The organism is Buttiauxella gaviniae ATCC 51604 (assembly GCF_001654835.1).
Classification (GTDB): Bacteria; Pseudomonadota; Gammaproteobacteria; order Enterobacterales; family Enterobacteriaceae; genus Buttiauxella; species Buttiauxella gaviniae.
In genome coordinates, this window is record NZ_LXEP01000034.1 from 1 (window position 1) to 57,671 (window position 57,671).

The 57,671-nt window shown below is 49.3% G+C and carries 54 protein-coding genes and 5 pseudogenes (1 of these 59 running past the window's edge); 28 read left to right on the plus strand and 31 right to left on the minus strand.

Going from position 1 to position 57,671, the window contains the following annotated elements:
• Positions 1–138: pseudogene (locus tag M977_RS25300) on the minus strand (aldo/keto reductase); the annotation flags it as partial.
• A gap of 109 nt (positions 139–247) precedes the next feature.
• Between M977_RS25300 and M977_RS19295 the strand changes: the two are divergent.
• A pseudogene (locus tag M977_RS19295) lies at positions 248–589 on the plus strand (hypothetical protein); the annotation flags it as partial.
• Between the two features lie 114 nt (positions 590–703).
• Here the strand turns inward: M977_RS19295 and M977_RS19300 are convergent.
• Both M977_RS19300 and M977_RS19305 read right to left on the minus strand, forming a co-directional pair.
• Positions 704–1,204, minus strand: a complete 501-nt coding sequence (locus M977_RS19300) for a manganese catalase family protein (protein WP_064518152.1) — start codon at positions 1,202–1,204, stop codon at positions 704–706.
• A 486-nt stretch (positions 1,205–1,690) separates the two neighbouring features.
• Entirely contained in the window at positions 1,691–1,939 is a 249-nt protein-coding gene (locus M977_RS19305; RefSeq protein WP_064518154.1) for a biofilm development regulator YmgB/AriR family protein, read from the minus strand.
• A gap of 462 nt (positions 1,940–2,401) precedes the next feature.
• Between M977_RS19305 and M977_RS19310 the strand changes: the two genes are divergently transcribed.
• Positions 2,402–2,626, plus strand: coding sequence for a hypothetical protein (locus tag M977_RS19310; protein ID WP_064518156.1), 225 nt, complete (start codon positions 2,402–2,404; stop codon positions 2,624–2,626).
• A 191-nt stretch (positions 2,627–2,817) separates the two neighbouring features.
• Here the strand turns inward: M977_RS19310 and M977_RS19315 are convergent, their stop codons facing one another.
• On the minus strand, positions 2,818–3,561 hold the full coding sequence (locus tag M977_RS19315; protein WP_064518159.1) for a MerR family transcriptional regulator: 744 nt from the start codon (positions 3,559–3,561) through the stop codon (positions 2,818–2,820).
• 969 nt (positions 3,562–4,530) lie between these two features.
• Here M977_RS19315 and M977_RS19325 point away from each other — a divergent pair.
• The gene (locus M977_RS19325) at positions 4,531–4,821 is read left to right on the plus strand and encodes a hypothetical protein (protein WP_064518163.1); all 291 of its coding nucleotides are present in this window, start codon (positions 4,531–4,533) and stop codon (positions 4,819–4,821) included.
• A 105-nt stretch (positions 4,822–4,926) separates the two neighbouring features.
• Positions 4,927–5,136 (plus strand): CsbD family protein, encoded by a 210-nt coding sequence (locus tag M977_RS19330; RefSeq protein WP_064518165.1) that lies wholly within the window; start codon positions 4,927–4,929, stop codon positions 5,134–5,136.
• A gap of 263 nt (positions 5,137–5,399) precedes the next feature.
• Here the strand turns inward: M977_RS19330 and M977_RS19335 are convergent.
• A pseudogene (locus M977_RS19335) lies at positions 5,400–6,158 on the minus strand (LysR substrate-binding domain-containing protein); the annotation flags it as partial.
• A gap of 99 nt (positions 6,159–6,257) precedes the next feature.
• Between M977_RS19335 and M977_RS24575 the strand changes: the two are divergent.
• Positions 6,258–6,629 (plus strand): annotated as a pseudogene (locus M977_RS24575) (helix-turn-helix domain-containing protein); the annotation flags it as partial.
• Positions 6,630–6,643: 14 nt separating this feature from the next.
• Here M977_RS24575 and M977_RS24580 read toward each other — a convergent pair.
• Positions 6,644–6,967: pseudogene (locus M977_RS24580) on the minus strand (IS110 family transposase); the annotation flags it as partial.
• Positions 6,968–7,632: 665 nt separating this feature from the next.
• On the opposite strand from M977_RS24580, the gene M977_RS19345 reads away from it, so the two are divergent.
• The 4 genes from M977_RS19345 to M977_RS19360 all read left to right on the plus strand — a co-directional run bounded on the left by M977_RS19345 (position 7,633) and on the right by M977_RS19360 (position 11,622).
• Complete coding sequence (locus M977_RS19345) at positions 7,633–8,184, plus strand: NAD(P)H nitroreductase (protein ID WP_064518167.1); 552 nt, start codon at positions 7,633–7,635, stop codon at positions 8,182–8,184.
• 193 nt (positions 8,185–8,377) lie between these two features.
• Complete coding sequence (gene selD, locus M977_RS19350) at positions 8,378–9,421, plus strand: selenide, water dikinase SelD (protein ID WP_064518169.1); 1,044 nt, start codon at positions 8,378–8,380, stop codon at positions 9,419–9,421.
• Between the two features lie 4 nt (positions 9,422–9,425).
• Positions 9,426–11,414: a DNA topoisomerase III gene (locus M977_RS19355; RefSeq protein ID WP_064518171.1), complete on the plus strand. Its 1,989-nt coding sequence runs from the start codon at positions 9,426–9,428 to the stop codon at positions 11,412–11,414.
• The gene (locus M977_RS19360; protein ID WP_243839587.1) at positions 11,380–11,622 is read left to right on the plus strand and encodes a YnjH family protein; all 243 of its coding nucleotides are present in this window, start codon (positions 11,380–11,382) and stop codon (positions 11,620–11,622) included. The genes M977_RS19355 and M977_RS19360 overlap by 35 nt, the downstream gene beginning before the upstream one ends.
• Here the strand turns inward: M977_RS19360 and M977_RS19365 are convergent.
• The gene (locus M977_RS19365; protein ID WP_064518277.1) at positions 11,582–11,998 is read right to left on the minus strand and encodes a pyrimidine (deoxy)nucleoside triphosphate diphosphatase; all 417 of its coding nucleotides are present in this window, start codon (positions 11,996–11,998) and stop codon (positions 11,582–11,584) included. The genes M977_RS19360 and M977_RS19365 overlap by 41 nt on opposite strands.
• A 70-nt stretch (positions 11,999–12,068) precedes the next feature.
• On the opposite strand from M977_RS19365, the gene M977_RS19370 reads away from it, so the two are divergent.
• Positions 12,069–12,647 carry a carboxymuconolactone decarboxylase family protein gene (locus tag M977_RS19370; protein ID WP_064518175.1) on the plus strand — a complete coding sequence of 193 codons (579 nt, stop codon included), beginning with the start codon at positions 12,069–12,071 and terminating at the stop codon, positions 12,645–12,647.
• Entirely contained in the window at positions 12,640–13,281 is a 642-nt protein-coding gene (locus M977_RS19375) for a CDP-alcohol phosphatidyltransferase family protein (protein ID WP_064518177.1), read from the plus strand. The genes M977_RS19370 and M977_RS19375 overlap by 8 nt, the downstream gene beginning before the upstream one ends.
• Positions 13,282–13,591: 310 nt before the next feature.
• Here the strand turns inward: M977_RS19375 and M977_RS19380 are convergent, their stop codons facing one another.
• The 6 genes from M977_RS19380 to xthA form a co-directional block, all read right to left on the minus strand.
• Positions 13,592–14,887, minus strand: a complete 1,296-nt coding sequence (locus tag M977_RS19380) for a rhodanese-like domain-containing protein (RefSeq protein WP_064518179.1) — start codon at positions 14,885–14,887, stop codon at positions 13,592–13,594.
• Between the two features lie 94 nt (positions 14,888–14,981).
• Positions 14,982–15,620 carry an ATP-binding cassette domain-containing protein gene (locus M977_RS19385; RefSeq protein WP_064518181.1) on the minus strand — a complete coding sequence of 213 codons (639 nt, stop codon included), beginning with the start codon at positions 15,618–15,620 and terminating at the stop codon, positions 14,982–14,984.
• Entirely contained in the window at positions 15,620–17,200 is a 1,581-nt protein-coding gene (locus M977_RS19390; RefSeq protein ID WP_064518183.1) for an ABC transporter permease, read from the minus strand. Before M977_RS19390 ends, M977_RS19385 begins: the two co-directional genes overlap by 1 nt.
• Positions 17,197–18,372 (minus strand): ABC transporter substrate-binding protein, encoded by a 1,176-nt coding sequence (locus tag M977_RS19395; protein WP_064518185.1) that lies wholly within the window; start codon positions 18,370–18,372, stop codon positions 17,197–17,199. Before M977_RS19395 ends, M977_RS19390 begins: the two co-directional genes overlap by 4 nt.
• Positions 18,373–18,382: 10 nt before the next feature.
• Complete coding sequence (locus M977_RS19400) at positions 18,383–19,042, minus strand: TVP38/TMEM64 family protein (RefSeq protein ID WP_064518187.1); 660 nt, start codon at positions 19,040–19,042, stop codon at positions 18,383–18,385.
• Between the two features lie 43 nt (positions 19,043–19,085).
• Positions 19,086–19,892, minus strand: coding sequence for an exodeoxyribonuclease III (xthA, locus tag M977_RS19405; RefSeq protein ID WP_064518189.1), 807 nt, complete (start codon positions 19,890–19,892; stop codon positions 19,086–19,088).
• Between the two features lie 435 nt (positions 19,893–20,327).
• Between xthA and astC the strand changes: the two genes are divergently transcribed.
• The 6 genes from astC to spy all read left to right on the plus strand — a co-directional run bounded on the left by astC (position 20,328) and on the right by spy (position 27,183).
• Positions 20,328–21,548, plus strand: a complete 1,221-nt coding sequence (astC, locus tag M977_RS19410; RefSeq protein WP_064518191.1) for a succinylornithine/acetylornithine transaminase — start codon at positions 20,328–20,330, stop codon at positions 21,546–21,548.
• Positions 21,545–22,579 carry an arginine N-succinyltransferase gene (gene astA / locus M977_RS19415; protein ID WP_064518194.1) on the plus strand — a complete coding sequence of 345 codons (1,035 nt, stop codon included), beginning with the start codon at positions 21,545–21,547 and terminating at the stop codon, positions 22,577–22,579. Before astC ends, astA begins: the two co-directional genes overlap by 4 nt.
• Entirely contained in the window at positions 22,576–24,048 is a 1,473-nt protein-coding gene (gene astD, locus M977_RS19420) for a succinylglutamate-semialdehyde dehydrogenase (RefSeq protein WP_064518196.1), read from the plus strand. Before astA ends, astD begins: the two co-directional genes overlap by 4 nt.
• Positions 24,049–24,050: 2 nt before the next feature.
• Entirely contained in the window at positions 24,051–25,379 is a 1,329-nt protein-coding gene (astB, locus tag M977_RS19425) for an N-succinylarginine dihydrolase (protein ID WP_064518198.1), read from the plus strand.
• Positions 25,380–25,412: 33 nt separating this feature from the next.
• Positions 25,413–26,378: a succinylglutamate desuccinylase gene (gene astE / locus M977_RS19430; protein ID WP_064518200.1), complete on the plus strand. Its 966-nt coding sequence runs from the start codon at positions 25,413–25,415 to the stop codon at positions 26,376–26,378.
• A 322-nt stretch (positions 26,379–26,700) separates the two neighbouring features.
• Positions 26,701–27,183 (plus strand): ATP-independent periplasmic protein-refolding chaperone Spy, encoded by a 483-nt coding sequence (gene spy / locus M977_RS19435; RefSeq protein WP_064518202.1) that lies wholly within the window; start codon positions 26,701–26,703, stop codon positions 27,181–27,183.
• A gap of 165 nt (positions 27,184–27,348) precedes the next feature.
• On the opposite strand, the gene hutG is transcribed toward spy, so the two are convergent.
• Together hutG and hutI are read right to left on the minus strand one after the other, a co-directional pair.
• Entirely contained in the window at positions 27,349–28,146 is a 798-nt protein-coding gene (hutG, locus tag M977_RS19440; protein WP_064518204.1) for an N-formylglutamate deformylase, read from the minus strand.
• Complete coding sequence (hutI, locus tag M977_RS19445; protein WP_064518206.1) at positions 28,130–29,359, minus strand: imidazolonepropionase; 1,230 nt, start codon at positions 29,357–29,359, stop codon at positions 28,130–28,132. The genes hutG and hutI overlap by 17 nt, the downstream gene beginning before the upstream one ends.
• Positions 29,360–29,533: 174 nt before the next feature.
• Here hutI and M977_RS19450 point away from each other — a divergent pair, with 174 nt between their 5' ends.
• Positions 29,534–30,898, plus strand: a complete 1,365-nt coding sequence (locus tag M977_RS19450; protein ID WP_064518208.1) for a formimidoylglutamate deiminase — start codon at positions 29,534–29,536, stop codon at positions 30,896–30,898.
• Positions 30,898–31,443: an environmental stress-induced protein Ves gene (gene ves / locus M977_RS19455; protein WP_064518210.1), complete on the plus strand. Its 546-nt coding sequence runs from the start codon at positions 30,898–30,900 to the stop codon at positions 31,441–31,443. The genes M977_RS19450 and ves overlap by 1 nt, the downstream gene beginning before the upstream one ends.
• Here ves and hutC read toward each other — a convergent pair whose 3' ends face one another.
• Entirely contained in the window at positions 31,444–32,196 is a 753-nt protein-coding gene (hutC, locus tag M977_RS19460) for a histidine utilization transcriptional repressor HutC (protein ID WP_064518211.1), read from the minus strand.
• Between the two features lie 160 nt (positions 32,197–32,356).
• Here hutC and hutH point away from each other — a divergent pair, with 160 nt between their 5' ends.
• On the plus strand, positions 32,357–33,901 hold the full coding sequence (gene hutH, locus M977_RS19465; RefSeq protein WP_064518213.1) for a histidine ammonia-lyase: 1,545 nt from the start codon (positions 32,357–32,359) through the stop codon (positions 33,899–33,901).
• 17 nt (positions 33,902–33,918) lie between these two features.
• On the plus strand, positions 33,919–35,619 hold the full coding sequence (gene hutU, locus M977_RS19470) for a urocanate hydratase (RefSeq protein ID WP_064518215.1): 1,701 nt from the start codon (positions 33,919–33,921) through the stop codon (positions 35,617–35,619).
• Between the two features lie 109 nt (positions 35,620–35,728).
• On the opposite strand, the gene yddG is transcribed toward hutU, so the two are convergent.
• Positions 35,729–36,619: an aromatic amino acid DMT transporter YddG gene (gene yddG, locus M977_RS19475; protein ID WP_064518217.1), complete on the minus strand. Its 891-nt coding sequence runs from the start codon at positions 36,617–36,619 to the stop codon at positions 35,729–35,731.
• 61 nt (positions 36,620–36,680) lie between these two features.
• Positions 36,681–37,508, minus strand: a complete 828-nt coding sequence (gene nadE, locus M977_RS19480; RefSeq protein WP_064518219.1) for an ammonia-dependent NAD(+) synthetase — start codon at positions 37,506–37,508, stop codon at positions 36,681–36,683.
• 274 nt (positions 37,509–37,782) lie between these two features.
• Between nadE and osmE the strand changes: the two genes are divergently transcribed.
• On the plus strand, positions 37,783–38,121 hold the full coding sequence (gene osmE, locus M977_RS19485; RefSeq protein ID WP_064518222.1) for an osmotically-inducible lipoprotein OsmE: 339 nt from the start codon (positions 37,783–37,785) through the stop codon (positions 38,119–38,121).
• Between the two features lie 123 nt (positions 38,122–38,244).
• On the opposite strand, the gene katE is transcribed toward osmE, so the two are convergent.
• Entirely contained in the window at positions 38,245–40,506 is a 2,262-nt protein-coding gene (katE, locus tag M977_RS19490) for a catalase HPII (protein ID WP_064518223.1), read from the minus strand.
• A 158-nt stretch (positions 40,507–40,664) separates the two neighbouring features.
• Here katE and cedA point away from each other — a divergent pair, with 158 nt between their 5' ends.
• Positions 40,665–40,904, plus strand: a complete 240-nt coding sequence (gene cedA, locus M977_RS24585) for a cell division activator CedA (protein WP_074392080.1) — start codon at positions 40,665–40,667, stop codon at positions 40,902–40,904.
• A gap of 79 nt (positions 40,905–40,983) precedes the next feature.
• Here cedA and M977_RS19495 read toward each other — a convergent pair whose 3' ends face one another.
• From M977_RS19495 to hxpB, 5 genes are all read right to left on the minus strand, one after another.
• A complete protein-coding gene (locus M977_RS19495; protein ID WP_064518225.1) occupies positions 40,984–41,670 on the minus strand; it encodes a tetratricopeptide repeat protein in 687 nt (228 codons plus the stop codon).
• Between the two features lie 133 nt (positions 41,671–41,803).
• Complete coding sequence (locus M977_RS19500; protein ID WP_064518227.1) at positions 41,804–43,195, minus strand: L-cystine transporter; 1,392 nt, start codon at positions 43,193–43,195, stop codon at positions 41,804–41,806.
• Positions 43,196–43,328: 133 nt separating this feature from the next.
• Complete coding sequence (locus M977_RS19505) at positions 43,329–43,919, minus strand: metal-dependent hydrolase (protein WP_064518229.1); 591 nt, start codon at positions 43,917–43,919, stop codon at positions 43,329–43,331.
• Between the two features lie 113 nt (positions 43,920–44,032).
• The gene (kduD, locus tag M977_RS19510) at positions 44,033–44,794 is read right to left on the minus strand and encodes a 2-dehydro-3-deoxy-D-gluconate 5-dehydrogenase KduD (protein ID WP_064518231.1); all 762 of its coding nucleotides are present in this window, start codon (positions 44,792–44,794) and stop codon (positions 44,033–44,035) included.
• Positions 44,795–44,950: 156 nt separating this feature from the next.
• The gene (gene hxpB, locus M977_RS19515; protein WP_064518233.1) at positions 44,951–45,619 is read right to left on the minus strand and encodes a hexitol phosphatase HxpB; all 669 of its coding nucleotides are present in this window, start codon (positions 45,617–45,619) and stop codon (positions 44,951–44,953) included.
• A 167-nt stretch (positions 45,620–45,786) separates the two neighbouring features.
• Here hxpB and M977_RS19520 point away from each other — a divergent pair, with 167 nt between their 5' ends.
• Complete coding sequence (locus M977_RS19520; RefSeq protein WP_064518235.1) at positions 45,787–46,323, plus strand: YniB family protein; 537 nt, start codon at positions 45,787–45,789, stop codon at positions 46,321–46,323.
• Positions 46,324–46,366: 43 nt separating this feature from the next.
• On the opposite strand, the gene M977_RS19525 is transcribed toward M977_RS19520, so the two are convergent.
• The 7 genes from M977_RS19525 to pfkB all read right to left on the minus strand — a co-directional run bounded on the left by M977_RS19525 (position 46,367) and on the right by pfkB (position 53,211).
• Positions 46,367–47,599, minus strand: a complete 1,233-nt coding sequence (locus M977_RS19525; RefSeq protein ID WP_064518237.1) for a NupC/NupG family nucleoside CNT transporter — start codon at positions 47,597–47,599, stop codon at positions 46,367–46,369.
• A gap of 2 nt (positions 47,600–47,601) precedes the next feature.
• The gene (locus tag M977_RS19530; protein WP_064518239.1) at positions 47,602–48,564 is read right to left on the minus strand and encodes a nucleoside hydrolase; all 963 of its coding nucleotides are present in this window, start codon (positions 48,562–48,564) and stop codon (positions 47,602–47,604) included.
• A gap of 18 nt (positions 48,565–48,582) precedes the next feature.
• Positions 48,583–49,317: an outer membrane protein OmpK gene (locus tag M977_RS19535; protein WP_064518242.1), complete on the minus strand. Its 735-nt coding sequence runs from the start codon at positions 49,315–49,317 to the stop codon at positions 48,583–48,585.
• A gap of 20 nt (positions 49,318–49,337) precedes the next feature.
• Positions 49,338–50,546: a PfkB family carbohydrate kinase gene (locus tag M977_RS19540; protein WP_064518244.1), complete on the minus strand. Its 1,209-nt coding sequence runs from the start codon at positions 50,544–50,546 to the stop codon at positions 49,338–49,340.
• A 382-nt stretch (positions 50,547–50,928) separates the two neighbouring features.
• Entirely contained in the window at positions 50,929–51,789 is an 861-nt protein-coding gene (locus M977_RS19545; protein WP_064518246.1) for a fructosamine kinase family protein, read from the minus strand.
• A gap of 103 nt (positions 51,790–51,892) precedes the next feature.
• Entirely contained in the window at positions 51,893–52,183 is a 291-nt protein-coding gene (gene ghoS / locus M977_RS19550) for a type V toxin-antitoxin system endoribonuclease antitoxin GhoS (RefSeq protein ID WP_064518248.1), read from the minus strand.
• A 98-nt stretch (positions 52,184–52,281) separates the two neighbouring features.
• Positions 52,282–53,211 carry a 6-phosphofructokinase II gene (gene pfkB / locus M977_RS19555; protein ID WP_064518250.1) on the minus strand — a complete coding sequence of 310 codons (930 nt, stop codon included), beginning with the start codon at positions 53,209–53,211 and terminating at the stop codon, positions 52,282–52,284.
• Positions 53,212–53,500: 289 nt separating this feature from the next.
• On the opposite strand from pfkB, the gene M977_RS19560 reads away from it, so the two are divergent.
• The 4 genes from M977_RS19560 to infC form a co-directional block, all read left to right on the plus strand.
• A complete protein-coding gene (locus M977_RS19560) occupies positions 53,501–54,259 on the plus strand; it encodes a DUF481 domain-containing protein (RefSeq protein WP_064518253.1) in 759 nt (252 codons plus the stop codon).
• A 268-nt stretch (positions 54,260–54,527) separates the two neighbouring features.
• Positions 54,528–54,779, plus strand: coding sequence for a YdgH/BhsA/McbA family protein (locus tag M977_RS19565; RefSeq protein ID WP_064518279.1), 252 nt, complete (start codon positions 54,528–54,530; stop codon positions 54,777–54,779).
• A 483-nt stretch (positions 54,780–55,262) separates the two neighbouring features.
• Positions 55,263–57,191 (plus strand): threonine--tRNA ligase, encoded by a 1,929-nt coding sequence (gene thrS / locus M977_RS19570; RefSeq protein WP_064518256.1) that lies wholly within the window; start codon positions 55,263–55,265, stop codon positions 57,189–57,191.
• Between the two features lie 4 nt (positions 57,192–57,195).
• Positions 57,196–57,671: the 5' portion of a translation initiation factor IF-3 gene (gene infC / locus M977_RS19575; protein WP_074392078.1), read on the plus strand. 67 nt of this gene lie beyond the right edge of the window; the window shows 476 of its 543 coding nt (coding positions 1–476); its start codon is at positions 57,196–57,198; the stop codon falls past the right edge of the window.

Below are 57,671 nucleotides of genomic sequence, written 5' to 3' on the forward strand. Positions count from 1 at the left end.
GATCAGCTTATTGGTTTCATGCGGACCGTAGAAATCGCTGGTATCAATATGATTCACACCGCTCGCCACGGCATCACGCAATACCTGAATGGCGCGGGCTTCATCTTTTACCGGACCAAAAACACCCGGACCCGCCATCTATTGAAAGCATGCACCCGTCATTTGGACGGGTGTTTTGTTAACGTAAACGAACGGCTATCTCTTCTTTGTTGCGCTTCACAACACCTCCAACTGCTCAGCCAGCTGTCAGTGTATGGAAGAAGGTGAGCTGGCGCTGGTGACCCTTAAGTCGAGGCGGATCTATGTCGGGATGATACATACGGCGACTCTGGAGTATGAAAAGACGGCAAATATCGTGCTCATCCCGATGCTGAGCGGCTATCGAGATGGTGAGAAAATGAATTTATGTATCGAGCATAATTACAGTAAGTGGTATGCCGAACATGACATTACTCTTGATTCAGAGCCCAGGAGTGCAATGGAATTCAGAAGGGTGATTATGCTGAGTCAAATTGAGAGTCTTTCACTGTTTGATCCGGCCAGTGCGAGTGCGCTGGCAATGGAGCAGCATCCTGAGAAAATAGACTGAGCCAGTTTCCAGGCCAGGATACAAACCCTTTCACGGCATTTATGTTTTGATGAGTGGAGGAGAAAGTTTGGTCTGTGCAGATTTAAGGGATGGCGGCCATAGGGCCGCCCGATATTATTTTTTAGCTGATTTGGCTTTGCCGGATTTCTTCTGCGCGGCTGATTCAATTTCAACCGGAGGTACCTTGCCAAGGTCAGTCCCGGTAACCGGATTTACCCCAGGGTCAGAGGCCGTACGATTTGCCAGTTTTTCCAGATTCGCGTTCTGGGTTGCGGATAACGTGACACTAGCCGTGCCATCTCCGCCATCAACAGCCGATTCAGGCTGCGCTACATAGGTGAAGTTCTCGTCTGAATTCCAGCTGCCGCGGACATCGTTTCCTTCGGACATGTTGTAATAAACCGTCGCGTATTTCTCCACTGGAGGGAGTTTTCCTGGTGGGAAATTGTTGCTAATAGCGTACAGCGCTTTTTCAAAAGACATCTGATGTGCCACTTCACGCGTCATCGTTATGTCGGCTGCAATGGCGTCAATAATTTCCTTATCTGCGCAGTAAATATCAGATAGCTCATGAATAAATAAATACTCAAATGAACTTTTGTTTATCTCTGGCATGTTTCCCTATAAAGATTGAAAAATGTGATTCATCTTGCCTTTGCGGTGTTTAAGCCTGGCACAACTTTGCGGGTGGTGAATTAGCTAAAGGCTGTTAGCGTCCGGCGAGAAATTCTTTCTACTTTTTGGTAAATATTGACTTCAATGTAAGTGATTGAATTTTATTGATATTAAAATTAAAGTAAAAAACATGAAACTTTTATTCAGTAAAAAAGAATAGTCTGAAAGTGCCATTTAACTGGTTTGTGGCAGTTAAAGGAAAATCATTTTGTTAAAGTTAACACGCGGGTTGCCATATTATTGATGCCAGGGAAGAGTAACCAAAATTATTTTCTTGGTGGAGTGGTGAGATTTTTTATTGATGGCTGAATCAATGTCAGACCAGCTATAACGTTGCTGGTCTATTTTTTGATTTTTCTTTCAGGTTTAATTACTCAAAAATCATATAAAATATGCTAATGGGAGCTTGCTGCCTGAGTAAGATTATTAAAGATCATCCGGGGTTCTGCGTAGCAAGCTTTCCAGAACATTTCTAAAAATGTCTTTTTGCACATCACATTTTTCTGTTTCCAGAAGTTCAATGAGTTTAATTATAATGTCTTTATTGGTTACCAGGGCTTTGGATGACATGAGCTGTTGAGTAATGGTTCTCAACGCGATATGTTCATTTTCATATGGAGCGGGTATTTCTAACTGAGGAGAAGCGGGCTTAAAGTCTGTCTGGGGTAATATCATTCATTTCTCTAAAATAGTGTTGCAGTAATAAATATCTGAATTGTTTCGATGCAGCCATTTCAAGGTAGTTTAAAAACAAGTAATTTACAAGTTGTTAACTTTATTTATTTTTCAAGCGTACTTTTCTTACCCGACAATTTCCACTGAACATTTTGACGAAAACTCACGTTGATAGATTAATGAATGTGATGTATTTCAATTGTTACGTTTCTACATATCTGTTCATTCTTGTCTGTTTAAAATAATTCCTGACGTTTTTGAGCAGTGATTTCAGATGGTCTGTAATTATGTTGAATTGAGAGGAGGTGCCAACCAGAATATTATTGAATAAGATTATTTCTGGTTATCTGTTTAATTTTATTATTCTGTAGAATGAGTCAGGAAAAAATATTTTATTTTTAGCTGTTGTACAATTTGCACTATGGCAACTACATTTATTACTCACTTAACAAAAGAGAGTTGATGTTCCAGATGGCCGATATGATGCATGATCACGTGGTTCACTGTATTCCAGAGCGATTTTTAGCTAATTCAGTGCTGCTGATTTCTGTTAAACAGGAATTGTTGATCAAAAACCAAGTGGTAACCCGCGACAGTCTTAAAATGGCGCTCGTAAATAAAATGAAGCGTGAGCCTAATGTTATTCTTGCTGATCTCTACAAGCAAATAATTGGCTATTACAGCTGAAAATTTATTTAACTTTTCCTCCGAGGTAGCGTAAATCTTATTTCATTAAGAATTTATTTCTCATTGATTTATGTTATCACGTGCGCAAGGCTATTCTGAGCCTACCAAATTACCTGGTAAACTATTCCCCTGTTACATCAAACCTGACGTAAAGTGCTGCCAACGTGCGTGAAATATTTCACGCACGGTGGTCAACTGGTTAAGTCTGGGTTGTGATGGAAAATTGAGTAACCCTGTTCATGCCAGTATTCCAACTGTTCTTTCTGACGAGAGGTAATCAGTTTACCGGCCCATACAAATATATGGTGACCAGGGAAGAATTCGGGGCGAGGTAATTCCACGGGTTCAGCGAGTAAATCTATATGCCACCCCTGAGTGGAAAGGCGCCATGCTTCAAGCCACAAACGTGTACGGTCGGGATCATCCCAACTTATCAGAAGGGCAGGTTTTCCCTTTCGTTTACGGGATAAAATCAGCTGGTTTGCAACATATTCAATCAATGCTCCATCGAGCAGTCCACAAATGTTTCGCACCGTATTTTGTTCGAAGCCAAGCCGTTGACGAACGGGGATGTAGACGTGATCAATCAGAGTTGCAGCATCAAATTGCTGGCTGTATTCCACAATTTTGAAACGTAGATCATCCGGGCGCACACACCTTAAAATAGTGATCAACTCTTCCTGTTGTGTTATCCAACCTTTATCTACAGCACCCTGATTTGTATCAAGAATGGCCTTTACCTTACTTACCGATATCCCTGATTTTATCCAGCGTTGAATTTCTTCAATACGCTGAATATCTGCTTCATCAAACTGACGGTGCCCGCCTTCACTGCGCAGGGGTTTTAGCAATCCATATCTGCGTTGCCAGGCGCGCAAAGTCACTGGGTTAATTCCGCACTTGTCTGCCACATCACCGATACTGTAAGAAGCCATAAGTCCCCCTTAAACTGATGCCGTCCTTGTTAAATATTTCCAAAAACATTGTACAACTTAGTCGAGACTGTACAACATTAATTTAATCTTATTCCTATATGTACAAAAAACCAGATGGGGTGAGGAAGAAGAACATCAATCTTTGAGAGTGCTTTGCTACCACAGTGGAATCATGTTCATTCCTCATATTTTCAATGGTATAGGAGTTTTTTGAGTTTCCCGTAGTCGGAGAAAGTGCTCCGCCAGGACCAGTACCAGGCCAATGAAATCAAGTATTGGGAATTCAGTAGCGGCAGGAGGAAGTTAAGCTCACAACGTAATGGTGTACAGTTTTTAAAAATTCACAATCAAAATAACTAGTTGATATTTAATTTAATTATTTTTCGTGTGATATTGATTTTAAAAAATTGTACAACTTTTTCTGTACAAAATGAGCATGTGCATTTAACTTTAACCAAAACTTAACTACTTGCAGCACAAGAGAAGCTTATATGCAACAGGGCGCTTACAATCCTTCCATCAATTCATCCGTGGCAGACTTTATGTCTGCAGTGAGTGAGCCATCCGAGCAGGAGGTGATGGGTAAGGTGGTCAGGGATCTTCTTAATGATGGCCAGCGGTTGAGCCGGAGAACACTGTGCACCAGGCTGATAAGTCAACTAGACCGGGCTTCGTGTAAAAAAGAACAAGCTATCTATCAGACTCTGGTTGGTTATCTTTTTGTTCGCTAATGGATTAATAACGAATCAAATACTCAAATGATGACATCTGAACTTTTATGCATTGTCTGAGAGGAAGGGAAATAGATTCTAGCATGACGCAAAAAATGTAACTAGCTCGGCCCTGGGGAAATCTATATCTGATTATAAGTTGTTTACGCGGCCTAATATAAAAACGTCTGTATAACAGATGCCAGTCGGCACAGCATTTTGATGATAAACAAAATTTTAATTTCAACCGGAGTCCATTATGATTCAGACATTATCAGATAATTTACATCATCTGCCTTCAGGGACTCGGGATATAGTCAAGGTCATTGAGGCTGGTTTATTAGATCAGCATGGTTACATTGCAGAACAGGATGTGGTATTCGAATTACTGTCATGGATGGAAAAAAATGAACACAGCATCCTGCGTGAAATATATGCTCAGGCGTTAGAGTACGTAATCAGTAAGGATTATGTGCCTTCTCAGCAGGATGTTACAGTTCATACAGAATATAACCACAGCGCTGCAACTGATATTATCGTCCAGGAATAATCTATATTTCAGGCTTCATACAGCAATTTCTCGATTCATGTCTAAAATTAAAGAGTATCACCCAATACCATTCATGCCGCTACGGTGGTAATAAGGAGTCACTTCATGAACGAAGATCGTATCAGTGGAAACTGGAAGCAATTTAAGGGCAAAGTGAAAGAAAAGTGGGGGCAGTTGACCGACGATGATCTGGATGTGGTTGAGGGCAAGCGTGAACAACTGGCTGGCCGTATTCAGGAACGCTATGGTTATAATAAAGACCAGGCCGAGAAAGAGCTTAAAACCTGGGAAGATGATAATCGCTATAAGTGGTAATCTTCTCTGCGGCAGCCTGAACGGGCTGCCGTAAGCATTACCTGTTAACTCCCTCTGATTAAATCTGCAGTATTCTTGAAGCGGGTTCTTGTCTGCAACACTCTTATATTATCTGAATGACCATAAAGCCTCGGTATGCTTTAACTCTTCTCTTTAAATTATCCCCAGCATTATTTGAACCGATATACCTTAGTGCGTGCAATAACAAACGGGTAGTTTTTCGCTGAGAGACAATGACACTCCAGGCGAAAGGGCTTTGGTGATTAACTATCCGTTCCGGCAAGCTCTACTGGCCAGGCAATTGGCTGACGACTTCCTGGTTGGCTCAGGGTTCGTTGAGGCCATGCAAGAAAATTGGGCTTACTGTGCGGAAGACTGAGCTCATCCACGATGACAAGCGTCCCGGATGCGAGTTCATTGGCAATCAAATTCCGCTGGCCAAGTATCACCCCCGCACCTGCAACAGCGGCATGCAGTGCCAGTAAAGTGAGATTGAAGATAAAGGAGGGTTGCGGTTCCGGTTCTTCTATCTCTTTAGCCTGAAACCAGTCACGCCAGTTGGGTAGAAAACGCCGCTCATTCACCCATTCGAGATGAATCAGCGGCGCCTTGCTTAACAGTTTCCGCCCCTGATAACACGCAATCAGCTCCGGGCTAGGTACAGGTAGCACCTCATCGTGAAATAAAAACTTCTTTTCCAGTTGGGCGTAGCGTTCTTCACCAAAACAGATGACAAAATCGGCATGCATGGTGTTGAAATCAAACTGCGCGTGAGTGCCGTGTAACGCCAGGTCAACATCCGGGGTGCAGGCACGCCAGTTGTGTAGCTCGGGCAGTAGCCATTTGGTTGCCAGTGAAGGCAACGTGTAGAGCATTAATCGGGGTGCCGCAGCGGCATGGCGACTGTTTTGCTGACCCAGCAGTAAAATATCAAAAGCTTCAGTGACATAGCGTAGATACTCTTTTCCAGTTTCGGTCAGCATCACTCCGTTTGGAGTGCGGACAAAAAGAGCACTGCCTAAATAGCTGCGCGGAATAGTAGATCACTTAAAGGGAACTCAGCCCGGATTGTGCGATCTGATCAATCGCCAAATATTCCACCTCACCAACCGGACTGAACGATGCCGATCATAGTACCCATATCCCGTTTCGAACGACGCCTGATGCAGAAAACTATCCATAAAACGCGTGACAAGAACCATGCCCGCAGACTGACCGCCATGCTGAAGTTACACAGGGGAGACAGAGTCAGCGATGTCGCCAGAACACTCTGCTGTGCCCGTTCATCCATCGGTCGCTGGATTAACTGATTTACGCTGTCGGGTGTCGAAGGTCTGAAATTCTTACCCGCCGGGTGCGCCCGTCGCTGGCCATTTGAGCATATATGCACATTGTTACGTGAACTGATAAAGCGCTCTCCTGCTGATTTTGGCTATCAGCGTTCACGCTGGAGTACTGAGCTTCTGCCAATAAAGATCAATGAGATAACCGGGGCTGATTACATGCCGGTACCCCTATGTGAGAACCACTCCAGTGGCTGAGGATAATACTGTTTAAGCGTGTTGATTATCCGGTTCACAAAGCGTCGTTTATCTTCAACCAACTGACGACGTTGCTCAACCAGTTGCTGGAGCAACCGGATATCCGCATTGTCGGGTTCAATAGCTTTTACCTTCTGGTGTAACTCGGTAATCCAGACATCAAGCGCTTCTGCCGTATGTTCAATCACATCGAATACGCGTTCGCCGTTTTTAAACTGAACACAGACATCGTGTTTTTTATCAGCCCAGTCCAGACCAACGTGCGCAGCAAACTGATTAGTCACAGTCATCACCAACTCCTTTCATCGGGGATTGGTATGCATTCCACGCTCTTCGAAAGAAATATAGCCAGCAGTTTATCTGCATGCCCTGAGTATTCGTTAGCGAACGTGGAGCACCTACTTGGCTCGAAAGAAAAGCGGCGATCATCACGTGATCCTCGCTCAATATTCGTAACCAGTAAGCGCATACCCTGAATCACTTCAAAGTGTAATTCTCAGGGACCGAATGACTATCGTTCGCTCATAGCAGACCTGATGACCACCCACCCTGTCCGCTGCGTGCCAACAGCGGACGTTCCGTGGTTCTAGAAATGCTCTCATGTCGTGGCCAAATTTTGTCGGCCACTTCACATGATGTTTTAAAAGGAACTTGTCCGCAGGTTTGTATGACTCAGTTGGGTTATTCGTATATACATGATTTGACCGTTACCCCGTCAGCGTTGACTACATCTACAGGGTCTGTCTTGAGTAAGTAAATGGTGGTGCACGTCGATGTAGTAATTTTCCTACAGAATAATCCGACCTGCATTTGAGCCTGTCACTTTATGTCAGCTTATGGGTAATTTTTATGTCAATTTATTGGTATATATACCACGGTAATTAATTGATTCTTGACACATGCCTATGTCAACTTATGGGTAAAGCAACATTAAAATTATTGCAGGAGTTATCAAATGGATGCACTTGAACTGCTTCTTAACCGCCGCAGCGCCTCCCGTCTGGCAGAGCCAGCACCGGCCGGTGATGTTCTGGAAAATATTATCCGTGCAGGTATGCGCGCACCTGATCATGGAACCTTGCAACCATGGCGCTTCATTGTCATTGAAGGCGAAGGTCGTGAGCGTTTCAGTAAGGTCATGGAAGAAGCTGCAATTGCTGAAGAGCAAGACGAGAAGGGCATCGAGAAAGCACGCACCGCGCCGTTCCGTGCTCCGATGATTATCGCAGTTGTCGCACATTGTGATGACAACCACAAAGTTCCGGTCTGGGAACAGGTTGTCTCTGCGGGTTGTGCGGTAATGGCAATGCAAATGGCTGCTGTAGCGCAGGGTTTCAATGGGATCTGGCGTACTGGCATCTGGACTGAAAGCGAAGCCGTGCGCGACGCACTAAACTGCCGTGAGCAAGATGAAGTGGTCGGTTTCCTGTATCTGGGAACGCCACAACTCAAAGCCTCTACTACCGTTAGCGTGCCGGATATCACTGCGTTTGTGAGCAAATTCTAAGCAAACAAACAAAAGCTGTCTGGATTGTGACCAGGAATGGCGCAATTCAGACATGCAGTCTTACTACTGAACGATTTGAGCGCTACCATGTACACTCAATTTTTGTTTATACCCTAAATAATTCGAGTTGCGCGCGGCTGTAGTCAACGCACCAGCAGCTTGAAGTATGACGGGTAGTGACCAGGAGTCGTCCATGAGTGAGCCAACCGTTCGTTTGACGCAGTACAGCCACGGAGCTGGTTGCGGCTGCAAAATTTCTCCGAAAGTCCTGCAAACTATTCTGCATTCCGAGCAGGCTAAATTTGTCGACCCTAACTTGCTGGTTGGCAACGAAACCAGTGATGACGCTGCGGTTTACGATCTCGGCAACGGCACTTGTGTCATCAGCACCACCGACTTCTTTATGCCGATTGTCGACGATCCGTTCGACTTTGGGCGCATTGCCGCCACCAACGCGATTAGCGACATTTACGCGATGGGCGGCAAACCGATTATGGCTATCGCTATTCTCGGCTGGCCAATTAACACCCTCGCACCAGAAATTGCTCGCAAAGTGATTGAAGGCGGGCGTTTTGTTTGCCAACAGGCGGGTATTTCCCTGGCGGGCGGCCACTCCATTGATGCGCCAGAGCCTATCTTTGGCCTTGCTGTTACCGGCATCGTACCAACCGACCGCGTGAAGAAAAACAGCTCAGCCACCGCAGGCTGCAAACTGTTCCTCACCAAGCCACTCGGCATTGGCGTGTTGACCACTGCTGAGAAAAAATCCCTGCTAAAACCTGAGCATTATGGCCTCGCCGCAGAAGTGATGTGCCAGCTGAATAAGCCGGGTGCCGAATTTGCCGACATCGAAGGCGTTACCGCCATGACCGATGTCACCGGCTTTGGCCTGCTGGGTCACCTCAGCGAAATGTGCCAGGGTGCGGGCGTTCAGGCCGAAGTGTGGTTCGATAAAGTCCCTAAACTGCCGGATGTCGAAGATTACATCGCGCAGGGCTGTGTGCCTGGTGGTACTTCGCGCAACTTCGCAAGCTACGGCTCTCTGATGGGCGAGATGACCCAGGCACAGCGTGATTTATTGTGCGACCCGCAAACTTCCGGCGGCTTGCTGTTAGCTGTTGAGGCAGATGCTGAAGCGGCGGTTGCCACCGTTGCCGAAAGAAATGGCATCAAACTGACGGCTATTGGTGAGCTAAAAGAAGCTCGTGCAGGTCGCCCGATGATTGAGATTCGTTAATCGGATGCGTCTGTTCATTGCCGAAAAACCCAGCCTTGCTCGTGCTATTGCTGATGTGCTTCCTAAACCCCATCGCCGGGGTGATGGGTTCATTGAGTGTGGAAACGGGCAGGTCGTGACCTGGTGTATCGGTCACTTGCTGGAACAGGCTCAGCCAGATGCATACGATGCGCGTTACGCCCGCTGGAACCTTGCCGATTTGCCGATTGTGCCGGAGAAGTGGCGCTTGCAGCCGCGTCCTTCAGTCACCAAACAGCTTAACGCCATCAAAAAATTACTCGTCCAGGCTGACGAAGTGGTTCATGCAGGTGACCCCGATCGCGAAGGGCAGTTGCTGGTGGATGAAGTTCTCGACTACCTCGAACTGGCACCAGAAAAGCGTCAGCAGGTTCAACGCTGCCTGATTAACGATCTCAACCCGCAAGCCGTTGAGCGAGCCATTAGCCGCCTACGAGCGAACAGCGAATTTATACCTTTGTGTGTTTCCGCGCTTGCTCGTGCACGTGCCGACTGGCTTTACGGCATCAACATGACTCGTGCTTACACCATTCTTGGCCGTAATGCCGGTTATCAGGGCGTGCTTTCGGTCGGCCGTGTGCAAACGCCAGTGCTTGGGCTGGTGGTGCGTCGCGATGAAGAAATTGAGAATTTCATTGCGAAAGATTTCTTTGAAGTAAAAGCGCATATCGTCACGCCAAAAGATGAACGTTTTGTCGCAACATGGATCCCCAGCGAGTCTTGCGAACCGTATCAAGATGAAGAAGGGCGTTTGCTGCACCGCCCGCTGGCTGAACACGTGGTCAACCGTATCGGCGGGCAACCCGCCATCGTCACTGCGTATAATGATAAACGGGAATCAGAAGTCGCCCCGTTGCCATTTTCGCTCTCGAGTCTACAAATCGAGGCAGCAAAGCGTTTTGGGCTAAGTGCGCAGAACGTGCTGGATATCTGCCAGAAACTCTACGAAACGCACAAACTGATTACCTACCCGCGCTCGGATAGCCGCTACTTACCGGATGAACATTTTGCCGGGCGTCACGCAGTACTGAATGCGATTAGTGTGCATCAGCCCGATCTATTCCCGCAGCCTGCGCTGAATACCGATCTGCGTAACCGCTGTTGGGACGATAAAAAAGTTGATGCCCACCACGCGATTATCCCGACGGCGCGCAGCTCCAAAATTTCGCTTTCTGAAAATGAAGCTAAAGTTTACAACCTGGTCGCCCGACAATACTTAATGCAGTTCTGTGCCGATGCGGTGTTCCGCAAATGCACCATCGATCTCGACATTGCTGGCGGCAAGTTTAACGCCAAAGCCCGCTTCCTGGCTGAAGCCGGCTGGCGCACATTGCTTGGCAGCAAAGAGCGTGATGAAGAGAACGACGGTACGCCATTGCCGGTGGTCGCAAAAGGTGATGAGTTGCTGTGTGAAAAAGGCGAGGTGAATGAACGCCAGACCCAACCACCGCGCCACTTCACTGATGCGACACTGCTGTCAGCGATGACCGGGATTGCGCGTTTTGTGCAGGATAAAGATCTGAAAAAGATCCTTCGCGCCACAGACGGACTGGGCACTGAAGCGACCCGCGCCGGGATCATCGAGCTTTTGTTTAAGCGAACCTTCCTGGTGAAGAAAGGGCGCTATATACATTCATCGGATGCCGGACGTGCGTTAATTCACTCGCTCCCGGAACTGGCCGCAAGGCCGGATATGACGGCGCAATGGGAATCGACGCTGACGCAAATCAGTGAAAAGCAGTGCCGTTACCAGGATTTTATGCAGCCGTTGGTGCTAACGCTTTATGAGTTGATTCACCAGGCACGCGCCAAACCTGTACATCATGCTTTCAAAGGCGTTAAAGCGCCTGACGAGCAGAAAAAACCGCGCAAGCAATGGGCAAAAAAAGAGGGAAGTAATGATGCGACTAAAAAGCCTGCTCGCCGCCGCCGCGGTGCTGATGGTGAGCCTACCGGGGATGGCGCAGCGTCTTGATCCGCAGGTAGATATTTCAGTGCCGCCGGAAGTGTTCAGCTCCCAGGGGCAACGCGCAGCACCCTGTAACCAATGCTGTATCTACCAGGATCAAAACTATTCTGAAGGGGCGGTGGTGAAAGCGGATGGTGGCGTTTTGCTGCAATGCCAACGCGATGAAAAAACGCTTAGCACGAACCCTTTAGTATGGCGTCGCGTAAAGACATAAACGCCTCAAGTAATGGAATATCTGCCGGGGCAAGGTCGTAATCAAACGCCTCGGCAGGTAAACACCACGCCAGTTCACTGTGGCAAAGCGCTTTCATTTCACCGTGAAATTGCGCCACATGCCAGGCATGAAGATGAATAATTCGGCCCGACACTTCACGCTGATGGCTCGCCACGTAATCGCCTACTGTTGCATAAATCGCTAACTCTTCAGCCAGCTCCCTCACCAGTGCTTCCGGCTGCGATTCTGTCCCATCGACTTTGCCACCAGGAAACTCCCATAAACCTGCCTGATCGCCACTTTCCGGGCGACGCGCGAGCAAAATTTTGCCGTTCTGCTCGATAATTGCGGCAACAACATCAATGGTTTTCATCATACCAATCCATTCTTTATGCGTGGGCGTGGCATAATACGCGCCACCCACGCTTATCTAAAGATCTTCCAGAATGATGACAAAAAAGAGTTCGCCCTGGATTGCGCCGTTAACGTCACTTCCCGCAAGTTTACGGCCCATCACTTCCATGCAAGAAAAACACTTTGGCGCGGTGCTTAACCCCACGCGTTGGTGGGGGCGGTTGCCATATCTGTTCTGGCTGGTGGCGTTGTTCGTGGGTTTCCTTGAAAGACGACGTGCGAAAATTGACCCGGTGGTGCGCTCGCTGGTGATGACGCGTGTTTCCCAACAATGTTGCTGCGATTTTTGTATCGACGCCAATAGTCTGCGACTTGCTGAACGCAGCGGTTCGATGGATAAAGTGCTGGCGGTGGCGAACTGGCGTGAAGAGACACTGTTCTCAGCTAAAGAACAAGCGGCCCTGGCTTATGCGGAGGCGATGACGGCGACGCCACCGCAAATCAGTGATGCGCTGAAAGATGAGCTGAAAACCCATTTTGACGACAAAGCGATAACCGAATTGACCGCGCTGATTGCCTTTCAGAACCTTTCCGCACGCTTTAACGCCGCGCTGGACATTCCGGCACAAGGGTTATGTGTGAGCGAACCGGGGAAAAAACCGAATGTTTGATAGCTACCTTCACCCGCGCATTAAACCGCTCCTCGAGCGAGTGGCTGTCGCACTGGATAAACCCTCCATTTCGCCTGACGGAATCACCCTGGTGGGTTTCGCCGTGGGTGTGCTTGCATTACCGTTTCTCGCATTGCAATGGTATGGCGCAGCGCTGGTGGCTATTGTCCTGAACCGCCTGTTTGATGGTTTAGATGGTGCACTGGCACGGCGGCGCGGGCTGACAGACGCGGGTGGTTTTCTCGATATCTCGCTGGATTTTCTGTTTTACGCGCTGGTGCCGTTTGGTTTTATCCTTGCCGACCCCATGCAAAACGCGCTGGCGGGCGGATGGTTGTTGTTTGCGTTTATCGGCACCGGCAGTAGTTTCCTGGCTTTTGCGGCGGTGGCGCAAAAGCATCAGCTTGATAACCCAGGCTATGCGCACAAATCGTTTTACTATCTCGGTGGATTGACCGAGGGCACAGAGACAATTGCGTTATTTGTGTTGAGCTGCCTGTTTCCACAGTGGTTTGTCTGGTTCGCATGGGTGTTTGGGGCGCTGTGCTGGATGACGACGTTCACGCGGGTGTGGAGTGGGTATGAGACGTTGAGGAAAGTTTCCTGCCGATCCGGAGAAGATTCAGTTCACTAAACGTTCAGTGTCCCCTGTGCTTACCGAAACGGTGAACGTATCAAGGGTGCTACCGCTGTACTGAAGTGCAGCACCCTTGATAATCCCGGCTCCCGGCGATTAAATCGCTGCTTCGCAGTAAACCTCCATTTTTCCTTTCAGTCCCATGGTCGGTTGTGACTCGCTCCTGGCGATCACAACCTCTTGCCGTTCCCGACGGCTCGACCCGGCCTTACAGTCAAAACGGAGGCGATTTATGCCGGACTCAAAGGTCAACGTCAAAAGCTAAGGTCAAAATCCGAACCGGTTTTGACCTTGTTCCCGCTATATATTACAGCGGCTTCCGCTCCCCACTCACAACCGGGTTCTTCGGATTACTACTCCACTCATACCAGCCGCCGTCGTACACACCCACATTCTGCCAACCCATCGCACGGGCATACATGAAGGTTTCAGACGCACGCCAGCCGGTACCACAATAAAACGCGACATGCTGATCCGGGGTAATATTCCAGCTTTTCCACATCGCCGCGATGTCGTCAGCAGAACGCATTGTGCCATCAGGATTGTGGAAATCTTCCATATGCGTGGAGTCAGAACCGGCATGACCCCAACGAGCGCCTGCAATCTCACCTTTTGGCTTGATGTAGCTATAGCCGCTGGTGGCGCCGATAAACTCAGGCCATGAACGAATACTGACCAGTGACGCATCTTTACGGCCCAACAGCCCACGAGCCTGCTCTGTATCAAGCATCAGCTGTGGCTGGCCTGGGAATGGCGCACCAAAGTCTGCCGCAGGTTTAACATCACCCGGTAAACCGCGTTCCACAGGCAATTTGGCATCGGACCAGCTCTGCCAGCCGCCATCAAGTAAACGTACATCTTTAACACCTGCATACAGCAGAATTTGTGCGACGCGTGCCGCAGCGTAGACATCACGCCCGTACATCACCACGGTGGTGTCATGGCGAATTCCGTGTTTGGCTAACAACGCCTTGAGCTTGTCGTCGGATACTTTATTCCACAACGGCTCACTTTCGATATCGTTGGTATCGATGTAATCAGCACCTGGAATATGGCTCAGCAAATACTGCTTAGGCGCCCCCCAGGCGGCTTCGATAATTTTCACTTCGCCTGCAGGCTGTGCCGCAACAGGTTTATTCTGCATCAGGTTATGTAACCACTGCGGGTAAACAAGCTGCTCGAAGTGAGCCATTTTCTGCAAGCGCGCAGGCTGCTGCAAAGCATCGGAGAGCAGGGCGATATGTGTGTAGCCCAGATTAGTCAGGCGCTCTTTAACTGCTTTTGTTTCAGCGCCTTGACCATACAGCGCAATCAGGCTGTCTGGTGCAATAGCGTGCTGTTTTGCCCACTCTTGCAGCTGCTCATCATTCATCATGGCCAACCAGCTGGCAGATAAATTCAGTGCAGCAGGTTCATGCCCACCCACACCGTGAACGGTTTGTGGCCAGCCGTTATAAAAAGCACTTGGACGTGTATCAATAACCACGCCTTTTTGCGCCTGAATATTGGAGAAAGTCATCTGAGAAGGCTGACCTGCGGCGAAAGCCATGTGCGCCAACCCGGATAACATCAAGGCGGCGGTTAGTTGAGAAACACGTTTCATCTTATAACCTGAAAAGAAGAGAAAAAAAGAGCCGCTATTCTTGCCGAATAACGGCGGCTATTCTTTGCGATAACGCATAATTATGTATGACAAATTAATAGTCGGAACCATTGACCGTAACAATATGCCCGCCTGTGGGTATATCTTGCGGATCGTGTGTTACCAGTACCACCGGAATGGCTTGTTGCTCAACCTGCTGCCAGACGAACTGACGGAACTGCTCACGTAAGGTTTGATCCAATCGTGAAAATGGCTCATCGAGCAATAACGCTTCGGGTTTCGCCAGTAAAGCCCGCAACACGCTAACGCGCGCGCGCTCACCGCCGGAAAGTGTTGCAGGGTCGCGTCGAGAAAAATGGGTTAGCTGCGCATTTGCCAGCGCTTGTTCGACATAAAACCGCCGCTGTTCGCGCCCTTTAATTGTCGCGGGAAGGGCCATCGCCAGGTTTTGTCCAACATTCAAATGCGCAAACAACAGCGCATCCTGAAACAGAATGCCAATATTTCGCCGCGCGGTTGGGTGAGTATCGCGGCGTTGCTGGTTAAGCCACAGCTCCCCTTTAACGCTAAATTCCGCTGGCAGCGCGCCAATCATCCAACTTAGAAATGTCGATTTTCCTGCCCCAGAGGGGCCCATCAGCGTCAACACCTCACCGGGGGAGACGGTGAAGCTCATATTCTGAATCAACGAGCGGGTGGCATTAGAAATAGAACAATCCTGAACACGCAGCATTAGCGTAATCCTTGTCGATAATGGGTGAACAGACTGCTGAGCTGTCGCATGGCAATAAACATGATTGCCGGAAGTAGCATTTGTAGCAACGCCTGAATGGCCTGCTGTTGCGGGTCGCCGCCGCTACTTAGTGCCACAGTTTCTGTTGTGACAGAGGTAAAGCGCCCGGCACCTGCGTATAGCGTCGGTAAATATTGCGCCACGCTCACCGAAAACCCGACAGCCAGTGCTGCCAGTAGCGGGCGGATAAGCAATGGCAGCTTGACCCAGCATAAAATCTTCCACGGTGACCAGCCAAATGTTTGCGCGGTAATCGTCAGGCGCGAATCAAACTGTTGCCATGCGGGGCGTGCGACCAGAAGCATGTAGGGGACAACCCACAGCAAATGGCTCCAGATAACACCGAGCCAACTACCGTCCTGCTCCATAACCAGCAATATCTGATATTGCCCAGCAACCAACGGTAGAGCGGGTAAGAAAAGCGGTAGCGCAAGGCAGAGATCAAAGCGTGAACTTCCCCCTTCCAGCCACAGAACAACCACCAGTAAACCTGTCAGACTACTTGCCAGCGCCAGCACTAACGTGGTGATTAAAGGTGACAGTTCAGTCGCTTGCCAGCCGGAAAGGGCGAATGCATCGGGCAAGAGAGCCGGGTAAAACCAGCCGTCTGCAAATGACCACAGCACCAGCATTGCTATCGCTGCAACGCCTGTGAGGGTCATGATAAAACCTGAGCCTAATGCCAGAGGCTGAATGCAGAGTTGATGGCGCTTCCCGGAAAATTGTCCCAGGCAGCGGCGGCTCAACCCCCATATGGCGTAGCCAATGGTGCTAAAAATTACCAGCATCACCACCAGCAGCATTGACGTTAACATGCCCATTGCCACACGTTGTGGATCGGCATCGTTAAGCCACTGCCAGGCCAGAACGGCGAGTGTTGGTGGATTGGATGGACCCAGAATGATTGCCACATCAACGACAGACAGGCTGTAGGCCACTACCGCCAACAATGCCCATTTCAGGCGCGGCAATAACTGTGCGACCAGCACCCGCATACGGCTTTGCAATGGGCCATAACCCAGGCTTTGTGCCACGGTAAGCTGTTGGGAAAGGGATTGCTGGTTGAGCTGCGTGCTGGCAATCCATAGCAGGAACCAGCACTCTTTCAGCGCCAGCAAGATACCCAGCCCAACACCATTTTCATCAAGATGAAACGACACGCTGCAAAGACGCGCCAGCCAGCCGTTATCGGAAAGCAGGAATAAAAAACCGCTGGCAAAAGCGACGTGTGGTAGAGCTAAAAGTAATGGCAGTCGCGAGGTCAAACGTTGCCAGTGCGCGCCAGGCCATAAGCCGCAAAGCAGGATAAGGCAGAGAGTTAACGAGCCGACAACACTAATCATGGTCGAATATAGTGTTGCTTGCAGTGCACCGGGCCACTGGTTATCGGCCCAAAGCTGATGCCAGATATCGGGCATCAACATCGGTTTTGCCATCATCACCAAGCCTGGTAGCAGCGGAGCAAAAACGCACCCCACGGCAAGCAAGGCTAAGGCGCGTTGCAGCCCGCGGTTACTCACTTCGCTCCGTAGCGCTGTAACCACTCTTTTTCTAGCGCATCAACCCAGGCAGCATGAGGTTCAGCCAGATATGGCACCGCCTGCTGATGGGTTGGTTTTTGCGCATCGAGCTGTTCATTTAATGGCGCAGGTAGCGTTGCGCTATCCAGAATGGTGGCATCACCCCAGATTGCTGGGGTAGCTTTGCGAATTTGCGCTTGTGGCGACATCAGGAAATTTGCCAGCACCTGAGCTCCAGCCTGGGCGCGGGCATTGGCTGGGATAGTCACAAAATGGACATTGCCCAACATGCCTTGTGCAAAGCCAAAGGCCTGTGCTGTTTTTGGCAGTTGCTTGCGGTCGATAAGGTTATCGACGTGTGCGGGATTGAACGTCATAGAAAACAGTAACTCACCGTCTGCCAGCATACGGTCCATGCGCGCGGGTGTTGGTGGGAAAGCTTTACCTTCGCGCCACAGTAGAGGATGCAGTTTATCCAGGTACTCCCACAGTGGAGCAGTGACTTGCTTAAAGGTTGTGGGATCCGGCGGCAGGCGTAGCGCCTGTGAGTCGTGGGTCAGCACGATCAGTAACTGCTCGATAAACGCCGTACCGGTGAAATCAGGTGGGCGAGGATAACTCAGTTTGCCAGGGTGTGCTTTGGCGAATGCCAGTAATTCAGCCGCGCTGCGTGGGAATTTCATATCCGCTTGCTTGTTACCAATCAACATCAACTGTGCGCTACCCCACGGCGCTTCGGCCCCCTCCGTCGGCTGGGAGAAATCTTCGCGTACCGGTTTTTTCTGGTCAACATAGCGCCAGTTGGGTAATTCCCATGCCCAGCCTTCTTTCAACAATCCAGCTTGTTTCAATGTGCGGAAGTTTTCACCGTTGACCCACAGTAAATCAACTGAACCATTTTCTTTGCGTCCGGCGGCGGCTTCACTCTGAATGCGTTTTACCGCATCAGCGGCATCAGCCAGGCGCACTACTTTCACCGTCACGCCGTACTGCTGCTTCATTTCACTTGCTACCCAGTCGAGATAACTGTTTACCGCTGGGTCGCCACCCCAGGCGTTGAAGTAAACGGTCTGGCCGTTCGCCTGCTGGCGCAGAGCGTCCCAGTTGGTGGGTTGTGCAAAGGCTGTGAAGCTGAACGCAACAAGCGACAGCAAAAGCGTTAAAAGGCGCAAAGTGGGGTCCTTAGGATTTTCGGAGCATGCGGACTAACCGGCGTGACGCCAGCGGCAGCAAACCCAACAAAATAAACATCACGATCATGCCGGGTGAAAGAATATCGCTAAGGGTACGCAACTGGCTCAGTTGGCGCCCTGCGTTGAGATAAACGACGATCGCCGGCAGCATCCCGACAAGGCTAACGGCAAAATAGCGCAGCGTTTTGATTGGCGTCAGGCCCATCAACAAATTTATCAGAAAGAACGGGAAAACCGGTGTTAGTCGCAGCGCAAAAAGATAGTACAACCCTTCGCGCTCCATGCCTCGGTTAATCGACGACATCGGCGCGGCAAAACGAAGCTGTACCCAGTCACGTAACAAATAGCGGCTGATGAGCATCGCGAGTGTTGCACCACAGGTTGCAGCCAGCGCCACCAGCACGGTTCCCTGAATCAAACCAAATTGCGAACCTGCCAGCAGCGTTAAGAGTGTGGCACCGGGAATCGAAAGGGTGGTGACCACAACATAAATCACAAAAAATGCCAGTGCCGTTTGCAGCGGATGCAGCTGATGCCAGGTAGAGAATTGTGCCTGGTATTGTTGCAGTGCCGCCAGGCTACCCGGCGGCAGGAAGATAATTAGCAGGATAAAAACAACCACCAGAGCGGCAAAAAGTAACTTACGCATCGGGCAAGAAACCGTAGCGCCAGGTGATGTTCATACAACGTCCTTACAGTTTAAATTCAGCCCACACTGGTGCATGGTCAGAAGGTTTTTCCATGCTACGAATATCGTAATCGATGCCAGTAGCGATGCAGCGCTCAGCCAGCGGTTGGCTTGCCAGAAGCAGGTCAATACGCAGACCGCGGTTGTCATCAAAGCCTTTTGAGCGGTAATCAAACCATGAAAACTTGTCGTTGGTTTCCGGGTTAGCGTGGCGGAACGTATCAACCAGGCCCCAGCTTTTCAGACGATCCATCCATTCACGTTCTTCTGGCAGGAAGGAGCATTTACCTGTACGCAACCAACGTTTGCGGCTGTCTTCACCAATACCGATATCCAGGTCCGTCGGGCTGATATTCACATCGCCCATAATCAGCACCGGGTTGTCTTTATTCAGTTCGCTATCGAGGAAGTTTTGCAGGTCTTGGTAGAACTTCGCTTTGGCCGGGAATTTGGTAGGGTGGTCGCGGCTTTCGCCCTGTGGGAAGTAACCGTTAATCACCGTCAGGTTGCCTAAAGGCGTTGGAAGCTCCGCCATAATGATACGGCGTTGTGCCTCTTCATCATCACCCGGGAAGCCACGGCGAACCGAAATCGGCGTCTCTTTAGTTAATAACGCCACACCGTAATGGCCTTTCTGACCATGATAAAAGACGTTGTAGCCCAGCTTAGCGACATCTTCGAGCGGGAACATATCGTCGTGGACTTTTGTTTCCTGCAAACCGATAACATCAGGCTGATGTTGTTCGACAATGGCTTGAAGTTGATGTGGGCGGGCGCGCAGGCCGTTGATATTAAAAGAGACGAATTTCATAAGTCGCTGCCGTGGTTGCTTAACAATGTTGCAGGATGGTAGCAGAAAAAGCGGGGAAGCGAGACTGATGGCAAATTATTTCATGGGGGCGAATTCGAACTGAGCAAAATCTGCACCAAAATACGCCATGTCGCCCCGTTTTGGGGCGTAAACAACGTGCAAACCCCATCATCGATCACAAATCCAGTATTATATTTTACCACTGCATAATCTTTCTTGTTTTTATCTGGCGATCCAAGCGGCACCGTAAAACTATGCACTATATATTCACTTTATGTGAATAGTGGTGGTGCGTAAGCTATTGATTTAACAATCCAACCTCTCTGTTATTCATTTATATCGCTGGCTGGCACGAAGCGTGCAATCTACATTTACAGCGCAAACACTCAATTATTTAACATCTAAATAACTTTTTATTTACCGGAAGAGGTCGCTATGTCGCAGTCAATTACCCGCCAGAATTTCGACGAATGGATGATGCCCGTTTATGCTCCCGCCTCTTTTATTCCGGTACGAGGTGAAGGCTCGACATTGTGGGATCAGCAAGGCAAAGATTATATCGACTTTGCGGGTGGAATTGCGGTTAACGCCCTGGGTCACGCCAACCCGGAACTGCGCAAAGCGCTGGAAGAACAAGCGGCAAAATTCTGGCATACCGGCAATGGCTACACCAACGAGCCGATTCTGCGCCTGGCAAAACAGCTGATTGATGCCACGTTTGCCGATAAAGTCTTCTTCTGCAACTCAGGGGCGGAAGCCAACGAAGCGGCGTTAAAACTGGCACGTAAATATGCGCACGATAATTTTGGCCCGCAGAAAAGCGGCATCGTTGCTTTCAAAAATGCTTTCCACGGCCGCACGCTGTTTACGGTTTCGGCGGGTGGACAACCTGCTTACTCACAAGATTTTGCGCCATTACCGCCGCAAATCAGCCACGCCATTTATAACGATCTGCAATCTGCCAGCGAATTGATTAATGAAAATACTTGCGCAGTGATTGTGGAGCCAATGCAGGGCGAAGGCGGAGTGGTGCCTGCTGATCCAACGTTCCTGCAAGGTTTGCGTGAACTGTGTGACCGCCACAACGCAGTGCTGATTTTTGATGAAGTGCAAACAGGTGTTGGCCGCACCGGTGAGTTGTACGCCTATATGCATTACGGCATCACGCCGGACGTACTTTCTACCGCTAAAGCTTTGGGCGGCGGTTTCCCGATTGGCGCGATGCTGACCACCGATAAATTCTCTAAAGTGATGGTAGTAGGCACTCACGGCACAACTTATGGCGGTAACCCGTTGGCAGGTGCCGTTGCAGGCCGGGTGATGGAAATCATCAATACGCCTGAAGTGCTTAACGGTGTTAAACAGCGCCACGCCTGGTTTGTTGAGCGTTTAAACAAGATAAACCAGAAACATCAGCTGTTTAGTGAAGTACGTGGCCTGGGGCTGTTAATTGGCTGCGTTCTGCAACCGGAATACAGCGGAAAAGCTAAACTTATCTTACAGGCCGCGGCACAGGAAGGCTTGATGATGCTAATCGCCGGGGCGAATGTCGTACGTTTTGCTCCAGCGTTGATTGTCAGCGAAGCTGAAGTGCAAAAAGGGCTGGATCGTTTTGAGCGCGCCTGTGAACGCTTTATTGCGGGAGAGCAATCATGATGATTATCCGTCCGGTTGAGCGCGGTGATTTATCCGGGCTGATGGAGATGGCGGGTAAAACAGGCGGCGGCTTGACTTCACTGCCAGCGGATGAAAAAACGCTGTCTGAACGTATCGAACGCTCAATTAATACCTGGCAGGGTGGCCTGCCAGAAGGCGACCAGGGCTATGTTTTCGTGCTGGAAGATACTGTAATCGAACGTGTGGTGGGGATTTGTGCCATCGAAGTGGCGGTTGGGCTAAACGACCCCTGGTACAACTACCACGTGGGAACCCATGTTCATGCCTCTAAAGAACTGAATATTTACAACGCGTTGCCGACGTTGTTTCTCAGCCACGATCACACCGGCAGCAGCGAGCTTTGCACGCTATTCCTCGACGCTGACTGGCGCAAAGAGGGCAACGGTTACCTGCTTTCCAAATCACGTTTTCTGTTTATGGCAGCCTTCCGTGACCGTTTTAACGAAAAAGTGGTGGCCGAGATGCGTGGTGTGATTGACGAGCATGGTCATTCACCGTTTTGGGAAAGCCTCGGTAACCGTTTCTTTTCTATGGAATTTAGCCGTGCCGATTACTTGTGCGGCACCGGGCAAAAAGCGTTTATCGCCGAATTAATGCCAAAGCACCCGATTTACACCGATTTCCTCTCACTTGAAGCGCGGGAAGTGATTGGCAAAGTCCACCCGCAAACTGCGCCTGCACGGGCGGTGCTGGAAGCCGAAGGTTTCCGTTATCGCAATTACGTGGATATTTTTGACGGTGGCCCAACACTTGAGTGCGATATCGACCGCGTAAGAGCGATTCGCAAAAGCCGCCTGGTTGAAGTAGCCATCGGGCAACCGGCGACCGAAGATCTACCGATGTGTCTGGTAGCCAATGAAAAATATAACGATTTCCGCGCCATGCTGATTAAGGCAAATCCAAAAGGTGACCGGCTTGTGATTGATGCCGTTACCGCAGATGCCCTGAAATGCAGCGCTGGCGATAAAGTACGTCTGGTGCGTTTGTGCCCCGAGGAGAAAAAAGTATGACTCAGTGGATTAATGGACAGTGGCTTTCCGGGCAGGGCGAATCATTACAAAAACATAACCCGGTAAACGGTGATTTGCTGTGGGAAGGGGTTGCAGCTAATACAACTCAGGTAGAGCAGGCATGTAACGCTGCGCGCGCTGCATTCCCGGCGTGGGCAAAACGCCCGTTTGCCGAGCGCCAGGCTATCGTCGAAAAGTTCGCGGCGCTGCTTGAAGCCAACAAAGAAGCCCTGACAGTGACCATTTCCCAGGAAACGGGCAAGCCGCGCTGGGAAGCGGCGACTGAAATCACCGCGATGGTGAACAAAATCTCCATCTCGATTAAGGCTTACCACACGCGCACCGGCGAAACGCACACTCCGATGCCAGATGGTGCAGCAACATTGCGCCACCGCCCGCACGGTGTTCTGGCAGTCTTTGGTCCGTACAACTTCCCTGGACACTTGCCGAATGGGCACATTGTGCCGGGCTTGCTGGCTGGCAATACCATCGTATTTAAACCTAGCGAACTGACGCCGCTGATTGGCGAGCAAGTGATGGAGTTGTGGCAGCAGGCGGGCGTGCCGGATGGCGTGTTGAACCTGGTGCAGGGCGGGCGCGAAACCGGCCAGGCACTGGCGCAGCAATCGACGCTGGATGGCCTGCTATTTACCGGCAGCGCGAATACCGGCTACCAACTTCATCGCCAGTTTGCCGGGCAGCCGGAAAAAATTCTCGCCCTCGAAATGGGGGGCAACAACCCGCTGATCGTTGAAGACCCACAAGATATCGACGGTGCCGTTCATCTGGTGATTCAGTCGGCATTTGTCACCGCCGGGCAACGCTGTACTTGCGCCCGTCGCTTGCTTGTAAAACAGGGTGCGCAGGGTGATGCATTCTTAAAACGCCTGGTAGAAGTGGCGGCGCGTATTCGCCCCGACGCGTGGGATGCCACACCGCAGCCATTTATCGGCGGGCTTATCTCCGTTCAGGCGGCAGAGCGCGTGCTAACTGGCTGGCAGGAACATATCGCGCGTGGCGGCAAAGCGCTGCTGGAGCCAAAACTGGTGAAAGCGGGCACCTCGCTTCTGACGCCGGGAATTGTCGAGTTAACTGGTGTCGCAAATGTGCCCGATGAAGAAGTGTTTGGGCCGTTACTGACCGTTTATCGTTATGCCGACTTCGATGATGCTATCGCGATGGCGAATGACACACGTTATGGGCTGGCAAGCGGCCTCATTTCTCCGCATCGCGAGCAGTTTGACCAGTTGTTACTCGAAGCTCGCGCCGGGATTGTTAACTGGAATAAACCATTAACGGGCGCGTCGAGTGCGGCACCGTTCGGCGGCGTGGGCGCATCTGGTAACCACCGCGCCAGCGCCTGGTACGCGGCTGATTACTGCGCATGGCCGATGGCGACACTGGAAAGCCCGTCATTCCCGCTGCCCGCCACCCTGAGTCCGGGACTTGATTTTAGCGGTAAGGAATAATCATGAAAGCGCGTGAAGTTAATTTTGATGGACTGGTGGGCTTGACCCACCATTACGCCGGGCTTTCTTTCGGTAATGAAGCATCAACCAAACACCAGTTCCGTGTTTCCAACCCAAAGCTTGCTGCGAAACAAGGTTTGCTGAAGATGAAAGCGCTGGCGGATGCGGGGTTTGCACAAGGTGTCATTCCACCGCAAGAGCGGCCCAATATTCCGCTGCTGCGCCAGTTGGGTTTTAGCGGCAGCGATGAACAGATTGTTGAACGCGTAGCAAAACAAGCGCCACAACTGCTGTCGGCGGTGAGTTCAGCTTCCTCAATGTGGGTAGCAAATGCCGCGACGGTCAGCCCATCAGCAGATACCCTCGATGGTAAAGTCCACTTCACCGTGGCGAACCTGAACAACAAGTTCCACCGTGCAAGTGAAGCACCGACCACAGAAAAGGTGTTACGGGCCATCTTCCGTAATGAACAGTATTTTTCTGTTCACGGCGCACTTCCACAGGTGGCGATGTTTGGTGACGAAGGGGCGGCAAACCATAACCGCCTCGGTGGCGCGTATGGCGAGCCATCGACGCAGCTTTTTGTCTATGGCCGCGAAGAGGCAAAAGAAGGGCTGGTACCTGCTCGTTACCCGGCTCGCCAGACGCTCGAAGCAAGTCAGGCTGTCGTCAGGCTTAACCAGGTGAACCCGGACTTAGTGGTTTACGCGCAACAAAACCCGACGGTTATCGATCAGGGCGTGTTCCATAACGACGTAATTGCGGTGTCGAACCGCCAGGTATTGTTCTGCCATGAGCAGGCATTTCTTCATCAACATGCGTTATACGAGCAGTTGCGTGTTAAAGTGCCCGGATTCACGCCTATTGAAGTTCCCGCAAATAAAGTTTCAGTGGCCGATGCGGTCGCAACTTATCTGTTTAACAGCCAGTTATTAAGCCGTGACGATGGCAGCATGACGCTGATTTTGCCAGAAGAGTCCCGCCAGCATGTAGGGGTCTGGCATTATCTCAACGAAGTGCTGGCAGCCGATAACCCAATCAGCGAACTCAAAGTGTTTGACCTGCGCGAAAGCATGGCAAATGGCGGCGGCCCGGCATGTTTACGTCTGCGAGTTGTACTGAGCGAAGCGGAACAAAAAGCGTTAAACCCAGCGGTGATGATGAACGAAACGTTGTTTGTCACGCTCAATAACTGGGTGGACCGTTGGTATCGTGACCAACTGACTCAGGCTGATTTAGCTGACCCACAGTTGTTGCGAGAAGGGCGCGAAGCACTCGATGAACTAACCCGTATACTAGACTTAGGTTCTGTTTATCCATTTCAACATTAAGAGCCTGCCTGGCAGGCTCTAACAGGAGGCACAATGTTGGATTTTTTGGCGCAAACCCTGGCGGGTAAAGTGCCAACTCCGAGCGCCGGAGAAAATGCCCATCTGCATTGGCAGTGGTGGGATGAAGGTATTTTGACACTGGCCCCACATCAGGCGACGCAAAAGACACTGGTGTTGTCGGCAGGAGTCCACGGAAACGAGACTGCGCCGGTAGAAATTCTTGCGCAGCTGGTGGACAGCCTGGTTGCCGGTGAAATAGCGTTGCAGTGGCGGTTGCTGGTTATTCTGGGCAATCCTGCGGCACTGCGCAGCAATCAGCGCTACCAGCACAGCGATATGAATCGTATGTTTAGCGGCGGTTGGCAGCAATTCCCTGAAAGCATTGAAACACAACGTGCCTGCCGACTTGAGCATGCGTTGGATCTGTTTTTGGCGGAATGTGAAGAGACCATCTGCTGGCATCTGGATATGCATACCGCAATTCGCAGCTCTTATCACCCGCGTTTTGGAGTCTTGCCTTCGCGTCCATTGCCATATGATGAGGAATTTCTCTCCTGGCTGGGCTGTGCGGGATTACAGGCGCTGGTGTTTCATCAGGAACCTGGTGGCACTTTTACCCATTTCAGCAGCGAACATTTCAATGCGCTCAGTTGCACACTTGAGTTGGGCAAAGCACAGCCTTTTGGCGAAAACGATCTCAGCCAGTTTGAGGTGACAAAGCAGGCGTTGCGGGCATTGCTAAGCGGCGAGGCGCCAGAGCCCATTGAAGGTAATCCGTTACGCTATAAAGTGGCGCAGCAGATTACGCGCCACAGTGATGCCTTTGTGTTGCATATGTCAGCGCAAACACAGAACTTCACCGCATTCCCGAAAGGCACATTGCTGGCTGAAGATGGCAACACGCAATATGTGGTGAAAGAAGATGTCGAGTTTGTTTTATTCCCTAATCCTAATGTTGCAACGGGATTACGTGCGGGATTAATGCTGCGCGAAATTTAATATGTATTGGCCTCAGCAGTGGGGCCAATAAATAATCACCGGGCAAACAACAATATACAGATAAATCTTAGTTGGCGGCTTTATCCATTCTGCATATTGCTATACACTCTCTTCATAATTGCTTTAAAATCATTGCTTTGTTATATACTGTTTCAATTCCCCTTTGTTTATCCTTATTCTCTTCATAATTGCTGCAATTTTGTTTTTCTCCCTTTCAATGCTTTACCTATGGGGACTATTACTTGACGCACAACCCCGTAAACTTAATTTCGTCAACGCGGCAAACCTTGTCGTAATAGAAATCAGAATAGGAATAAACAATATGCGTAAATTAACAGCTCTTTTTGTTGCTTCAACTCTGGCTCTCGGCGCGGCGAACCTGGCTCACGCGGCTGATACCACTACCGCTGCAAAAACTGATGCAACCATGACGCACCATAAAGGTATGCGTGGTGGTCACCACGATATGATGTTTAAGGATTTAAACCTGACTGACGCGCAGAAACAACAAGTGCGCGACATCATGAAAGAACAGCGCGGTAAAATGGAGCGCCCTTCAGTAGAAGAGCGCCGTGCGGCGCATAACATTATTGCCAGCGACAGCTTCGATAAGGCTAAAGCGCAGGCTCAGGTAGATAAAATGGCTGAGCAGAACAAAGCTCGCATGATGGCTCATATGGAAACGCAGAATAAGATCTACAACATTCTGACGCCGGAACAGAAAAAACAATTTAATGCCAATTTTGAGAAGCGTCTGACAGAACGTCCTCAACATGAAGGTAAAATGCCTGCTGATCAGGAATAACTGATCGACTGACTTAAGACCGCCGGTCTTGTCCACAATAGCGATATCGCAGTGGACAGGACCGGCGGTTTTCTTGTTTTTGTCGGATGTCACTGCGCTAATCCGACCTACGGAAAATGGTTTGTAGGGGGGATTAGCCGCAGGCGACATCCACCATTTTGAATATCAGGCAATCTGCTGCGCGCTACTCAACATTGAGCGGATAAGTTGCTCAAGCAACGGTTGCAATTGCTCGGCACGATCGGAGCGCCATGCAAACGGTGCCTGCTCATCCATATAATTGCACTGCGCAAGTTCCAACTGCACCGCATGAACCCCTTGCGCCGGTTGACCATAGGCGCGGGTGATATAACCGCCTTTAAAGCGCCCGTTCGCCACCCAGCTAAATTGCTTTTGTGATGCCGCACAAGCCACCAGATGCTCTTCTATCAACTCATCACAGCTTTTACCGCCGTTAGTACCGAAATTAAGATCCGGAAGCTTACCTTCAAACAAACGCGGAATATGGCTGGCGATGGAATGGGCATCAAACAGTAGCGCATAGCCGTGCTCCGCTTTCATTCTCTCCAGCTCACTTTGCAACTGCTGATGGTAAGGCTGCCAGATATTGTCCAGTGCCGCTTTACGTTGTTCCGGACTCGGCTCTTTTCCTGGAATAAACACCGGGGTGCCATCAAATAGCGTTTCAGGATACAGACCGGTGGTGGCGGTGGTATAGAGAGGTTTATCGTCCGCCGGGCGGTTGAGGTCGATAACCATGCGCGAATAATTGCCGGTAATCACGCTTGCGCCCAATGCGTGAACAAAATCATAAAGCTTTGGGATATGCCAGTCGGTGTCAGGCAATGGTTTTGCTGCATCGCTTAGGGCCGATTCAACGTCTGGCGTTAGTGCGGTGCCTGCGTGTGGAATGCTGATAAGGATTGGCAATTTCCCACGACTGAAATCAAAAGGTGCTGTCACGTTTCTCTCCCTGATAAATAACGGTACAGGGCAATTGCCCCCCTAACCAATAGACCAGTTCTGCGGGACGTGCCACGGGCCAGTGCACAAAGTTAGCAACTTTTCCGCACTCAAGGCTGCCGTGGCTTTCACGGATACCCAATGCCTGCGCGGCATGCAGCGTGACACCCGCCAGCGCTTCTTCAGGGGTTAAACCAAACAGAGTACAGGCCATATTGAGCATTAAACGCAATGATAATGCAGGCGAGGTGCCAGGGTTGGCATCACTTGCGACCGCCATCGGCACACCATGTTTGCGGAACGCAGCAACCGGCGGCTGTTGCTTTTCACGTAACAGATAAAACGCGCCAGGTAGCAATACGGCAACGGTATTGACTTCAGCCATTGCTTGCGCGTCAGCATCAGTTGCGTATTCAAGGTGGTCGGCAGATAACGCCTGAAAACGAGCGGCAAGAGTGCTGCCGGCCAGTGCTGAAAGTTGTTCAGCGTGGAGTTTTACAGGCATTCCCAGAGTGCGGGCGGCGCTAAAAACCTTCTCGGTTTGGGCCGGGCTAAAAGCCAGATGCTCACAGAATGCATCTACGGCATCAGCCAGTTTTTCCTGTGCTACACGCGGGAGTAACTGTTCGCAAACCACTTCAACCCATCTGTCGCTATCACCGCTAAACTCAGGAGGAACGGCGTGAGCCGCAAGGCAGGTGGCGTACACTTCAACCGGGAGGATTTCGCCTAGTCGACGGATAACGCGCAGCATTTTGATTTCATTTTCGATATCCAGCCCGTATCCCGACTTAATCTCAACCGTCGTCACGCCTTCTTGCAGCAAATGTTGCAGACGCTGGCGGGCAGAATGCAGCAAATCATCTTCATCGGCTTCGCGCGTACTGCGGACGGTGGAAATAATGCCGCCACCACGTGCGGCAATTTCTGCGTAACTCATTCCATTCAGGCGCATTTCAAATTCTGCGCTGCGGTCGCCACCAAATACCAAATGAGTGTGGCAATCAATAAAGCCCGGAGTGATTATCCCGCCATCAAAGTGGTGATGTGCCTGCGCTGAAATGTCGGGCAGCTCAGCGCGAGCGCCCAGCCAAACGATTTTCCCCTGATGCACTGCGATAACACCATCTTCAATCAACTGGTATTGCCCATTCGCCATTGTGACAAGCGTTGCACCGCTCCACAGGCTGTCGATGCTACGAGGGTAAGTCATGACATTCTCCACATCAGGTTGTATAGACAATTGACTACAAGCTAGCGCAGCATGTACTTTTCGGCAACTTCAGTCATGCGAATTATGACGGGGTTAAACAAGTTTAAAATTTGGTTTGCGTTAGTCTGATTTAATCGCTAAATCATTGGCATCGCAAAAGAAGGAATCAAATCCATGCCTGCATTTTTTGCTCCAGTTGTGATGCTCCCACAAGGTTGGGGGCACAATGTGCGTATTAGCGTCAACGAACAAGGAACGATTACTCACGTCGAAGTTGGTGCTTCAGGAGAAAATGCCACACTGCTACCGGGCGTCGTGATTCCTTCTATCTCAAACTTGCACTCTCATGCGTTTCAGCGGGTGATGGCAGGATTGACGGAAGTGGCGGGCAATCCGCAGGACAGTTTCTGGACGTGGCGCGACATGATGTATCGCATGGTGCAGAAACTATCCCCTGAACAAGTCGGTGCCATTGCCACTCATTTGTACATTGATATGCTCAAGGGTGGTTACACTCAGGTTGCTGAATTTCACTATTTACATCATGACGTTAACGGAAAACCGTATGCGTCAGGTGATTTGATGCTACAGCAACTGCTGCTTGCTGCCGATAACAGTGGGATAGGGCAAACGCTGTTGCCAGTGTTGTACAGCCATGCAGGTTTTGGCGCACAACCACCAGCCGCGGGGCAAAAAAGATTTATCCAGGATGTCGATCGTTATCTGCGCCAACAACAAGCGTTGGGCAATGTATTACGCCGTTATCCTTTGATTAATCACGGTTTGTGTTTTCACTCATTACGAGCGGTGACACAGGAGCAAATGGAAGATGTTCTGGAAGCGAGTGATTACCGCTTGCCGGTTCATATCCATATTGCGGAGCAGGAGAAAGAAGTCGACGACTGCCTTGCCTGGAGCAATGAGCGCCCGGTGGAATGGCTATATAACCGCTTTGCCGTGGACGACCGCTGGTGCCTGATTCATGCCACGCACTTGTCGCCTGAAGAGTTAACCCAAATTGTTGAAAGCCGCACAGTGGCAGGTTTATGCCCAACAACCGAAGCAAATCTCGGCGATGGCATTTTCCCTGCGACCAATTTCATCGCCCAGGGCGGCCATTGGGGCGTGGGTTCTGACAGCCATGTGTCGGTTAGTGCACTGGAAGAATTACGCTGGCTTGAGTACGCACAGCGCCTGCGTGATAAAAGGCGCAACCGCATTGTGTTGCCAGAATTGCCTCAGGTTGGCGAAGTTTTGTGGCGGCAGGCTGCAGTTGGCGGGGCACAAGCCTGCGGTGTGACGATGGGGATGATTGCTCCGGGGCAGCGTGCGGACTGGCTGGTACTCGAGCGTGATTCATGGCTTGCGCATGTTGAAGATTACGCGATTCTTAACCGCTGGTTGTTTGGTGGACGCTGCGAACAAATACGAGACGTGTGGGTTGCTGGAAAACAGGTGATAACCGACAGGCAGCACCCGCTCGATGAACAAAGTAATGCACAGTTTGCGCAGGTGATGCGCACTCTTCAGGAGTGGTGATGGAATTCTTTGATATACGGAAAGTGCCCGTCAGCTTGTGGCGTAACGGGGCCGGAGAAACCCGCGAAATTTGCTGTTTTCCGCCCGCTACGCGCGATTTCAACTGGCGCGCCAGTATCGCGTCAATCGCCAGCAGCGGCGAATTTTCAGCTTTCCCTCAGGTAGACCGTGTCATCACCTTGCTTGAAGGAGGGGAGGTGGTTCTGGATGCCGGAAAGGCGTTTCGTCATACCCTAAAGCACTTTCAGCCTTTTGCTTTTGCCGGTGATTACACGGTTAAAGCCGAGCTAAAGCAGGGTATGTCGATGGATTTCAATATCATGACGCATCGTGACCGTTGCCTTGCCAAAGTGCGTGTTGCTGACCGCACGTTTACGACCTTCGCTCCGCGTGGCGGCATTGTTTATGTGCTCAGCGGTGAGTGGCAACTGGGCGACAAACTACTGACGCCAGAGCAAGGTGCGTGGTGGCAAGATGGTCGCCACACCTTGCGCTTACTGAAGTCGGAAGGAAAGCTGCTGTTTAGCGAAATTACTTATCTCTGATCACTGCCCGGTAAAACTGCCGACCAATTGATAACGCGAGCCCGGATACAGCAGTCGGGCTACCGTCACCACCTGCGAATGGTGCCAGGTGCGGCGTTGAATCAATAAACAAGGCTGGTTAGTCGTCACTTCAAGCAATCCTTGCTGCGTTTCATCTGCCAACACCGCTTCCACAATATGTTCACCCGAAGTTAGCGGTGCGACTTTGCTCAGATAATGGTGAGGCGTTTCCAGACGGAAATCTTGTTGTAGATAGTCTGGGGCAAGCGCCGGGTTCACATAGCGAGTTTCCAGCTGTACTGCCATATCGTTGTCGTAGTGAATCAGTTGCGAATAAAACAGCGGCTCGCCAACGTTGACTGAAAAGGCATGTGCCAGTTTTTCATCTGCCTTAACTTGTTCAAGCGCTACCACCTGATTGCGGTAGTGATGACCTCTCGCGGTAATCTCTTCGGCAATGCTGCCCACTTCAAGCATTGCAGTATGGCCTTTTTGCTCAGCCACAAAGGTTCCCACACCTTGCATTCGTACCAGCCAGCCTTCGCCTGTGAGTTCTCGCAACGCCCGGTTGATAGTCATTCGGCTGACATTCAGCGCATTAACCAGTTCCGTTTCCGAAGGCACTCTCTGATGAGCAAGCCAGTTCCCACTGCGGATTTGGCTGATGATTCCTTGTTTTACCCGCAGGTAAATGGGCGCAGGTAAATCACTGATGGCGGCACGCAATTGATCCAGAGGTTGGATTTCAGACATCAACGGTTCCTTAAAAATTGCATTTTGCGGCGAAAGCGCGATCTCGCTCACTGTTCAATAAAAATTACCTATGACCCGCTGGCGGTCATTTGGGTTTATTAGTTAGGTTGTCTATACAACTCTATACGTTCACATGAATTGATGCCATCAGGATGTCGCTATGTCGCTGCAAAAAAAGATTTGCTGTCTTACACCGGGGCACGTAACGCTCGCCACACTGCGTGAAATCTACCATGGAGTCGTGACTTTGAGCCTTGATTCCGGGGCCATTGATGCGGTCATTAAGTCCCAGCAAACCGTTGAGGCTATCGTCAATCATGGCGATGTGGTTTACGGCATTAATACGGGATTTGGCAAGCTGGCGCAAACCACCATTGCCAAAGAGCATCTGGCTGAATTGCAACGCAATCTGGTGCTTTCGCATAGCGTAGGTCTTGGGAAACCGTTGCCAGATGATGTGGTACGCCTGGTGATGGCCAGCAAAATTATTAGCCTTGCGCGTGGCCACTCTGGCGTGCGTATGGATGTTATCGATAGTTTATTGCGTCTGTTTAACGCGGGTGTGATGCCGGTTATCCCGGAAAAAGGCTCGGTTGGTGCATCGGGAGATTTGGCACCGCTGGCGCACCTTTCGCTGATGTTGTTGGGTGAAGGTAATGTGCGTATCAATGGCGAGGAGCTTCCAGCAATCGCCGGGTTGAAAATTGCCGGGGTCGAGCCGCTGGTGCTTGGTCCAAAAGAGGGGCTGGCGTTACTTAACGGCACGCAAGTTTCTACCGCACTGGCGTTGCGCGGCCTGTTTGAAGGCGAAAAAGTGTTTGGTGCAGGCCTTGTCGCCGGGGCGTTATCACTGGAAGCAATTAAAGGCTCAGTGAAACCTTTTGATGCACGAATTCATGAAGCGCGTGGGCAGACCGGGCAAATCGACGTAGCGGCGGCAGTCAGAGCTTTGCTTGCCGACAGTGAAATTGTTGACTCTCATCAGCATTGCGGGCGTGTGCAAGATCCTTATTCCATCCGTTGCGTACCGCAAGTAATGGGAGCATGCCTCGATAACCTGCGCCATGCAGCACGCGTATTGCAAATTGAAGCTAACGCCGCATCTGACAACCCACTGGTATTTAGCGAAACCGGAGAGGTGATTTCCGGTGGGAATTTCCATGCAGAGCCTGTGGCATTCGCCGCCGATATTATTGCGCTGGCAGTTGCTGAAATTGGCGCAATTTCTGAACGTCGCCTGGCATTACTGCTGGATACCGGTCTTTCTGGCTTACCGCCATTCCTGGTGAAAGAGGGCGGAATTAACTCAGGCTTTATGATTGCGCAGGTGACAGCCGCAGCGCTGGCATCTGAAAACAAGTCATTGGCTCATCCGGGAAGTGTGGACAGCCTGCCTACTTCAGCAAACCAGGAAGACCACGTTTCAATGGCAACTTATGCCGCGCGCCGCCTTGGTGAGATGTGTTTCAACACCGCCGCCGTAGTGGGTATTGAAGCGATGGCTGCAGCCCAGGGGATCGAGTTTTCCCGCCCATTAAGCAGTTCGCCAATCATGGAGCAGGTCTTTAATGGCGTGCGTGAACGTGTTGCCTTCCTTGATAAAGACCGCCTACTGGCTCCGGATATCGAAAGCATGCGCCAGTGGGGCTGTAGTGGTGAATTACCTGCTGTTATTACACAACTTTTCCCTTCTACGTCGGCCTGATGCCGGGAGCCACTACAATGACTGAATCTGTAAAACAGGCGGTAGCCCGCACGGTACGCGCACCGCATGGTACGACATTGCACTGCGAAAACTGGCTGATTGAAGCGGCTTACCGCATGATCCAAAACAACCTCGATCCTGATGTCGCCGAGCGCCCGGAAGATCTGGTGGTGTATGGCGGGATCGGTAAAGCAGCTCGCAACTGGGATTGCTTTGAACAGATCCTTGCCTCGCTGCGTACACTCAAGGCCGATGAAACATTGCTGGTGCAATCGGGCAAGCCAGTCGGTATTTTCCGCACTCACGCTGATGCTCCGCGCGTGCTGATTGCCAACTCCAACCTCGTACCGCACTGGGCAAACTGGGATCATTTCCATGAGCTCGATAAAGCCGGGCTAATGATGTACGGCCAGATGACCGCGGGTTCGTGGATTTACATCGGCGCGCAAGGCATCGTGCAGGGCACTTTTGAAACCTTCGCCGAGGCTGGTCGTCAGCATTACGGTGGGGATTTGCGTGGCAAATGGATCCTGACTGCTGGGCTGGGCGGTATGGGTGGCGCACAGCCGCTGGCGGGCGTGCTGGCAGGCGCTTCGGTGTTAGCCATCGAGTGCCAGGAGTCGCGCATTGATTTCCGTCTGCGTACTCGTTATCTCGACTATAAAGCGACAACTCTTGATGAAGCGCTGGCAATGATCGAAAAAGCGAACGCGGAGAAAAAAGCGATCTCCGTCGGTCTATTAGGCAACGCCGCCGATCTGCTACCAGAATTGGTTAGACGCGCGAAAGCGGGGGGCATTAAGCCTGATATTGTGACGGATCAGACTTCGGCCCATGATCCGATAAACGGTTATTTGCCGTTGGGCTGGACGCTGGAGCGTTGGCAGAGTGAGCGTGCCTCACAACCGAAAGCCGTGGAAAAAGCCGCGCGATCCTCTATGGCGGTGCACGTTCAGGCGATGCTCGATTTCTGGAAAATGGGTGTCCCGACGGTGGATTATGGTAATAACATCCGCCAGGTGGCGTTTGATGAAGGCGTGGAAAATGCCTTTGATTTCCCGGGCTTTGTTCCGGCCTATATTCGCCCGTTGTTCTGCGAAGGCAAAGGGCCGTTTCGCTGGGTAGCGCTTTCAGGTGACCCTGAAGATATTGCGAAAACCGATGCGAAACTCAAAGAGCTATTCCCGGATAACCAGAACCTGCATCGCTGGTTGGATATGGCGCAGGAGCGTATTGCTTTCCAGGGGCTGCCGGCGCGTATTTGCTGGTTAGGTCTTGGCGAGCGTCATCTTGCTGGGCTGGCGTTTAACGAAATGGTGCGTAACGGCGAGCTGAAAGCACCAATCGTAATTGGTCGTGACCATCTGGATTGTGGTTCTGTGGCTTCGCCAAACCGTGAAACGGAATCCATGAAGGATGGCTCTGATGCGGTTTCCGACTGGCCATTGCTCAACGCGCTGCTAAATACCGCAGGCGGGGCGACCTGGGTGAGTTTGCACCATGGTGGTGGCGTAGGAATGGGCTTCTCGCAACATGCTGGCGTGGTGATTGTAGCCGATGGTACGCCAGAAGCAGCCGTGCGCTTAGGTCGTGTGCTGTGGAATGACCCAGCAACCGGCGTGATGCGCCACGCCGATGCGGGTTATGAGAGTGCCGCTGAATGCGCGAAAGCGCATGATCTGAAATTACCGATGCTACCAATTCATAACGCAAAATAATTCGAGTTGCAGGTAGGCGGCAAGGGAGCAAATCCCCAGGAGCTTACATAAGTAAGTGACTGGGGTTTGTGAGTGCAGCCAACACCGCTGCGGCTCGAAGTATGAAGCGTTAGCTATAACGGCGGGTCGCTAACCAACATAACAATGACCCGCCGACTACCATCATCACACCCTGCCAGAACGCCCAACCCGGATGTAAACCCAACCACAGGCTTGCGATTAATGCCGATAGCACTGGCGTAAAGTACGATGCGGTTGCCAGCAAAGTCATGTTCCCGCGCTGAATGCCGTGATTCCAGGCCGTGTAGGCGACAGCTGTAGAAACACCCATGAACAGGAGTTGTATTGTCGAAGGCAGCGTAAAGTGAATAGGTGCTTCGCTAACGAAAGCAAATTTAACCCACAACACTACCGCAGTGGCACAAAAGAAAAGAGATACGCCATTTTTCCCACCACTCCAGCGGCGCGTAATATTGCAATACAGCGCCCAGATTAACGCAGCGGCAAAAGCCAGGCCGTATGCCAGCGGGTTATCCAGAATGTTGTGCCACATCTGAATCGGTGACCAGTCACCATCGCCTTTCATCACCTGAATGATGCCCGCCAGTGACAGCGCAAGACCAGGCCAGAGCCATAAATTACTGCGTTGCTGGTTGATAAACAGGGCAAGCAAGATGGTCAGACTCGGCCATAAATAGTTAATCATTCCCAGTTCTAATGACTGGCTGCGGCTATGCGCAAGCCCGATAGCCAGTGCGAGGAATATTTCATAAGTGACAAATAGCGCGCCACCAATCCACAAGTAGCGGGGTGGGATTTCACGAATTTTCGGTAAACCACGCGCCAGGCACAGGCAAACTGCGCTGACGGTATAAATCAGTGCGGCACCGCCAACGGGGCCAAAATGTTCGCTGATACTGCGCAATAAACCAACTGAGGTGCTCCAGAGGAGAATGGCCACCAGGCCAAAAGCCGTGGCACGTTTTGCAGAGCTATCCATGTGTATCCAGAACGGAGTAATGTTGGATGACGCGGCGGCCATCCAACATTATTTTCAGAAACTACTGTTTCCAGAAATCATCAAATACGGTGATTGGTGGACGGCGTTTGTGTTCGGTTTTCAGATACCAGCCTTCGATGATTTTGCTGGTGGCATCGTCCAGGGTTTTGCCTTCCAGGTAGTCATCAATTTGCTCGTAGGTTACGCCCAGGGCAGCTTCATCAGGCAGAGAAGGGCGGTCATCTTCAAGATCAGCGGTTGGCGCTTTCTGGTATAAATGTTCCGGGCAGCCCAGTGTTTTAAGCAGCGCTTTCCCCTGGCGCTTGTTAAGACGGAAGATTGGGTTGATATCGGTGCCGCCATCGCCGTATTTGGTGAAGAATCCAGTCACCGCTTCAGCACCATGGTCAGTACCCACAACAACGCCTTTAGTCATGCCAGCGATACTGTATTGTGCTTTCATGCGCTCACGGGCTTTTTCATTGCCACGAATAAAATCGCTCAACTCAATACCTGCTTCACGCAGCGCTTGTTCGCTCGCCAGTACAGCACCTTTGATATTCACGGTTAGCACGCGGTCTGGCTCAATAAAGGTAATGGCATCCTGACAGTCTTGTTCATCGGCCTGCACGCCAAACGGCAAGCGTACGGCGATAAACTGGTAAGTTTCGTCACCGGTTTCATCACGCAGTTCATTGATGGCGAGCTGACAGAGTTTACCGGTAAGGGTTGAATCCTGGCCGCCGCTAATACCCAGCACCAGCGACTTAATAAATGAATATCTTTTCAGGTACGACTTCAGGAAATCAACGCTGACACGAATTTCGTGTTCTGGGTCGATCTGTGTTTTCACTCCTAGTGCCTGAATAATCTCTTGTTGCAGAGCCATTTAACCCTCCGGTGCAATTTACCTGCGTATGCAGGTAGCAAAAGTCAGATTTGTTAAAACTACCCGTTTGTGGTTAAAACGACAAGACTCATGGGAGAGAGGTTGTGCCGTTTGGTGTGATTTAGAGCTATCTGGTACGTTTTGGAGCTAACCTGGTGTTTTGTTTAATAATCCTAAAATTTACTCATTTGGTCTGCTTAGTTGAAAAATGCGCTTTTATATTCCAGGCTTATCTAACACGCATGAGCAATACCCTGAAAAACGAGGATAAAATATGAACAAGACTTTTGCAGGAATTTTAAGTGCAGCAGCGGTTATGACAATGCTTGCCGGTTGCACGGCCTACGATCGTACCAAAGATCAGGTAGCAACACCGGTTGTAAAAGATGTGAAAAAAGGCATGAGCCGTGAGCAAGTTCAACAGGTTGCAGGCAAACCGTCTTCAGAAGTGACCATGATTCACGCACGTGGTACTTGCCAGACTTACATTCTTGGCCAGCGTGATGGGAAAACAGAAACTTATTTCGTAGCGCTTGATGAAACCGGGCATGTGATGAATTCGGGTTATCAGACCTGTGCTGAGTACGATACTGACCCGCAGGTTAAAAAATAATTCCCCGTCATACTTCGAGTTGCAGATGAGTTGACTTTACCCATTAGCCTTTCTGCCACGCGAATTATTTAGGGAAATATTTTGAATAGAAAGCCGTCACTGATGTGACGGCTTTTTTGTGGGTTAAGCAGGAATATGGCTAATTTTATTACTGCGCGACCAAACGCGGTGCGCAGCTAAGAGTTTCAGGAAATCATCGGTAAATGCAGTCGTGACAGTGTCACCTTCCACCACGCCTTCCTCGCCCTGGTTATTATCGATTCCTAGCTGAGTTTTGAACTGGCGGGCATCACCTGCAAGGCCAATGACCTTTAAGTGTTTATAAGCTTCCAGTAAATAATAAGCTGCGTCACCATTATTGAGAATTGAAGTGAGATCGCCGCCGGGAACAATCACCGCATCCACTGTGACCGATGGCGAACCGGTAAACGTAGCGGCCACCGGGAGCAGGGAGCCGTCATCAGCGCTTGTTTCACCCATGCGGGAAAACAGTAATTTAGTGTGCACGCCCTGAGCTTTCAGCGCCTTCATCGCTACCAGGACATCCGCAGCATTGGCTTTTTCACTCAGCAAAATAGCCACCACACGGCCTTTCACTGAACCGCTTGGCACGGCATACAGACTTAGGCTTGGATCTTTCTTCAGGCCGTTCACATCTTTTGGCGGCGCAACATGCATCTGTTCATCAGACAGTTCAACTCCGAGATTTTCTGCGACCGGATGGGCAAGGGAAATATCAATATGTGTCAAATGATCCAGTACACGTTCGCGGATATACGGCCTCGCGACTTTGGATAATTCGAAACTAAAGGCACTGATGATGTGCTGCTGTTCCACCGGAGTCTGGCTTTGCCAGAATAGGCGCGGTTGTGAATAATATTCGCCAAACGATGGGCTGCGTTCACGGACTTTATGGCCCTCAATACGCTCCTGGTAACTTTCGAAACCGCCACGTTTTGGCCCTGGAGGAGTTTCACGCGGCCAGTTGTCGTTGATGGAGTTGGGTTCGTAGTTGGCTGGATTGTTGTCGATATCCATGCGATGCATGCCGTCACGCTGGAAGTTGTGATAAGGGCAGGTCGGACGGTTTATAGGAATTTCATGGAAGTTCGGCCCACCGAGACGGCTGATTTGTGTATCGGTGTAAGAGAACAAACGGCCTTGCAACAGCGGGTCGTTACTAAAATCTAATCCTGGAACGATATGGCCCGGATGGAATGCCACTTGTTCATTTTCGGCAAAGAAATTATCCGGGTTACGGTTGAGCGTCATTTTACCCACCAGATGAACCGGCACCAGCTCTTCGGGGATCAGTTTGGTTGGGTCGAGCAGGTCAAAGTCATATTTAAATTCATCTTCTTCCGGAATTAATTGCAAGCCCAGTTCATATTCCGGGAAGTCACCCGCTTCAATCGATTCCCAAAGGTCGCGGCGGTGGAAATCAGGATCACGTCCGGTCAGTTTTTGCGACTCATCCCACAGTAGAGAAGCTTTACCCGCGGTCGGTTTCCAGTGGAAGCGCACGAAAGTAGCTTTACCTTCTGCGTTAATCATGCGGAAAGTGTGAATCCCAAAACCTTCCATGGTGCGGTAGCTGCGCGGCAGGCCACGGTCAGACATCGCCCAGATGACGTTGTGTAGTGTTTCAGGTTGCAGCGAGACATAGTCCCAGAAGGTGTCGTGCGCGCTGCCACCTTGCGGGATAGCCCAATGTGGCTCAGGCTTCACTGCATGGACAAAGTCCGGGAATTTGTGTGCATCCTGAATGAAAAATACCGGAGTGTTGTTACCGACTAAATCGAAAATGCCTTCTTCAGTGTAGAACTTAGTGGCAAATCCGCGGATATCACGCACTGTATCGGCCGATCCAGCGCCACCTTGCACCGTTGAAAAGCGCACAAACACCGGAGTGATTTTGTCGGGGTCAGAAAGAAAATCTGCTTTGGTCACTTCCGCCATATTTTTGTAGGGCTGGAAATAACCGTGTGCCGCTGATCCGCGCGCATGAACGATACGCTCGGGAATCCGCTCATGGTCAAAGTGAGTGATTTTTTCCCGCAGGATAAAATCTTCCAGAAGCGTAGGCCCACGCGTACCAGCACGCAGCGAGTTCTGGTCATCAGCAATGCGCACGCCCTGATTGGTGGTCAGAGGGTAGTTTTCACCGTTTTTGCGATGCTTATCGAGCAATTTCAATTTTTCGTTGGAGGTGTCCGGGCTTTTATAACTCCCTGCTGCAGTGGGTTGCGCTCCTGGAGGGCTGGGTTCAGTTGAAGGGCGATGAGAGCCATCTTCGGGTGCCAGCGAATCCATACCAGGCTTCGATTCATTGGCGTCATGTATAGGCGCACTGTGATTCAGAGGGTGCTTATCGTTAGTCGACATTGAACTCATCTCCTGTTTTAGTCCTGCTCTAATTGGGCTTCGTATGGCCCAAAACAGCTTTAACTATAGGACAAGGTCATCTCGACGCGAGACTTATGGGACAGTTCTCCGTTATCATAGCGAAGTTGTTCATCAATTTAGTTTTGATTCCATTGCCTATGAAACCTTTACGCCAACCGAATACTCGTCCCGTTCTTACGTACCAACCGCGTGTTGAACCCTCACCACCTTCTCATGCTTTTCGAGTGGATGGGTTTAAGGATGTGTGGCTGCTAAGCAATCGCTACGTGGCTTTTGTGCTGGTAGGAAATGCGTTCCGCCAGTCACCGCCCTTTACCTTACCGGAATCGGCACAACGCTGGGCAATACAGGTCAGACATGAAAATGAGATTTACTGAGAGAAGAACGAGCTCAGAGCTGTTTTAATAGACGTGAGTTTAAAGGCCTGCTGGGTGCAGGCCCTGAACGCTGATTGACTTACCCGCCGTTACTGAGCCGCTCAAACTCTTCACAACCGGTATCAAAGCCTTCCATGCAGCTCAAATTTAACCACTGCAATGCACGCTGTTTATTGACAGCGATAAAACCTTTTTCGCCGTTTAAAAATAACATTCCAGCCCAGTACTCGGCGTATCCGGTGCGGGAGAGTGTAGAGCTGCGTTTAAACCAGAAAGTGGCTTTTTCGTCATCTTGCGCTGTCCCTACACCGTTGGCGTAGATTAACCCCAGGAACATTTGCGCATCGACTGCCGAGTCACTTTCTATATCCTGCGAGGCGCTTTCAAGCAGTTCAATGGCCCTGGTGTAATCGGGTTTACCCGCTTGGGTATTAACGAAAATGCGTGCCAGAGTCACTTTTCCAGACTGGCTGCCTCGTTGTACGGCCTGCTCTGCTAACGATTTAGCCTGTGGGTAATTAGCGGTAGCAGGATCAAGTATTTTGAGTTGAGCCAATAACGCCATGGCGTCGGCATCACCCTGAGCGGCTGATTTTGCAGCCCAGCTTTCTGCCTGCTGATATTCGCCGGCACTAACCAGGGTATCGGCAAGATAGAATTGCGCGCGGCTGTCACCTTCCTGCGCATGTTTCAGGTAAGGGCTATCGACATTTTCTGCCCAGGCGCCAGAGACAAAGAAGAAAAGTAGAATGCAGAGTCGTTTCATTGAGGGAAGAGGTCCGTTGAAGGCGAAAGTATTTTGGCACCCTGAGAGGGGCTCTAAGTTATAAATAAAAAAAACGGTTCCCTGTTAAAGGAACCGTTTATTGTCGCAGATTATAAGGTGGTTTTGCTACTGATTAGCGATGCGCCAATTCCGCTTCTTCATCACTATTGAGTAATTCTTTATCCGTCTGCTTCATCAACTGGCTGGTGATAGTACCGGCAGTCATTGAACCGCTAACGTTCAGAGCAGTACGACCCATATCAATAAGTGGCTCAACAGAAATCAGCAATGCTACCAGTGTGACCGGCAAGCCCATGGCTGGCAGAACAATCAGGGCTGCGAAGGTTGCACCGCCACCGACGCCCGCAACACCTGCGGAGCTTACGGTTACGATACCAACCAGAGTTGCAATCCAAATAGGGTCCAGCGGGTTAATCCCGACGGTTGGAGCGACCATCACCGCCAGCATGGCAGGATACAGACCAGCACAACCGTTCTGACCAATGGTGGCACCAAAGGACGCAGCGAAGCTTGCGATGGACTCAGGAACACCCAGACGGCGAGTTTGCGCTTCAACGTTCAATGGAATGCTGGCGGCGCTTGAACGACTGGTGAAGGCAAAAGTCAGTACAGGCCAGACCTTACGGAAGTATTTCAGCGGGCTCACGCCGTTTACGGCCAGCAATACTGCGTGCACGCCGAACATAATTGCTAGACCGAGATAAGACGCAACCACGAAACTACCAAGTTTGATGATGTCTTGCAGGTTTGAACCGGCAACAACTTTGGTCATCAGCGCAAGTACACCATATGGCGTCAATTGCATGACCAGGCGCACCAGCTTCATTACCCAGCTTTGCAGCGTGTCGATAGCCACCAGAACACGTTCACCTTTCGGCGCATCGTCTTTGAGTAATTTCAGTGCGGCGACACCCAGGAAGGCCGCGAAAATCACTACGCTAATTATTGAGGTTGGATTCGCTCCAGTCAGGTCAGCAAACGGGTTTTTCGGCACGAATGACAGAATCAGTTGCGGCACGTTCAGGTCAGCCACTTTGCCCACATAGGTGGTTTCAATGGTGCTTAGACGAGCGGTTTCAGCTGTACCTTGTACTAAACCTTCAGCCGTCAGGCCGAACAGGTTGGTCACCAACACGCCGACAAGTGCCGAGATCAAAGTGGTAAACAGCAAGGTTCCGATGGTCAGGAAGCTGATTTTCCCCAGTGAAGAGGCATTATGCAAACGAGCTACCGCGCTCAGAATTGAGGCGAACACTAATGGCATGACGATCATTTGCAACAGTTGTACATAACCGTTACCAACGATGTTAAACCACTGGATAGATTGTTTAAGTACCGGGCTGTCTTCGCCATAAATGGTGTGCAGCGCCAGGCCATATACTACGCCCATTGCTAAACCAAGCAGTACTTTTTTTGCCAGACTCCACTGTTTGTGGCGAGTTTGCGCCAGCAACAGCAGCAGAATAACGAACACGATAACGTTCGCTATAAGTGGAAAATTCATCCCCGTATCTCCTGAGTGTTTTTTAAATAGATGGACTGATTGCCATCTTTATTGTGTAAATCGTACCAGAAGCTTAGAACGACACTTATATTCAAAAGGAATTGATTATTACATTTTGATTAGTTTCGTCTAATTATTGTGCTGAATGGTGATTTAAAAGGCTGTTGAAGGTCATTTGCATTGAAATTATCACCTGTGATGACCAACGCACCGCACTGTTATCGGGCAAACTTTGCGGCATCCACACAGCCAGACCAAACAGCGCCATACACAAAACGCGTTCAAGTTGGTTGCCTTTTTGCGGTCTGACAATCGGAAAGCGAAAGCGCAAACGGCATGGCCACAGCAGTGGAACTCCAGCAGGCGTAAGCATATCTGCCAGAATATGGCTCAAATAACCCAACACCATGCCTTGTAACGCATCGGCGGGAATAACCCAGGTTTCAGGGACTTTAAGATAGAACAGTGCAAGGCTTGCAAACACCGCAAACAAACTGTGTGTAAAGCCCCTATGACCGCAGGCACGGGCGATAGGTTTGGAAATCCACGGCAGGCGCTGGCCCAGAAACGACTTTGGATGGTCGATATCTGGTAATAAGCAGGTCAGAATGGCTGACGGCACAATATGCCACCAGTCTCCTTGAGCAAGCACGGGCGTGAGTTCGGCGTTTTTTGCGAAAACTGCGCAGGCAATGGAAAAAAGAAGATGGCCTTCCGCCGTCATGATACTACCTGGATGAAAACTGTCGATTCATACAGTATAGGGATTTTATACAGTAGACGGAAGAGGTGACGGCGTAACATTTTGCTACCGCCGGTTACCCGGCGATAGCGGATTTACCGGGCTAGCCAGCCACCGTCGACTGCAATGGTATATCCGTTGACGTAATCGGACGCGCTTGACGCGAGAAAAACTATTGGGCCTTGTAGATCCGCGGGAGCACCCCATCGGCCGGCTGGAATACGGTCGAGTATTTCCTGGCTGCGCACTTCGTCATCACGCAGTTGTTGAGTATTGTTAGTAGCCATATATCCCGGTGCAATGGCATTCACATTAATACTGTGTTGTGCCCATTCGTTTGCCAGCAGTCGCGTGACACCGAGCACCGCGCTTTTTGATGCCGTATAAGAGGGAACCCGGATACCGCCCTGGAATGACAACATTGAGGCGATATTAATAATTTTCCCGCCACCACCTTGCCTGATGAATTGTTTTGCTACCGCCTGAGAGAGAAAGAACACTGATTTAATGTTCAGGTTCATCACGTCGTCCCAATTTTTCTCGCTAAATTCAAGGGCGTCTTCGCGGCGAATGGTGCCCGCGTTATTGACCAGAATGTCTATTTTCCCCATTCCCGCCACAGCTTGTTCGATGATGCCCGGAATGACCTCGTGCTGACTTAAATCTGCCTGGATGGCGAGAAAACGTCGCCCCAACGCTTCCACTTTTTGCGCGGTTTCGTGCGGAATTTTGCGGTTCACACTAACGATGTCACAACCAGCCTCAGCAAGGCCGATCGCCATTCCCTGACCCAATCCAGTGTCACAACCTGTGACGATAGCGACTTTACCCTGCAGATTAAAAGCATCGAGAATCATAGTTACCCCGGTATCCGGAAAAGCGCATATGCGCGTGTAAATCAAGAATAGATACGGGATGGGGGAAATTCAAATTAATATGAAATAGTGTTTCAATAATTTTGACGGAGGTATGATTTCGAGAAAGATGCGGGGAGTCCCGCACCTTATAAAAGATTAGCCAAGGAGGTGTTCAGCGCGTAATTCAACCAGTGACGGGAGTTTAACGTTGGCAAGACACCAGCGCACATCATCATGGTTTTCTTCGGCGGGAACCACGATTGAACGCATCCGTGCAGCTTTGGTGGCAATCATTCCATTTACGGAATCTTCAAGTGTCACACAGGTAAGGGGATCGACACCTAATTTTGCTGCGGCATCCAGGTAAACCTGAGGGTGCGGTTTGCTGTAAGACAGGTGTTCAGCTGAGGCGATGGCATCAAACTGGTCACGCAGATCAAACATTTCCAGAACGCGTTCAAGCATATGCAGAGGTGATGCAGAAGCTAAACCTACTTTCAGCCCCTGTGCTTTGCACAATGCAACTGCTTCACGCACACCTGGCAAGAGAGGGCGTTTTTCTTCAACTAAGGAGATGGCTCGGGTAATGACACGGTTGGTCACTTCTTCACGCGTTGGACCATTCCACGGTTGGTGTGAGAACCACAGGTCGACGACCAGATCGATACGCAAGCCGAGCGTATCGGGTAGTTCGCAACGGCGGGAAATATCTACGCCTATGCTTGCCATAACCTCCAGCTCTGCTTCATCCCATAACGGTTCTGAATCAATCAACAAACCGTCCATATCAAAAATTGCAGCTACAATTTGGCGAGTAACAGCCATTTATCGACTCCTGTCATTTATGTATTAAAGATAAGATCTCTAATCAATAGCTGGAATTACCCGAGGATGCCACTGCTTTGTGAAATTCGCCCGTAAAGCTCAGGCGAAATCACACCGGACAAGGTAGACTTTGTGCGTACAAGTTGCGTCTTAACTAAGGGGAACGAATGACGTATCAACAAGCTGGACGCATTGCCGTACTCAAACGTGTGGCTGGCTGGGTAATTTTTATCCCGGCGGTAATTTCTACACTGATTTCGATTTTGAAGTTTATGGATGCACACAGCGAAAAACAGGCAGGCATTAATGCCGTGATGCTGGATTTTGCTCATGTCATGATTGAGATGATGCGTTTCAATACGCCATTTTTAAATTTCTTCTGGTACAACTCGCCTCAACCAGAGTTCCACCAGCAGGCAAACATACTGTTCTGGGTCATCTACGCATTGATATTTGTTGGCCTCGCATTACAGGCATCTGGGGCACGTATGAGCCGCCAGGCGAAGTTTTTGCGTGAAGGTGTGCAAGATCAATTGATTCTGGAACAAGCAAAAGGCCCCGAAGGGTTAACGAAAGCGCAGATCGATGCAAAAATTGTCGTTCCACGACACACGATTTTCCTGCAAATTTTCCCGCTCTATGTTTTACCTATCATCATTATCGTCATCGGCTACTTCTTCTTTTCATTACTGGGTTTCATCTAATAAGACCGCTCTCCTGGAGATGGAGAGCGGTTAATGTTTTGCTTCAGTGGGCGATTAAGTAAAACAACCCGGTTAAAGCTGCACTCATCAGATTGGATAGAGTGCCTGCCAGAATGACTTTTGCACCCATTTGAGCGATAAAACTTTTCTGTGCGGGAACAATACCACCCAGTACGCCAATCAATGCCGCGGGTGCGGACAGATTAGCGAATCCTGCCAGTGCCATAATCACGATGATTTGCGAGTACTCGGAGAGTTCCGACTTGAGTGATATAAAACTGGTGTAGGCAACAAACTCATTTAGCACCAGCTTTTGTCCCAGCAAACTCCCAACTTGCAGCATCTCGGCTCCAGGTACACCCAACAGCCATGCAATGGGAGCAAAGAGATAACTAAATATGAGTTGTAGTGTGATGTTAGCGACGCCAAAAAGATTAAATGCCCAGCCAAGCAGACCATTGACCATGGCAATCAATGCGATTAATGCCAGTAGCATTGCACCGACATTCACCGCTAACTTCAGGCCAGATATAGCTCCGTTAGTTGCCGCTTCAACGATGTTAATCGGCCTTTCTTCATGGTTTTCATTATCCTCAATGTGAATATCGGCAACCTTGTCAGGTTCGGTTTCCGGGTAGAGAATTTTTGCCATTAATAGCCCGCCGGGCGCGGACATGAAAGAGGCCGCAACCAGATAACGCATTTCAATCCCCATACTGGCGTAACCGACCAGAACCGACCCAGCGATGGAAGCAACGCCGCCACACATCAAAGCAAAAAGTTCTGAGCGTGTCATTTTTGGGGCGTAGGGGCGCATTAGCACGAATACATCGGTGTTACCGGCAAAAATATTTGCAGTAGCCGCCATGGATTCTGCGGGACTGGTTTTTAACAACTTATGAATGGCGGTACCGATAATACGGATCACCCATTGCATAATGCCGAGGTAATAGAGCACGGAGAAGAGTGCTGACATAAAGATAATGATCGGCAAAACGTGAAACGCGAACAGGAAGCCCATTTTAAAGCGGCCTAAATCACCAAAAAGAAAATTAATCCCCTCAGATGAATAAGTTAGCACTCCAGAAAGGCTGTTAGAGATGGAAAGTAAGATTCTCTCGCCAGCGGGAACATAAAGTATGAATGCCGCCACGGATGCCTGAATAGTAAAAGCACCGATGACTGTGCGTAACTTAATTGCTCTGCGATTTGACGAAAATAGCAGTGCGATGGCCAGCAGAACAAGAATACATAGGCAAAGAATAAATATGCGCATGTTTATTCCTTATCGGCATCAATAATTTTACGAAACAGATCTTTAAACAGATCGTCTCGTTCGATAAATTTCACCACCCGAATCTGGTGGCGACGGTTATCAAAACTCCAGTTCAGATTGTCATTAACCAGTGGTGCAGCCAGATACTGGCAGGTAAACCATTCAGGGTTCAGTACATAGCCTACGGTGGTGATATCCCAAATAACTTTGCGAGAAGCGAAGCCAATCCACGGACAGCGTGGTGCTATCTCGGCGATGTAGTTGCCAAAACGACTGGTATTCGAAAGATAAAATTGTAATTCTGGTACTGAGGTTGCCATACAGTTGGCTACGCCAAAGCAGGGGATTTGCGTAAGTGCGGCACCGCTATCAAAGAGTATGCGGCTGGCGAAAACATCCTGCATCAAATTAAATTCTTGGTTATTTTTCCAGTCATAACTGTTGCCGCCAAGCCAAATGACATGGATTTTATGGATAATATCAGGGGCAGTAAGTAGCGCATTGGCAACATTAGTTGGCGCACCAATACAGAGAACCTGAAGCGTCTGTGTCGCGGCGCGTGCGCGAATAATTAAATCTTCTACGGCTGGTGATATTTCTATTTCATCACTCTTGGTCAGGTACCGCGTAGAACCTTTAAATATTGCTGGGAGTGGCTGCCGGTGTGGAAGTTTTTCAAATACCCGGTGAATTTCGTCAAAACTCAATTCCATTCCTACGGCAGGATTATCAACATAGGTGTGAGAATTGCCCTCGCCAAAAAAATGGTTGGTAAAAGGGGCGGCATAAATGGCTTGAAGGTCTATACGTTCCGGATGCAGGTAAGCCCAGGCGATGGCTATCTGATCGTCAATTTCATTATAAGTATCGCTATCCATCACGACAGGAATCACGCCGTCGGACGGAAGGGACATCAGTGCTGCGCGTTGTACCGGCGTGAGTTCCGGCCATAGTGAGATTTTCATATGAATAGATTCCGTAAGTTAAAAGTCATAAGCGAGACGATAAATTAAAATATCTCCGTAACCATCCGCCCCCAACTTGTTATAAAAATAGCGATACATAAATGTTGTTGAAATATGGTTGGTTAGTTTCCATGTGATATTTAAACCACCATTTAAACCTTCACGACCAGAGTTATTGGCTGTGTAATCATCGTTGCGGTCTAGTTCTATTTCATTCCAGTTGGTAAGCAATAAATCCTGGTTGAATAGAGTGAAGGCATAACCTGCATTCCAGCCGATACTGAAGCCATTTAGACCGTTAACATCATGCGCGGGGCCAAAATTATTATGGGCGGTAATATATTGCCGTGCTATCCATGGTTTAAACCACCAGCCATCACCTTTTATATCGGTATAACCTAACCCAATAAATTGGTTGGTTTCTTTAAAGTCGGGACTTTGCGAATTATACACTTTAGTAAATAGACTTACGCCGCTGCTCCATAAATAAGTATGGATTTCTCCATTGGCGGTCTGCCCCTGATTACCTTCTTTGTCTAAGATGTTTTCATAATCATAAAAACCATACATCTCTCCCCAATCGAAACCCATACCGCCTTCAATACCAATTAAAGCCTGCTCATATTCAAGATCTTTAACGCCTGAGTCCCAGGATTGATAGTCAAAATGGATATTCCCCCAGCCATATTTTTGTTCGGACTGTACAAGAAATGAAGTTGCTAACAAAATCAAACTAATGATGATCCGTGTCATTTTAATTCCCTTAAAAATAATTAGCTCACTGAGTTTTTTATTTTCTCAATGACGAAGTGATGCTCAGGCATATTCGCAGCACCTTCTCGTTCAACGGCTAAAGAGGCAAATGCACTGGCGTAGTTGAGTGCGGTTGAAAGGCTAAGGCCACAAGCAAGCTGAGCGGCTAGCGCGCCATTAAAGGCATCTCCTGCGCCAGCAGTATCAATGTTGACTGCAGGGTAGGCTGGAACTTGACGATGTTGTTTGCCATCGTAGAACCAGCAACCTTGGCTCCCAAGCGTGATAATGACAATTTGCGGCCCCATTTGGTGGATAGCTTCCGCAGCACGGAGGATCTCTTCATTTGTCCGAATAGAGGTGGCTGTGATGGATTCGGCTTCGGTCAAATTAGGTGTTGCAATGCTTACCCATGGCAGCATGTCGCGCACTTCCTCGCGCCACGGGGCCGGGTTAAAAATGGTGGTTATTCCACAAGAGTGGGCAAATTTTAGGGCTAGTGCGGTTGCATCTGGGTTATTTTCCATATGAGTTAGGAAAACATTGGATTTCTTGATAGCACCGTAGCAACTGATGATTTCATCTGCGGTAAAGGTCTGATTTGCACCAGGGTTGATGATAATGGCGTTATCACCCGCCTCTTCAGACACCATGACAACAGCACTTCCGGTAGGAGTCTCGGGTTGGGTAAAAAGAGTTAATGCTTCGAAGCCGAAATTGTTAAGGAATTGTTGTGCTTTAGCGGCGAAATCATCGTTACCTACCTTTGCGACAAAATCTGTTCGTACGCCCGCCATACAGGCTGCAATAGCCTGGTTACTTCCTTTCCCCCCAGGTAAGCAACATGAATACAGGGCTCGGGTGGTTTCACCAGAGCAAGGGAAATTTTGCAAGCGGTATACCAGATCCGTATTGAATGAACCTAAAACAAATACTTTTCCCGTATTTTCAGGGGAAAGTACAGTCATATCAAATGAGTTAATTTTCATATTTGTATGTAGATAAGGTTGGTTATTTTTATAAAGAGCGGATTCTTTAGTGCTGAGTAGAACAGCACCACCATAACGCGGTCGAATCATTCCCGTTAATTCCAGCTCCTTAATATCCCGGCGTATTGTCCTTTCTGTAACGTTTAGTATTTTTGCAAGCTCTTTAATTTTTACGGATTGATTCTTCTTTATTTCTGAAAGGATATATTTCTGGCGCTGTTGATTATAGGGTCCGAACATAATGAAGAACCTCAATTGCTATTGGTGTCTGGTGAATAACCCCCCCCGCATAAAATACGTGCGAAATCGTAATGGCGTGTTTTTAATAACATTAAAAAGTTATTGATTCAGGTGGGTTGTTTTATATTGGCATCCTCTATTTTTTATTGTTTGGTGTATATCCATAGTATATAAAAATCTAAATGATTGACTGTGGAGGAAATCACATAAAAAATGAACAATCGGACATTATGTCCGATTCATGATTAGATTAATGTATTGATTAATTTTTATAAAAATCGGTTAATTATTGATTCAAATAATAGAATGCTTTTTGATAGGGAAATGTTTTGGAGAGCAGGCAATGCGGGGAGATGAGTCTCCCCGCATTGGAGGATTGGATTTACGCCGCCAGAACTCTATCTAATGCTTTTTGTGCGACCACTAAATGCTGGCCGCCAAAAAGAATCGCCCGGTTAAGTAGGGTATAGAGTTGATAGACCGGTTGGCGTAGGAGGAAATCAGTGGGAAGAGGGGATATCGACTGGTAACCGTCATAGATTTGCGGTGGTTGATCAGGATGCAATGGCAACATTGCCAGGTCGCATTCACGATCTCCCCAGTAACACGCCGGGTCGTAAATAAATGGACCATCAGGCCCCATTGCGCAATTTCCTGACCACAAATCACCATGTAGCAATGATGGCTGCGGCTGGTGGGAGGCAAGTGTTTGGTGTACAAAATCAACGATAAGATCGATATCACCAAATTGGATCCCTTTTTCAGCTGCGAGTTCTAACTGCCAGCCAATGCGTTGCTCCGCAAAAAAAGTTGACCAGCGTCGTTGCCAGGCATTGGGTTGAGGGGTAGTGGAAAGATCATTATCAAAATCGAGGCCAAATTGCGGTTGTTCGCTCCATAGATGCAACCGTGCCAGCTGTTGCCCCAGCAAAAAGGCGTTATGCGCATCCAGCGGTTTTGATGGCATGTATTCGAGCAGCAGGAAGCTGTAATCGCGATCGCTGCCAACCGCCCAGACTTTAGGTACGCGTACCGTATTGCTGCGCGAAAGTAACTCAAGCTGGTCGGCTTCAGCAGTGAAGATGGGTAACATTTCACGCGCATCGCTTTTGACAAAGATCTCATGACCGGCATAGTGAATTCGCCATGCGGCATGTATTTCTCCGCCGGGTAATTCCGTGCGTTGTTCAATTTCAGCAGTGCCGAGTTGTTCACTTAACAGACGACTAATAGCTTGCCACATGATGCTTCTCCCCAGGTTTTCTGGTAGATCATTAGCTTACCGCTGTTAACCAGGTCAAACTTCGAACTGACGCACATCCCCGGTCATGATATTTAAAACAAGGTTATTTACTTTCTTGTAGCCAGTTTTCCCATGTTGTTACTGACACTTCGGGTTCGATACCCAGTGCTAACTGGCCAAGGCCACGGGATAACTCTTCAACTTCTGTCTGGCTTGATGTGCTTATTAACCCAAAAGTATTGATACCTAACTCGTGAATTTTCCCTTCGTCATCTGACATAGTGAGCAAAAAACCGCCGCGTGTCAGTTGGTTATTAAGCTCGTTAAGATCCGTGAGATTATTTTCCTGGAACTTAAATGTGACAACATAGTGCACGATGTCTCCGCTACTCATTATTCACCTCATTGTTATCCCAAAGGTTTTAGCATAGTTGATCTATATGAAATGGCGACTTTTGGCGAAACGACAAGCCACCATTCAGGATTTAGTCGCTAACTACGCAAGTAATTGTAGATTTTTTGCGTATTTTCCAGTGAGCACAAACGAGTGCCATGATTTAGGGTGGCAGCACTACCTGCGGCGACACCGAAACGAACCATATCTAATAAAGGTGCGCCTTCCGCCAGTTTCAATGTCATTGCTCCGACCATGCTATCGCCTGCGCCAACCGTACTTTGGCTTTTGACTGGCGGTGGAACAACTTGCACACAACCGCTGGCATCAACACCAAGAGCACCTTGTGGACCAAGAGAAACCACCACGCGTTTCGCTTTGCCACTGTCGACAATCTCTTGTGCAGCTTGGCGCACATCGTCAGGCTGAGTGAGATCACGGTTTACTAATGCACTGAGTTCTTTTTGGTTTGGTTTAACCAACTCAATATTGCCGATTTCAAGGGTTGCTTTTAAGGCTTCGCCAGAGCTATCCACGATGCAGCGGATTCCTGCTTTTTGAGCTGCTTTTACTAATGCGCAAAGTTTAGAAACGTTAATACCTGGTGGGAGACTGCCACTAATAACCAGAATGGCTTCGGGTTCAATGGACAATATTTTTTCTTCGAGCAAACGGAATTCATCATCGGTGAGTGCGGCTCCTGGCATCACAAAACGATACTGTTCGCCAGTTGATTCCGCATGAACATGTAAGTTTTGTCGAGTCCAGTCGCATGCATTAACAGTATCAATAGCGACATGTTCATCAAGCAGGAGGGCACAAAGGTGTTCCCCGGTCGCGCCACCGGAAGGAAATATGGCTGTTGCCTGGCCTCCCAAATGCACAATCGCACGTGCAACGTTAATGCCGCCACCGCCAGGTTCAAACACTGGAGCGGTGCAACGGAGTTTTCCCTCCGGGTAAATTTGTGCGGTTAATGTTGCACTATCGAGTGAGGGAGCAAGTGTCAATGTATAAATCCGAGCCATATATCCTCCTTAATTTAGCGTTGGGTTAAAGCGTAGCACTGTTTTAGCCCAAAGAATGTCAATTAACACAATGATTTATCAAATGATTTGTAAAAAGCAATAGAACACTATGTTTATGAAAATAAAGATGTTTTAAGAGCTCTCTTATTCAAAAAATGAAAGAAGAATTCATTGCTATGTTATTCGGGCTTTTTTATAATTTGTAACCTTTCTTGGCTCATAATTATTTGATCCACAGAAGAGATTCCGGAACCTTGATGGTTTCTTTTTATGTTGTACGGACGATTAAATGAATTTAGTTAAGACAGTACCGGCTGCAATTTTGCTGACCGGAAGTGCGCTATTGAGTCACTTTGCAATTGCAGATAATTCGGTTTTCACTGTCATGGATGACCCATCTACCGCTAAGAAACCGTTCGAAGGTAACCTGAATGCGGGTTATCTTGCGCAATCAGGTAACACCACAAGCTCTTCGTTGACTGCGGACACCAACATGACCTGGTACGACACCTCTACCGCGTGGTCACTTTGGGGTAATGCAAACAACACGTCCTCTAACGATGAGCGCTCTTCTGAGACTTATGCTGCTGGTGGTCGTAGCCGTTACAACATGACTGATAGCGATTATCTATTTGGTCAGGCAAGCTGGTTAACAGACCGCTACAACGGATATCAGTCGCGTGATGTGCTGACCGCAGGTTATGGTCGTCAGTTCCTCAGTGGCCCGGTACACAGTCTGCGTGTGGAATTTGGTCCTGGCGTGCGTTATGACGAGTACACAGATGGCGGGCATAAGACCCAGCCGCTGGGTTATGCGTCAGGTATCTATAACTGGCAACTGACCGATAACGCCAAATTTATCCAGGGTGTTTCTGTGCTGGGTAGTCAGGATACGACGGTAAACTCTGAAACTGCTCTTGAAGTTGCAATCAATGAGCACTTTGGTTTGCGGGTTGGCTACAACGTTACCTGGAACTCAAATCCACCTGATTCAGCTCCAGAGCATACAGATAGACGTACCGCAGTTACTCTTGGTTATAAGATGTAATTGGCAAAGCCGGGTAACTCCCGGCTTTAATGTTTTATTTTATCACTATGTGCTAATATTATTTTGGTCCATGGTTTTGTTTTAAATAAAATCAAATATGCCTGCTTTTCCTTCATAATCTCTCCACAATCTATCACTTCGACATATATTCAGTATCTTTGAAACTCTTTGACAAATAAATTGACTGGGAAAAAGTGTGATCTGGATCTACTCTTATTTGGTGTAAGGCAATATGCCTGCTGGTCCACTAAATAAGAGAATAATGAATATGAAAACAATTAAATATACCGCTGCAGCAGTCGTACTTTCTGTGATTTCATTTGGTGCATTTGCAGCTCAACCTGCAACTACCACCACTTTAACAAGCACTACAGCCACCACGCAGACAGCACCATCTAATACATGGCATGCCACTGATATTGAAGCTGGTTCAAATATCCAGCCGGGCGCTCAGTCAACTGGCCGTTCAATGGATGATGCTTTTGATGTCCATACCTTGGTTGCTGGCGAGTGGTATTAATAACTAACCAGTGATGTTTAGTTTTCATTTATACGAACTTGCTAATTGATCGCTCATTTTTCAAATTCGTATGAAATAAAAAACCGGAGCAAGATGCCCGGTTTTTTATTTTCCTAATCTTATAAACCGATAATGTAATTATTGGTCAGCGCAATGTTTAGAAAATCTTATTAGTTTCATTTGCATCTTTTTCGAGAATACAAACGTATTTTCACTGATAGTTGCGTGAAAAAATGGGGATAAAACAGTCAGTTAATATTACCGGTATCAAGATGATTCTGGACTGCGAAACGCGACATACCCTCCTTAAAGTGATAGTATTCTCAACCGTAGTGAAGTTGTGAACCGCACATTCACGCAGGAATTGTGGACCCGGCCTTGCAATTGTAGGCGAGAAGGTGACGCAACCTATTGAAACTAAAGTAAAATACATGTTGCATGTGATCTTACGTGTGGGTCACCACTGCAGATAAGGACTTATTAATGCCTGTTATTACTCTTCCTGATGGCAGCCAACGCCATTACGACCATGCTGTTAGCCCGCTGGATGTAGCCCTGGACATCGGTCCTGGCCTTGCAAAAGCGTGTATCGCTGGCCGTGTTGATGGCGAACTGGTTGATGCATCTGATGTTATTGAGCACGATGCTAAACTCGCGATTATCACCGTTAAAGATGAAGCTGGCCTGGAGATTCTCCGCCACTCATGCGCCCACTTATTGGGTCATGCCATCAAACAACTGTGGCCGCACACTAAAATGGCGATTGGCCCGGTTATTGATAACGGTTTTTACTACGACGTTGACATTGACCACACGCTGACGCAGGAAGATCTTGAGCTGCTCGAGAAGCGTATGCACGAGCTGGCTGAGAAAGATTACGATGTCATCAAGAAGAAAGTGAGCTGGCACGAAGCCCGCGAAACTTTCGTCAACCGTGGCGAAAGCTACAAGGTTGCGATTCTTGATGAAAACATCAGCCATGATGATAAGCCTGGTCTGTATCATCATGAAGAATACGTTGATATGTGCCGTGGTCCGCACGTACCGAATATGCGTTTCTGCCATCATTTCAAACTGCAGAAAACATCTGGTGCATACTGGCGTGGCGACAGCAGCAACAAAATGCTGCAACGTATTTATGGCACCGCGTGGGCAGATAAAAAGCAACTGAATGCATATCTGCAACGCCTGGAAGAAGCCTCTAAACGTGACCACCGTAAAATTGGTAAGCAACTCGACCTGTATCATATGCAGGAAGAGGCGCCAGGTATGGTGTTCTGGCATAATGACGGCTGGACTATCTTCCGTGAGTTGGAGGTGTTTGTACGCTCCAAACTCAAAGAGTACCAGTATCAGGAAGTGAAAGGCCCGTTCATGATGGACCGTGTGCTGTGGGAAAAAACCGGCCACTGGGACAACTATAAAGATGCGATGTTTACTACTTCTTCCGAGAACCGTGAATACTGCATCAAGCCAATGAACTGCCCAGGTCACGTGCAGATCTTTAACCAGGGTCTGAAGTCTTACCGCGACCTGCCATTACGTATGGCTGAGTTTGGTAGCTGTCACCGTAACGAGCCGTCAGGCGCGTTGCATGGCCTGATGCGCGTTCGTGGTTTTACTCAGGACGATGCTCACGTATTCTGTACCGAAGAGCAGGTTCGCGATGAAGTGAACAGCTGTATCCGCATGGTCTATGACATGTACAGCACCTTCGGTTTTGAAAAAATCGTTGTGAAGCTGTCTACCCGCCCGGAAAAACGCATCGGTACCGACGAAATGTGGGATCGTGCAGAGGCGGATTTGGCCGTAGCGCTGCAAGAAAATAATATACCGTTTGATTATCAACCGGGTGAGGGTGCATTCTATGGCCCTAAAATTGAATTTACCCTGTATGACTGCCTGGATCGTGCATGGCAGTGCGGCACTGTACAGCTGGACTTCTCTTTACCATCACGCCTGAACGCGTCTTATATCGGCGAAAGTAACGAACGCCTGGTTCCGGTAATGATTCACCGTGCAATTCTCGGGTCAATGGAACGTTTCATTGGTATCCTTACCGAAGAATTTGCGGGCTTCTTCCCAACCTGGCTTGCGCCGGTACAAGCAGTGGTCATGAATATCACTGATGGACAGTCTGATTACGTCGAAGAATTGACCCGTAAACTGCAAAATGCAGGCATTCGTGTAAAAGCAGACTTGAGAAATGAGAAGATTGGCTTTAAAATCCGTGAACACACGTTGCGTCGTGTCCCTTACATGTTAGTTTGTGGCGATAAAGAGGTCGAAGCAGGCAAAGTTGCCGTTCGTACCCGTCGTGGCAAAGATTTGGGGAGCATGGACGTAAACGAATTGATTGAAAAACTGCAGAATGAAATTCGCAGTCGCAATCTTAATCAACTAGAGGAATAGAGTTATTAAAGGCGGAAAAAGAGTTCAACCGGCGCGTCCTAATCGCATAAACAGAGAAATTCGTGCCACAGAAGTTCGTCTGACAGGCTTAGACGGCGAACCTATTGGTATTGTCAGTCTGAATGAAGCTTTAGAAAAAGCCGAGGAGGCTGGGGTTGATTTAGTTGAAATCAGTCCTAATGCTGAACCGCCTGTTTGTCGCATTATGGATTACGGCAAATTCCTCTACGAAAAAAGCAAATCTTCTAAGGAACAGAAGAAAAAGCAAAAAGTTATTCAGGTCAAGGAAATCAAATTCCGACCTGGTACCGATGATGGCGACTATCAGGTAAAACTCCGCAGCCTGGTTCGCTTTCTGGAAGAGGGTGATAAAGCTAAAATCACACTGCGTTTCCGCGGTCGTGAAATGGCTCACCAACAGATTGGCATGGAAGTGCTTAACCGCGTCCGTGACGATCTGAGTGAACTGGCAGTCGTCGA

Bases quoted from the DNA above. Each gene is read 5' to 3' on its own strand.
- ves (WP_064518210.1), top strand. From the start codon at position 30,898: ATGGAATTCTTTGATATACGGAAAGTGCCCGTCAGCTTGTGGCGTAAC.
- osmE (WP_064518222.1), top strand. From the start codon at position 37,783: ATGAACAAGACTTTTGCAGGAATTTTAAGTGCAGCAGCGGTTATGACA.
- M977_RS19545 (WP_064518246.1), bottom strand. From the start codon at position 51,789: ATGTGGCAAGCTATTAGTCGTCTGTTAAGTGAACAACTCGGCACTGCT.
- M977_RS19380 (WP_064518179.1), bottom strand. From the start codon at position 14,887: ATGAAACGTGTTTCTCAACTAACCGCCGCCTTGATGTTATCCGGGTTG.
- M977_RS19355 (WP_064518171.1), top strand. From the start codon at position 9,426: ATGCGTCTGTTCATTGCCGAAAAACCCAGCCTTGCTCGTGCTATTGCT.
- astD (WP_064518196.1), top strand. From the start codon at position 22,576: ATGACTCAGTGGATTAATGGACAGTGGCTTTCCGGGCAGGGCGAATCA.
- M977_RS19310 (WP_064518156.1), top strand. From the start codon at position 2,402: ATGTTCCAGATGGCCGATATGATGCATGATCACGTGGTTCACTGTATT.
- M977_RS19520 (WP_064518235.1), top strand. From the start codon at position 45,787: ATGACGTATCAACAAGCTGGACGCATTGCCGTACTCAAACGTGTGGCT.
- hutC (WP_064518211.1), bottom strand. From the start codon at position 32,196: ATGTCTGAAATCCAACCTCTGGATCAATTGCGTGCCGCCATCAGTGAT.
- M977_RS19525 (WP_064518237.1), bottom strand. From the start codon at position 47,599: ATGCGCATATTTATTCTTTGCCTATGTATTCTTGTTCTGCTGGCCATC.
- cedA (WP_074392080.1), top strand. From the start codon at position 40,665: ATGAAACCTTTACGCCAACCGAATACTCGTCCCGTTCTTACGTACCAA.
- hutI (WP_064518206.1), bottom strand. From the start codon at position 29,359: ATGACTTACCCTCGTAGCATCGACAGCCTGTGGAGCGGTGCAACGCTT.
- M977_RS19495 (WP_064518225.1), bottom strand. From the start codon at position 41,670: ATGAAACGACTCTGCATTCTACTTTTCTTCTTTGTCTCTGGCGCCTGG.
- yddG (WP_064518217.1), bottom strand. From the start codon at position 36,619: ATGGATAGCTCTGCAAAACGTGCCACGGCTTTTGGCCTGGTGGCCATT.
- ghoS (WP_064518248.1), bottom strand. From the start codon at position 52,183: ATGAGTAGCGGAGACATCGTGCACTATGTTGTCACATTTAAGTTCCAG.
- hutU (WP_064518215.1), top strand. From the start codon at position 33,919: ATGACTGAATCTGTAAAACAGGCGGTAGCCCGCACGGTACGCGCACCG.
- pfkB (WP_064518250.1), bottom strand. From the start codon at position 53,211: ATGGCTCGGATTTATACATTGACACTTGCTCCCTCACTCGATAGTGCA.
- nadE (WP_064518219.1), bottom strand. From the start codon at position 37,508: ATGGCTCTGCAACAAGAGATTATTCAGGCACTAGGAGTGAAAACACAG.
- kduD (WP_064518231.1), bottom strand. From the start codon at position 44,794: ATGATTCTCGATGCTTTTAATCTGCAGGGTAAAGTCGCTATCGTCACA.
- M977_RS19330 (WP_064518165.1), top strand. From the start codon at position 4,927: ATGAACGAAGATCGTATCAGTGGAAACTGGAAGCAATTTAAGGGCAAA.
- hxpB (WP_064518233.1), bottom strand. From the start codon at position 45,619: ATGGCTGTTACTCGCCAAATTGTAGCTGCAATTTTTGATATGGACGGT.
- xthA (WP_064518189.1), bottom strand. From the start codon at position 19,892: ATGAAATTCGTCTCTTTTAATATCAACGGCCTGCGCGCCCGCCCACAT.
- M977_RS19325 (WP_064518163.1), top strand. From the start codon at position 4,531: ATGATTCAGACATTATCAGATAATTTACATCATCTGCCTTCAGGGACT.
- M977_RS19565 (WP_064518279.1), top strand. From the start codon at position 54,528: ATGAAAACAATTAAATATACCGCTGCAGCAGTCGTACTTTCTGTGATT.
- M977_RS19370 (WP_064518175.1), top strand. From the start codon at position 12,069: ATGATGACAAAAAAGAGTTCGCCCTGGATTGCGCCGTTAACGTCACTT.
- M977_RS19365 (WP_064518277.1), bottom strand. From the start codon at position 11,998: ATGATGAAAACCATTGATGTTGTTGCCGCAATTATCGAGCAGAACGGC.
- hutH (WP_064518213.1), top strand. From the start codon at position 32,357: ATGTCGCTGCAAAAAAAGATTTGCTGTCTTACACCGGGGCACGTAACG.
- M977_RS19400 (WP_064518187.1), bottom strand. From the start codon at position 19,042: ATGCGTAAGTTACTTTTTGCCGCTCTGGTGGTTGTTTTTATCCTGCTA.
- M977_RS19305 (WP_064518154.1), bottom strand. From the start codon at position 1,939: ATGATATTACCCCAGACAGACTTTAAGCCCGCTTCTCCTCAGTTAGAA.
- M977_RS19450 (WP_064518208.1), top strand. From the start codon at position 29,534: ATGCCTGCATTTTTTGCTCCAGTTGTGATGCTCCCACAAGGTTGGGGG.
- thrS (WP_064518256.1), top strand. From the start codon at position 55,263: ATGCCTGTTATTACTCTTCCTGATGGCAGCCAACGCCATTACGACCAT.
- M977_RS19315 (WP_064518159.1), bottom strand. From the start codon at position 3,561: ATGGCTTCTTACAGTATCGGTGATGTGGCAGACAAGTGCGGAATTAAC.
- M977_RS19535 (WP_064518242.1), bottom strand. From the start codon at position 49,317: ATGACACGGATCATCATTAGTTTGATTTTGTTAGCAACTTCATTTCTT.
- M977_RS19375 (WP_064518177.1), top strand. From the start codon at position 12,640: ATGTTTGATAGCTACCTTCACCCGCGCATTAAACCGCTCCTCGAGCGA.
- M977_RS19500 (WP_064518227.1), bottom strand. From the start codon at position 43,195: ATGAATTTTCCACTTATAGCGAACGTTATCGTGTTCGTTATTCTGCTG.
- M977_RS19345 (WP_064518167.1), top strand. From the start codon at position 7,633: ATGGATGCACTTGAACTGCTTCTTAACCGCCGCAGCGCCTCCCGTCTG.
- selD (WP_064518169.1), top strand. From the start codon at position 8,378: ATGAGTGAGCCAACCGTTCGTTTGACGCAGTACAGCCACGGAGCTGGT.
- astE (WP_064518200.1), top strand. From the start codon at position 25,413: ATGTTGGATTTTTTGGCGCAAACCCTGGCGGGTAAAGTGCCAACTCCG.
- M977_RS19560 (WP_064518253.1), top strand. From the start codon at position 53,501: ATGAATTTAGTTAAGACAGTACCGGCTGCAATTTTGCTGACCGGAAGT.
- spy (WP_064518202.1), top strand. From the start codon at position 26,701: ATGCGTAAATTAACAGCTCTTTTTGTTGCTTCAACTCTGGCTCTCGGC.
- astC (WP_064518191.1), top strand. From the start codon at position 20,328: ATGTCGCAGTCAATTACCCGCCAGAATTTCGACGAATGGATGATGCCC.
- M977_RS19360 (WP_243839587.1), top strand. From the start codon at position 11,380: ATGGTGAGCCTACCGGGGATGGCGCAGCGTCTTGATCCGCAGGTAGAT.
- M977_RS19385 (WP_064518181.1), bottom strand. From the start codon at position 15,620: ATGCTGCGTGTTCAGGATTGTTCTATTTCTAATGCCACCCGCTCGTTG.
- M977_RS19505 (WP_064518229.1), bottom strand. From the start codon at position 43,919: ATGACGGCGGAAGGCCATCTTCTTTTTTCCATTGCCTGCGCAGTTTTC.
- astA (WP_064518194.1), top strand. From the start codon at position 21,545: ATGATGATTATCCGTCCGGTTGAGCGCGGTGATTTATCCGGGCTGATG.
- M977_RS19530 (WP_064518239.1), bottom strand. From the start codon at position 48,564: ATGAAAATCTCACTATGGCCGGAACTCACGCCGGTACAACGCGCAGCA.
- M977_RS19300 (WP_064518152.1), bottom strand. From the start codon at position 1,204: ATGCCAGAGATAAACAAAAGTTCATTTGAGTATTTATTTATTCATGAG.
- astB (WP_064518198.1), top strand. From the start codon at position 24,051: ATGAAAGCGCGTGAAGTTAATTTTGATGGACTGGTGGGCTTGACCCAC.
- katE (WP_064518223.1), bottom strand. From the start codon at position 40,506: ATGTCGACTAACGATAAGCACCCTCTGAATCACAGTGCGCCTATACAT.
- M977_RS19540 (WP_064518244.1), bottom strand. From the start codon at position 50,546: ATGTTCGGACCCTATAATCAACAGCGCCAGAAATATATCCTTTCAGAA.